We start from the raw sequence: 46,071 nt of genomic DNA, 5'->3' as shown, positions 1-46,071 counted from the left end.
GCTCGCTCATCTTCAAGCTCCCTCTCTAGGCGCTTAATTTTCTGGGCTGGCGTTTCTTTGCTTTGGGGTGATTTAGTCATAATTCTATGCGTTGGCTGGGACCAATCTAGCTTGCCGTGCTTTCTTAACCAAGTCAGAACGGTAGATCGCCCTTGAATACCATATATCTTTTGAGCTTGTTTATAGGTCATGTCGCCTTTTTCAACTGCAATTTAAAGCCCATTGTGTAATCGCACTGACTGCGCTTATGATGCGTGGGGGTTGATGTGTCCATAATAGGTCCTCAATATGTAAACCTATTTCAGGACGGGACATCCCGACAAAAAAGGCCATTGAATTCTCATTCAATGGCCTTTCTCAAATAGTTAGAACCTTACAGGCGTCTAGCCGTTTTCATTTCTACTAATAGCGCCTTGCTATAGCAGATGCTTTATCAGCCCCTTCTAGGTCACCTGCATCTGTGCGAATAGAAGCAATCAACTGCCATAAGCGGCGTAGTTTAGTGCTCTGCCCTTGTGCTATTCCTACGCCTTTTAGGGCGACTTGCTCGGCCTGCAAAAACTCACCTAAACGACGGTGCGTATCAGCTAGGGAGTAATACACTTCTGGGTCTTTAGGGGCGATGCGCTGTGCACGCTGCAAACTAGTTTGCGCCGAACGTAATTGGCCATTATTAGTTTGCTTACGCGCCGTCGCCAGCAGCGCCACAGCGGCAGGGTTTTGCTTAGACTGTAAAACTACTTTAGGAGCAACAGGGACTGACGTTCCTACGCTGCTCTCTTCACTAGTACTGTCACCACGTTGTGGGCGAAAAACCGGTGACGGAGCGACAGGGGTAACCGTAACGCCGGTGGTGATATCTACCGGTGTAACTACACCGTTACTTTCCTGCTGAGGGCGCGTCGTAGAGCGGTCTTCAATAGGGGTATTGTAAATACCTTGCGTGGTACAACCCGTCAAAACAACTAAGGCGCCCATAGCGACTAGCTTCATCTGTGTATTAAAATTCATTCTTACTCCTGCCTAAACCAACGCCGAAACCAGTCAAGTGGTTTTGATTCGCTATTCTGAACAGGTTCTACTCCACAATCAACTCGATACTGCGGTTTACTGCCATTCTGGAAAGGAACGGGGATAGCACCTTGGCAACGCTCATCCGATAAGTAACCTGTTTCCTTATCAACCCAGAGATATTCCACCCCTTCTGGCACAGGTGCTTGAAACGGCTCTGGTTTATCGGCTTTCATGTAGGCAGTCCAGACTTTAAGTGCACCACCTGACCCTGTAAACGGCAAGGCGCTGTTATCATCTCGTCCTAGCCAGACAACCGCCAAGCGGCTTCCGGTAAAGCCTGCAAACCAGCTATCACGCTGATCATTAGAGGTACCAGTTTTACCAGCCACATTTAGGTTGGACGGCAAGTGCGAATACACCGAACGTGCCGTACCTTCGCGGGCAACCTCTTGCATTGCATACTGTAGGAGATGAACACTTTCAGCAGAAACAGTTTGCTTCACGTTAAAAGGATATCTGGATAGCTCCATACCTTGGCTATCTGTCACCATACGTATGGCTCGCAACGGCATCTGAAAACCATTAGCAGCAATTGTCTGGTACATAGTTGCGACTTCAACTACAGGTAAACCTTGAGCGCCAAGTAATAGAGAAGGATATTCATCCATCTCACGGCTGACACCGAGGTCTTGCATGGTGCCTATCACTTTATCAATGCCTAACGACATTCCAAGATTAGCTGTGGATAAGTTATAAGATCGCGCTAATGCTTGGTGTAGAGGCACTACACCATGAGATTTTTTATCAAAGTTTTGCGGCTCCCACACTTGCCCACTAGGCATTTCAACAGATACGGGTTCATCATCTAACGGCGATACTAATGAATATCCATTTTCCAGTGCCGTTAAATAAACTGCAGGTTTGACTAAAGATCCAATCGGCCTTACGGCATCAAGTGCGCGGTTAAAGCCCTCATATCGGGTGCTTTTTCCGCCAATGATACTGAGTACTTCACCGGTTTGCGGGTCCGTCACTACCATGCTGCCCTCAAGATCAGCGGCACGCTTTCCGTAACGCTTTTCCAAACTTTTTATCGTGTTGACCAGTGCAGCTTCGGCCTTTGCCTGCACGATAGGATTTAAACCGGTAAAGACTCGCAGCCCTTCTGTACGCAGATCTTCCTCGTGATAACTTTCACGCAGTTGGCGTTTAACTAAGTCCAAATACGCAGGATATGCGCCTTTTAGTAAGCTTTTCTGCTTAACAACACCTAGAGATTTATTAATAGTTTTTTGGTACGTATCTTCGTTGATCTTGCCTTCATCACGCAGTACTCTTAAAACCAAGTCACGACGCTTTTTGGCACGCTCGGGGTGGCGACGCGGATCATAATAAGAAGGGCCTTTAACCATCCCCGCTAATAATGCGACCTGCGATAACTTCAGTTCTTGCAACGGTTGAGAAAAGTAATATTGTGCAGCTAAACCAAAACCATGAATAGCACGAGAACCTTCCTGCCCTAAATAAACCTCATTGAGATAGGCTTCTAAAATTTCATCTTTGCTGTAGTGAAAGTCCAATAGAATCGCCATTGGAATTTCCATTAATTTACGCGCCAGCGTTCGATCAGATGTCAGATAAAAGTTCTTAATCAACTGTTGAGTCAGCGTACTACCGCCCTGCACAAAGCGCCCAACACGAAGGTTGACCCACATAGCGCGGGCAATACCTTTAGGCGATACACCAAAGTGATCATAATAGCTCTGATCTTCAATCGCGATTAGTGCATCGGTTAGGCTAGTCGGCGCTTCGTCTAAACGAATCAGATCTCTGTCTTCATTATTTTGTGGGTAAATACCGCCAATTAGCACCGGCTCAAGGCGGGCTAAGTTAACCGTTTGCCCTTTGCTATTTCGAATTCTAGATAATTGCTCACCCTTAAAATCTAATAGCAGCTTTTGAGAACGTTCCAACCCATCAGGAAACTCAAACCCTCGCGTGTAAACGCGTATGCGTCTTTTAGCTATTTCAGCTTGTCCTGGCTGTGTTGCTTTAGAGACGAGCTGATAGCCTAAACCGGCAAGCTCAACCTTCACATCTTTTGTAGAGATCGCTAGCCCAGAGTACAGCTCTAATGGCCGAGCATAGACTTTTGCAGGCAAAGCCCAGCGCTTTCCCTCAAACTGCTGGCGTATTTGAGCATCAAGGTATATCAGCCCAATAGAGCCTATTACGGCACCAATTAAGGTCAATTTTAGTAAAAATACGCCAAAAGAGCGCCAGAGGCTTTTCTTAACCTGCGGCTTTGCGGTTCTTTTTCGAGACGTTTTTTTTGCTGGTGTTCTCTTTTTGTTCATCAAGCCCGTATAATTCCTTAACTTTTCAGACAATATCGAAGGTTACATGCTAGCCAAATTGATTCCAGCGCTCACTTGTCCCTCATTTTACCCTCACTCGGTAGAAGCGCCGATACGTGTTATCGAAACACATATCTCTTGGCTTTTATTAACCGGCGAGTATGCCTATAAAATAAAAAAGCCGGTCGATTTTGGTTTCCTCGACTTTACAACGCTGAAGCAACGCCGCTACTTTTGCGAAGAAGAGCTACGTTTGAACCAACGCTTAGCGCCAGATATCTATGATACGCTAATCGCCATCGTTGGTTCGCCTGAAAAGCCGCAATTAATAGAAGCTTCACAACTCGGCGAAGACGAGCCTTTCGAGTATGCCGTGCGAATGTATCAGTTTGATCCTGAACTGCGGCTGGATCTTATCCTTGATCGACAACGATTTGAACCGGCATGGATCGATATGTTGGCCGAACAAATCGCTCATTTTCATACTCGAACTCCCCGCGTCGCGCAAAACAGCCAGTGGGGAGAGTCAGATACTATCTGGGGTGTTGTTTCAGATAATTACCAACATATCAGCGAGCATCAGCTAGAAGCTCACGACTGGCAGCAATTGCAGTTTCTTTCACAACGCACGTCACAACAGTTTCGCAAATTAGAAGCCTTGATCAAGCGCCGCAAACAAGATGGTTACATCCGTGAATGCCACGGGGATCTGCACTTAGGCAATATTGCTCTTTATCATGGACAACTACGCCTGTTCGATTGCATTGAGTTTAACCTGCAATTTCGTTGGATAGACACCATTTGTGACTTAGCGTTCCTTCTTATGGACTTAGAAGTAAAGGGCCAATATCGCTGGGCCAACCGTTGTCTCAACCGCTATCTTGAGCTCACTGGGGACTATAAAGGCTTAACACTTCTCAATTTCTACAAGTCTTTTCGCTCGATGATTCGCGCCAAAGTGTCTATGCTCGGCGATAACCCGGATATTCTGACATTCAGGCGCTACCTGCAGTTAACCAAGTCTTATGCCCATCAAAAGAAGCCATCGCTATTCTTGATGCACGGTGTATCAGGTAGTGGAAAAAGTTATCTGTGCAGCCAACTGGTTGAAAGGCTGGACTGTATAAAAATACGTTCTGACGTGGAACGAAAGCGTCTGTATCGCGAGCTTTGCCTGCGCGGCGAACACCTGGAACTTTATGGCCAAGAGATGAACGCGCGTACTTTTCAACACTTATTAAACTTATCCACAGCCCTCTTAAAGAGCGGTTACTCCGTTATTGTTGACGCCACCTTTATCCGACAGCGTACCCGCCAAAGTTATATGGATCTTGCTACGTCTCTTGATATTCCTATGCGTATCATCAGCTGTTATTGCGAGCCAAAATTAATAGAAGCACGACTGGCAAGGCGCAGTGAAGAAGGTGGAGACGCCTCAGATGCCGATATTTCTGTTATGCAGAACCAATTAAAGCATCAGCAAAAACTGACGGATGCAGAACTAAAAAGTAGCTTACAGATTGATACTGATAGTGATGATGCAATCAACATTGTGGTAAGCCAGCTTATTGCCCAAGGATTGGTGGAACCTTAGAATTTAGGGTATGGGGTTTAACGTTGAGTCAGAACGCTAGGCTAGGTAAAAAATAACGTTTGGCCAAGAGCTTCTGTTTTATTAATCTGGGTTTGAAACACCGATGAGAGTATTTCAGGCTGCATTACTTCATCCGGTGACCCAGTTTGCACAATTTTACCTTTATCCATCAGCGTTACCGTGTCAGCAAATTGCGCGGCTAATGATAAATCATGCACAATTAACAGCACCCCTGTACCCTCGTCAGCCATCTGTTTAAGGTGTTGCATGACGGTAATCTGATGCTTTAAATCAATCGCTTTTAATGGCTCATCCAACATCACATACGCCGTTTTTCTAGTCACTTGCACCAACAAGCGCGCTAGGTGCGTACGTTGCTTTTCCCCACCAGATAAAGTTGTATAGTCACGCTTTGCAAGATGCATAACATCCATTACTTTCATTGCATCAACTATCGCGTTATCAGGCGGCTGCAATGCCTTATCAGCTATATAAGCGCCCATAGAAACCACTTCTTCTACTTGAAAGGAGAAATCCAGCGGCTGCTCTTGTAGCAATACCGATAGACTAAGTGAGCGCTCACTTATACCAATATTCTGAATATCAACCGTATCTAATAATACCTTGCCAACGTCTGCTTTAAGCAAGCCCGCCAATGCTTTAAGCAAGCTACTTTTTCCTGCGCCATTAGGGCCTAAAATAACATGTAAGCCCTGCGGTTTTATGTCGAGATTAATATCATTTAGCAAGGTGCTTCCATAGCGACTTACCACTAATGATTCAGCTTTCAACATGCACCGCGCTCCCGTTGCCGATAGCTAATCATAAAGAGAAATACCGGCCCTCCGATCAAGGCGGTGATCAAACCAATAGGCAGCTCAGCAGGCGCCGCCACATTACGAGCCACAAGGTCAGCGATTAACAGCAACAAAGCACCGCTTAAAAAAGACATCGGCAATAGGAAGCGGTTGTCTGGCCCGTTAATGAGCCTAACTAAATGCGGCACAACCAAGCCGACAAAACCAATTAAGCCCACCATCGACACCACAGCACCAACAATAAGTGCTGTTATCACGACTAAACGGCGTTGAGTTTTTTCTACATCAACGCCCAATAACAATGCCTGCTGTTCGCCCAGCAAGAGTATGTTCAGTGCTGCTGCATGGCGAACCAGTACAGGCACAAATACAATACTGACGATCAACAACAATAACACTGCCCACCAAGAAGCTGCCTGTACATTACCCATCAACCAGAACGTTACCTGTCGTAAGGTCATGCTATCTGATAAATATTTGAGCCCAGCAATACCCGCTCCTGCAATGGTATTAATGGCGATACCGGTTAACAGTAACATTAGTGATGAAATTCCCGATGCGTTTCGTGCGATACGTATTACTAGAAAAGTAACTAACATGCCACCCAAAAATGCAGCCAGCGGCATACCTGCTGACAACCAAACACCCGCACCCAAGGTTGCAGACACAACGACTTGCCATGTCACTGCAGCCAATGCCGCACCACCAGCCACACCAATTAGGCCTGGGTCGGCCAACGGGTTGCGAAATAAGGCCTGCACGACAGCACCAGAGATCGCTAACAAACCGCCGCAAAGCATAACGACTAAAATTCTTGGCAAGCGAAGTTCATAGAGAATACGATGTGTTAAATCACTCCCCTCCCACAAGTCTGTAAGGGGTAAAGCAGATGAGCCATTTAACAAAGACAGCAACATCATCAGCGGCAATAGCATCAGCACAACAATCCAGAAGCTAGCTTTGACTCTCGCATTCGACATTATTTTCTTCCTACAAGAGAAAAGCGCACCGGAATACTAGCTTGCGCTGCTACCGCGTTGCCTGCCCGAACAGCCGGCACAAAACGCCATTGGCGGGCAGCTTTCACTGCCGCTTTATCAAGTATCGAATATCCTGAGCTTGTGTCAATCACCACACGCTCGACCAAGCCTGCAGCACTGATATGTAATACCAGCATGACAGTGCCCTCTAAGCCTCTTCGTGTAGCCATGCGAGGGTAATTGGGTTGTACTGGTGCCTCTCGGTAATTTAGCGCTCGATGGTCTATGACAAATACTGATTGATCAAGGTTAGCGCTTTTCTGGGCAGAATTATCACTACTTCTCGCATTATCAGCCAGCACTTTTTCGACCACTTTACTCTCGCTAGTGCGGCTTTGAGAACGTGCTTTCTCGAGCGGTTTTGATGTGGTTTTTTGCACAACAGGAGCCGCTTTAGCCACCTTAGGTTGCGGTTGCGGTTGCGGTTCAGCCTTTTCTTCTATGGGAGGGGCGTCAAGTTTTGGCGCGTTGCTTAAGCGGCTATTTAATCGAATGCTTTGGGAAGACGCTGTAACCCGATCACTGCCAACATTTTCTGCGGAGTTTTGTTGTGACCAAATAAAAAAAGCATGAACACCTGCCGAGCACAGTAATAACAGCAAAAAACGTATCGAATAATGATTAAGTAGCACGCTGTATTCCCGCTTCATCAGGCAGTATCATAGACACGAATTATAAACACTTATGCACAGCCCATGGTTGAATGCTCTTCATCATGATACGCGTTGGATTCACTTTTCCCCACATGAGACTCGATATGCAATTACTTTGCTCTCTCGACACATTACCCACAGATACCTCAAAAGGCTTCCAGTTGAATGATATATCCCTGCTGGCGGTTAATAAGCACGATAAGGTTCATGTCTATCTGAACCAATGCCCGCATCGCGGTGTTCCATTAGAGTGGCAGCCCGATCAGTTTCTCGATCTAGATAAAAACTTTATTCAATGCGCTACCCATGGGGCTCTATTTCGTATAGAAGATGGTGAATGTATTGCAGGACCTTGCCCAGGTGAAATGCTTACGGCTATTCCAACTAAAATAGATCAAGGGCAAGTTTGGGTAAACCTGCCCTCAACGTAAAATTAGCCATTAATTTTTGCTTTGAGTCTGCTCAAAGCAAGTTCAATACGATCAAGGCTAGTGGTGTATGAAAAACGAATAAATTGATTTGCCCGGTATGAACCAAAATCTAGACCGGGCGTTACCGCAACATGCAACTCTTCCAATATATTCCAACAGTAATCAAATGAATTATCCGTTAAATGCGATGCGTCCGCATAAACATAAAATGCACCTTCTGGCATGACAGGAATTTTAAAACCTAGCTTTCTTAAACCATCCACCAGCACGTTTCTGCGTATCTCAAACTGGTGACGCCTCTCTTCCAGAATCGCCAACGTCTCAGGTTCAAAAGCCGCTACCGCTGCATATTGCGATACCGTTGTTGGTGAAATATATACATTTTGTGCCAATTTTTCTATTTCGGGTACCGCGGCTTCAGGAGCAACAACCCAACCCAAGCGCCAGCCAGTCATACCAAAATATTTAGAGAAACTATTAATAACAAAAGCATTAGGGTCAACTTCCAGTACCGATGGCGCATCAAAGCCATATGTAAGGCCGTGGTAAAGCTCATCCACCACTAAAGCCCCCTGCTTTTCTCTTACTACTTCAGCAATAGCAGCCAGCTCGTCACGACGTAATACAGAACCTGTTGGGTTGGCTGGCGACGCCAACAAAACGCCGGCTGTATTTTTTTTCCATTCCTGGCGAATCAACTCCGGTGTAAGCTGAAAATTCTGCTCTGCAGAAACCGGAACGAGTTGTCCACGCGCCTCTAACATCCGTAAAATTTGGCGATTACACGGATAGCCCGGGTCGCTCATCATAAAGCTAGTATCAGGATCAGCTAACAGGCCAAATACCAACAACAACGCGCCTGACGCGCCCGAAGTAACGACAATCCGTTCAGCTGCGATATCCAAGTCGTAGCGATATTTATAGAAGCGTGATATGGCTTGGCGCAGTTCAGGAATACCTGCTGAAGGAGTATATTGCGTAAGCCCTTGATCGATAGCCCGGTGTGCTGCCTCTTTAATAAGTGGGGCCGTACTGAAATCAGGCTCACCCGCTTCCATATGCACGACATCATTGCCTTGAGCATCTAGTTCTTTGGCTCTTTTTAGCAAATCCATTACTTTAAATGATTCAATTTCGCGCGCGCGTCCTGACCACTGACTATCCATTTTTAACTCCTGCTCAATTAACCTGAGCATTATACATAAGTTGTATCGAATATTGGCTTAAACATACTTATTGTCCCTAGTAGAGAGATGCAAGATTCCTGGAATACTTTCAACTCTCTTTACTTTTTACAGATCAGTACTAGCCTAATACCGTATCTTCTGGTAGTTTCTCCAACCTTCTGATCTCAGGAAGTAATGGAATCAACTGTAATTGGGTTGCCGGTTTATAGTCCAAAACCCGGTCATTTCGGAGAAGTGAGGCGCCACATGCCAAACACTAGCAACACACAATTCACCCATTTTGTACCTTACGAGGCAGCAAAGGGTGAGGAATACATGAATGATGCTCAAAAAGATCATTTCCGTCATATTCTTCTGGCCTGGAAACAGGAACTAATGGAGGAGGTTGATAGCACAATCCACCACCTGCAGGAAGAAGCATCTAACTTTGCAGACCCTAGTGACAGGGCTAGCCAGGAAGAAGAGTTCAGCCTGGAACTTCGTACTCGTGACCGTGAGCGTAAGCTGATTAAAAAAATCCGTGAAGCGATGGAACGAATCGAAGAAGATGATTATGGTTATTGCGATACCTGCGGCATTGAGATAGGCATCCGTCGTTTGGAAGCACGTCCTACTGCAACTATGTGCATCGATTGTAAAACTCTAGCCGAAATAAAAGAAAAACAGGTCGGCTCCTAAGACTTATAAATTCAGGCAAATGGAAGTTTCCTTTGCCTGAATTTATAGTTGCCTGCCCTGCTCTTAGCTTCTTATTTCCAAGGCCTATTCACGTTCATTTTGACGTATACAATAGGTAGAACTTCGCTTTTCTGTCGCAAATACACACCCGCCTGCTGACACACCTACATCACGCCAAAACATACTACCAAAACCGTTCACGTATATATATTGCACCCAAGCACTCAGTTAATACCTTAATTTAAAACAGAACTTACCTACACAGATCTGGATTGCGCTCTAGCAGACTCTGTATACTGACGACATCTCCTTATTGATAAAAGCGAATATATGAATTTTTCGGTTACCGAACTTTTCCTAATTGTTACCGCCTACCTGCTGTTTCTATTCGGCATCGCCTATGCCACTGAGCGAGAAGTCATTCCACGGCGTATTTCACAACACCCCATAACTCACATGCTCTCCTTAGGAACTTACGCCAGCGTTTGGACCTTTTACGGTGCTTTTGGGATGTTAGAGCACTCAGGGCTGCTGTTTTTATCTTCTTACCTTGGAGCAACAGCCGCCTTTATCATGGCGCCTTCACTGCTCATACCCATTTTTAACATCACTAATCGCTACAAACTGAGTTCTCTTGCTGATCTTTTTGCGTTTAGGTTTCGTAGCGGACTTGTCGGTACTATCACAACACTATTACTACTATTAGCCACGTTACCATTACTATCGATTCAGATTCAGGCGGTCACTGATACGCTACATATTCTTAATGGTGATTTTGCCTCACCCCAGATAGCTGCCGCATTTTGTATTCTTATCGCCCTGTTTGCTATTTTGTTCGGTACACGCCATCCCTCTATGCGTGCTCGTAACCGAGGGCTCGTTATGGCGATGGCGATCAGTTCCATTATCAAGCTATTAGTACTATTAAGCATCGCCGCTTATGTTCTTTTTGCTGTACTGGGCGGCCCAAAAGATGCTCTATCTTGGCTGGAGCAAAATCCACAGATCCTTTCGCAACTCACCGCAAGCGATAACGACGACAGTTGGCATACCCTGCTTCTTGCATTCTTTACTGCCACGCTAGTTATGCCACACATGTTCCATTTAGCTTTTACAGAAAACCGCTCAACCGATAGCCTCTATAAAGCATCGTGGGGAATGCCTCTTTACTTGTTACTCTTGGCTGGCTGCGTACCGATTATCGTACTGGCGGGTTATAAACTAGAAATTAATCAAGAATCATCCTTCTTACTCCTGTATTTAAGCCAAATTCTGCACTCCGAATGGTTGATCATTATTGTTTTCATTGGCGGCCTTACAGCGGCCAGTGGGATTATTATCGTCGCCTCGATTTCATTGGCGTCGATGCTACAAAACCATCTCATTTTGCCGTTAATTAAAACACCCGAAAATGTTAAATTTTATACTTGGTTACTGTGGCTTAGACGCATTCTAATTTCACTCGTGGTGTTATGTAGCTATCTTTTTTACACCGTATTTGGGGCAAGCCAACAAATCCATCTGCTCGGTTTAAGTGCTTTTGTGGCATTCCTGCAGTTTTTACCTGGCATTATTGCTACGTTGTTTTGGCTCGGGGCTAACCGCATCGGCTTTATCGTTGGCTTAATATTGGGTATGTCCAGTTGGATCATTACCACGTTCTATCCAGTCCTTTTGCAACAAGGCGCACTATTAACAGACACCAATATTGAAAACTTGAACTGGCAATCATCTGCCATTATCTCTCTCTTACTCAACATCAGTGCATTCATTATTGTTTCACGCCTAACCCCGACTTACCCAGAAGAGACAAGAGCCGGAGAAGCGTGTCTTTTAAACACCATGAATTCACCTTCTGATATTCAACGACTCTCTTTTGAAACAACCGACATTATTCGCTTACTTACTCCCAAGTTAGGTGAAACAGCAGCACGTAGAGAACTACTCCATGCCACTAACCAGTTGGAATTAGACAAAGACCAAATAGGGCCACTTGATTTACTTCGCTTACGAAATGCGCTTGAGCAAAACTTATCAGCACTCGTTGGCCCCATCGAAGCAGCCACACTACTAGAGCCCCTTGCTAAACAACCCGGTGGAAAACCATTTCAAACACGCGACATCTATCTTCTTGAAACCCACTTAGAGACATACCAAGCTAAATTAAGTGGTCTTGCAGCAGAACTGGACGAACTACGTCGGTATCATAAAAGAACGTTAGAAAAACTACCCATTGGCGCCTGCACTATCACTCCGACACAACATATTCTTTTCTGGAATAATGAAATTGCTCACTTAACCCAACTCAGTGCAGCGGATGTTACCGACCTCTCTCTCTCAGAGCTGCCAGAGCCATGGTGCACACTGCTCCCTGAATTTGTACAGCAAAGTGATAATCATTTAACCGACACCCAAGTGATGATAGGGACAGATACTTATTGGCTAACACTGCATAAAAACCTACTTTCTGAAAATGCTGATAGCTCTATCGTCATTCTGGTTGAGGATGAAACAGAACATCATCAGCTCACAGATAACTTAATGCATAGCGAGCGGCTTGCCTCTATAGGGCGCTTTGCTGCGGGCGTAGCTCACGAAATAGGCAATCCGATCACTGGCATAGCCTGTTTAGCTCAAAACCTTTCTCTGGAAACCGACCAACCCGAGGTTTTGCAAGCGGGTGATCAAATAATGGAGCAAACCCGACGCATCAATCGAATTGTACAGTCACTGGTTCGCTTTGCTCACACCGGCCAAACGATTAGCGACATTCAATTTGAAACGATTAATTTAACCCAATGTGTAGAAGAAGCTATTCATCTAGTCTCTCTGGATATGCATGCCAGGCAACAACAGTTTATTTGTAAACTCGATAACGGTCTGATGGTCGACGGAGACCCTCAACTATTATTGCAAGTGTTGGTTAATATCCTAAACAATGCCTGTGATGCATCACCTGAAGAGAGCGAGATCACAATTACTGCGTCCCAAGAAGAACAGAGAATTTTCCTAACTATCACAGATGAAGGCAGCGGCATTGACCCGTCCATCCAAGATAAACTTTTCGAGCCTTTTTTCACGACAAAAGAGCCGGGCAAGGGCACCGGACTGGGCTTGCCATTGGTTTACAACATTCTAACTGAGCATTATGGTAGTATTAAAATAATTAGCCCCGCCAATAACAAGCAGAAGAAAGGCACTCAGGTGATTATCACCTTACCGGGCTCCAGGCCTGAACTGAAAGACAAACTTTCTGAAAGGTCTAGTACTGGAGATTAGGTAGAGAACAATGAGCCGAATTCTGATCGTAGAAGATGAGTCCATCATCCGTGCAGCGCTGCGCCGTTTATTAGAAAAAAACAACTACAACATCGATGATGCAGCTTCTGTTGACGAAGCCGCCTCACAATTTAATTTAGATAGTTTTGATCTGATTATCAGCGACCTACGGCTGCCTGGCGCGCCAGGTACAGATCTCATTCAACTAGCTCGTAGCGTACCTGTACTGATAATGACGAGTTACGCCAGCATGAAGTCTGCCGTTGACGCCATGAAAATGGGTGCCGTTGACTATATAGCCAAACCTTTTAACCATGAAGAAATGCTATCAACCATTGCTACTATTTTGAACCAGCAACCGATAGAACAACACAGTGTCAGCATTGAACCTGAGGCGCAACATACCGAAATCACTGGCAAGTGTGATGCAATGCTTAACCTCTTTTCTCGCATCTCAAAGGTAGCTCGCACCGATGCCACGGTCCTAGTACTAGGCGAATCAGGTACCGGTAAAGAATTAGTTGCGCGTGCCATACACGAGCAAAGCTCACGCGCGAAAGCACCAATGATTTCCGTTAACTGCGCAGCTATTCCAGAATCCCTCATTGAATCAGAACTCTTTGGTCATGAAAAAGGGTCTTTTACTGGCGCGGACAACAGCCGCTGCGGATTAATCGAAGCAGCTGATAACGGTACATTATTTTTAGATGAGATCGGAGAGCTGCCACTTGAAGCACAAGCGCGCTTATTACGCTTTTTACAAGAAGGTGAAATTCGTAAAGTCGGCTCAATACAGTCGATAAAGGTCAATGTACGCTTAATTGCCGCCACTCACCGCAACCTCAAAGAATTGGCGCGCGCCGCACAGTTCCGTGAAGATTTATACTATCGTTTATATGTCATGGAACTGAACATGCCCCCTTTACGGGAACGTGGCCAGGATATTATCACGCTGGCAGAGCGCTTTTTGATTAGTGCTTGCTCACGAATGAACTGCCCAGAAGCCGTTCTTAGCGATAGTTCCCGCCAAGTTATGCTGCAATATAGTTGGCCAGGTAATGTACGTGAATTAGAAAACGCCATTGAGCGCGCCGTTATTCTTGCTGATAATCACTTTATTACACCCGACCTGCTTGGACTTGATATAGAAACACGCCCTAGCCTTCAGCAATTAGAGTCGGACTATATAGAGCAATCAACAACGCGTGAAACAACCACCAGCCACCTTTCAAAAAAGAACTCTCCTGCGGGGCTATCAATGGATGATTACTTCCAGCGCTTTGTGATTGAGCATCAAAACGAGATGAACGAAACTGACTTGGCTAAAAAGTTGGGCGTCAGCCGAAAATGCTTATGGGAACGCCGCCAAAAATTAGGAATTCCAAAGCGCCCCAAAGGGTAACACTTAGAGGTAACACCCACACATAGTGTTACCTAAAGAAACAAAAAAGTGTTCCCTCCTGTAACCAATCCGATAGCACATATTTCACAAAAAACAAGTTCTTTATAAAAAACAATATCTTAGAAAAAGTGGCACACCGAATGCATTATATTGGGTGTACAAACAAAAAAAATAAACTTTGATACGCCGACCATCAATAAAAATAAAAATAGGCTGAGTGTAAATAAGTAATCCACCTCGAATAATAATAAAAATGAGGTTTAAAAGCTGATCGCTGGGTTGTGCAGTAATGCATCTACAGTGCTCTAATAATAACAACAAGCCGAGATTTTACTCTTAAGCTTGCGGTCAGCTGTCCATCTCCTCTTTACTGTTTATTCCCTCATTGCTTAATGTGTCACCTTAACAATGTTATGATGTGCCACTAAATATTTTACGAGCAAAATTTAAAACTCATGCCTAGCCGTTTAATTCAGAAAGTCACCGGACTGTTCCGTAACAAGTCGAACTCTTCTCCATCAAAAGAGCCCACTCAAACACAAGATGAGGCCCCAGAGGAGCAAAATGACTTTCCGTTGATTATTTCCGAGAAAACTCATCAGATTCCTCGCAAGCACTTGGATGATAACGCAGCTAAAGTTGTGTATCGCCTACTAGATGCTGGCTATGAAGGCTATCTTGTTGGCGGCTGCATTCGAGATACTTTGCTTAGGAAGCGCCCAAAAGATTTTGATATTGCCACAAACGCACACCCCGAGCAGGCTCATGAGCTATTTCAGCGCTCACGCCTTATAGGGCGTCGCTTTAAGTTACTACATGTGCGTTTTGGTAGAGAAATCATTGAACTGGCCACATTTAGAGCGAGCCATGACTCAAAAGACAATAACGATGATGCTAAAGGCAAACAGTCCGAATCAGGACTAATTTTGCGTGACAATGTGTACGGCACTATAGAAGAGGACGCATTACGTCGAGACTTTACCGTCAATGCGCTCTATTACTGCATGAAAGATCATAGTATTTATGACTTTACTGATGGCTATGAAGACATACAGAAAAAAATTATTCGCATGATCGGCGACCCTGACTTCCGCTACAAAGAAGACCCTGTTCGCATGCTACGCGCCATACGCTTTGCCGCAAAACTTGATTTTTCGATTGAGCCAGCAACTGCCGCCCCGATTAGACAACAAGCACATTTATTACAGGGTATTGCACCTGCTCGCTTGTTTGATGAAACCTTAAAGCTATTTCAATCAGGCCATGCGGTTACTGCATATCACCTACTTCAAGAATATCAGTTGTTTGAACAACTACTGCCTTCAGCAGCTAAAGCCGTCAGCAAACAGGGCGATAAAAAACTAGTAGAAGCGCTGATACTTCAAGGGCTTAAAAATACCGACAGACGTATTAACCAGCGCAAAAGCGTTACACCTGCATTTTTATTCGCCACTATGCTTTGGCACCCTCTGCAAACACGCATGCGAGAAATACAGAAGCAAAATAGTAAAATGCCACCTCTGGTTGCATTACATGCTGCTGCAAATGACATTATTGCAGCACAGGTAAAACGTACCGCTATTCCGCGACGCTTTTCTACGCCTATCAGAGAGATTTGGGAGCTGCAACTGCGCCTTCCTAAGCGTTTTGGCAACCGTGCTGAACAGTTATTAGAGCATCCTCGCTTCAGAGCTGCCTATGATCTTCTGCTACTCAGAGAGCAAAGCGGGGAAACCTTGGATAATTTAGGCCAATGGTGGACGCAGTATCAAGCGGCTCCCATAGAAGAAAGAGAATCAATGGTCTCTGAACTCGCTTCCGAAGGCCCTTCTCGTAAGCCTCGTCGTCGAAGAAGAGCTAAGAATGACCCTCGCAACGCTTAGTCGATGCTATGTTGGCTTGGGCAGTAATTTAGAAGACCCTCGCCAACAAGTTTCAACCGCGCTAGTGGAGCTGAGCCAAATACCAGGCTGCGCTTTACTCGCTAGTTCCAGCTTATATCGCTCTGACCCAGTAGGCCCCGCAGGTCAGCCCGACTATATTAATGCTGTGGCGCTCTTGGAAACCCGACTAGAACCCGAAGCTCTTCTCGACCAATTACAAGCCATTGAGCAACAGCACCAACGCGTGCGACGTATCCATTGGGGGCCCAGAACATTAGACCTAGATATCATCCTATACGATGATTTATTGCTCAATAGCACTCGACTAACTATCCCCCACCCTTTCGCTACAGAGCGTAACTTTGTACTCTGGCCTCTAGCAGAGCTCTCACCAGAGCTTATTTTCCCCGGTGACAGATCAATTAATGATCTATTAGTAGCATGCCCGCTGGGCACACTGGAAAAGATCTCTGTATAATCACGCTCGAAAACAGTGCATCCAATTAATCAATCGAGTTGCCTATGAACAAAGTCACATTACATACATTGTCCGCCTGCAAAAAGGCAGGTGAGAAGTTCTCCGTCCTGACCGCTTACGATGCGTGTTTTGCACACGTAGTCAGCGAAGCTGGAGTTGAAGTGATTCTAGTAGGCGATTCTCTTGGGATGGTTCTACAAGGGCAGGACAGCACACTACCTGTCACTATGGATGACATGATCTACCACACTGCCAGTGTTGCTAAAGGCAACCAAGGCGCCATGGTCATGGCTGATATGCCATTTATGAGCTATGCCACTCCTGAGCAAACGATGGATAATGCAGCCCTACTTATGCAAGCAGGTGCGCACGTTGTCAAAATCGAAGGAAATGCCTGGTTAGCAGAAAGCGTTTCTCTGCTGTCTGAACGCGGTATTCCAACCTGCGTTCATATGGGGCTGACGCCACAAGCCGTTAACAAGCTAGGCGGTTATAAAGTTCAAGGCCGCGATCGCGGCACAGCTAAACAGATGATTGAAGATGCCGTCAGGCTTGAAGAGGCCGGCGCAAGTATTCTATTACTTGAGTGCGTTCCTTCCCTGTTAGCAGAAGAGGTCACTCAGGCGGTTGATATTCCCGTTATTGGCATAGGCGCTGGCGCCGCTACTGATGCCCAGGTATTAGTGCTGCACGATATGCTGGGAATTACTCCAGGCAAAAACCCTAAGTTTGTTAAAAACTTTATGGAAGATGCTGCTGATATCCAATCAGCCATCCAAAATTATGTCGCCGCGGTAAAGCAAACTAGCTTCCCGGGGCCTGAGCACAGTTTCGAATAAGCCATGAAGACTATTCACACATTAGAAGAGCTCCGCCAGAACCTGGCCCAGGAGCGCGCGCGCGGCCATAATATTGGCTTGGTCCCTACTATGGGTAATCTGCATGCTGGGCATATTGCACTCGTGCAGCAGGCGAAAGAAAATGCGGACATTATTGTCTCTACTATTTTCGTTAACCCGTTACAGTTTTCAGCAGGTGAGGATCTCGACAAATACCCTCGCACACTCCAAGCCGACCAAGAAAAACTAGCAGCGGTTGGCTGCCACTATTTATTCGTACCGTCAGAAGAAGAAGTTTATCCTGATGGACGCGAAAAACAGACAATGGTGGAAGTCCCCGATGTATCTGACCTTTACTGCGGCGCCAGCCGCCCCGGCCACTTTCAGGGTGTTGCTACCATCGTTTGCAAACTATTCGGAATGGTACAGCCAGACTTAGCCATTTTTGGTGCTAAAGATTACCAGCAGCTTTTTGTTATCCGTAAAATGACAAAAGACCTGAGCTTACCGATTATCATTCAAGGATCTCCGATCGTTCGAAACGAACATGGCCTAGCATTAAGCTCGCGCAATGGTTATCTGTCAGATGAGCAATTAAGTGCTGCTACAGCACTCAATAAAACCCTAAAAGCGACTGCGCAAGCTATCGAAGAAGGCAATACTGACTTTGATGCTCTCGTAGAAACAGCACAGCTACAACTCGAAGCAGCGGGCTTTCAGCGTGACTATTTCGTCATTACGCGCCAAAGCGACCTTCTTGCTGCGTCAAAAGGCGATACTAAGCTGGCCATTCTTGCTGCTGCTTATATTGGCCCTGCCCGCCTTCTCGATAACCAAGTAGTCAACCTCTAAAGTTACTACCAAACCGCTAAAGCACTTCATTTCAATACGACTAATTGTCGGCACCTTTTTCAATGTTTATTGCTGAAGGTGCTTGCAATAGCCTTCTGGGTTGCTCACACTGAGATTTTCCGCACTGCGGAAAAAACCAACTACTAAGCTGACTCCTGCAAGGCTATTCATTAGCACCTGCAGCATCTGGATCTCTTTAATATAAAAGCGACCGGATAGAGTTTACTGATAAGAGGCACAATCATGCGTGAAGTCGTTATTGTTGCAGCTGGCCGTACTGCGGTTGGTGCATTTAATGGTTCTTTAGCTGGCGTAAAAGCATCTGATTTAGGCGCTACGGTACTAAAAGGACTAGTAGAACAGACCAAAATTGACCCTGCTCAGATCGACGAAGTCATCCTTGGACAAGTCCTTGCTGCGGGTTGCGGGCAAAACCCAGCACGTCAATCTCTGATCAATGCCGGAATTCCTCAAGAAGTATCTGCTCTCACTATCAACAAAGTGTGCGGTTCAGGCCTAAAAGCCATTCAAATGGCTGCTCAAGCAATTCGCTGCGGCGACGCTGAAGTGATCATTGCTGGCGGACAAGAAAACATGAGCCAGTCTCCTCATGTCCTGCCTAATTCACGCAATGGCGCACGCATGGGCGACTGGAAAATGGTTGATACCATGATCACTGATGGCCTGTGGGATGCATTTAACAACTACCACATGGGTATCACGACAGAGAATATCGTTGAAAAATACGGTTTTTCTCGTGAAGAGCAAGACGCATTTGCCAGCGCTTCGCAGAACAAAGCTGAAGCAGCTGTAACGTCAGGACGCTTTAAAGGTGAGATCTTCCCTGTTGTTATTCCTAAGCGCAAAGGCGACCCAGTTGTCTTTGACACTGATGAACAGCCACGTTTTGGTTGCACACCTGAAGCACTTGCAAAACTTCGTCCAGCCTTCAAAAAGGACGGTACAGTTACAGCAGGTAATAGCTCAACTATTAACGACGGCGCTGCAGCAGTCATGCTGTGCTCTGTTGAGAAAGCAACTGAGCTTGGTTTACCTGTACTAGCTCGCATCAAGGCTTATGCTTCTGCTGGTGTTGACCCTGCCATCATGGGTACTGGTCCTATCTCTGCTACGCAAAAAGCACTGGAAAAAGCAGGCTGGTCAATTGCTGACCTTGAGTTGGTTGAAGCCAATGAAGCTTTCGCTGCTCAAGCAATGTCTGTTAACCGCGACCTAGGCTGGGATACGAACATTGTTAACGTCAATGGCGGCGCCATTGCTCTAGGACACCCAATTGGTGCTTCGGGTTGTCGTATCTTTGTATCACTGGTTCATGAAATGATTAAGCGTGATGCTAAAAAAGGTCTGGCTACTCTATGCATCGGTGGCGGTATGGGTACAGCTCTGGCTATCGAACGCGATTAATCGCTAGCTTTTGGCATAAAAAAAACCGCAACTAAAGGCTGCGGTTTTTTATATTATAAGCCACTAAACACAACCGAAGAACTGATTAAGCCTTAGCGGCAGCGCCTTTACCTACGCCTTCATAAGCTCGAACCATAACATCATCTAACGGTCTCATCTGCTTGATACGTGCCGCTAGATGTCTAGCTATCTGCTCAACTGTTGTTTCGGTGTCTATGTCGTAACAGTACTTTTCTGGAAGCGTTAATGAAAACTCTCCCTGAGGTGCACGGTATTCATAGCGGTTCATACCCGCCTCGCTTTCCTTACGGTGCGCTGTTGTTCCAATATAAATGTCCTGCCAGCGATTAGCCCACTCTTGCTCAAGCTTTTCATCACGCTGATCATTCAAAAAGATCTCTATACGTGAACGATGCCCATGCGCAATACGCTGGCAATTACCATCGTGCTGTTGCAATCCATGACTGTAATGGTAAAAAGCGCCTGCCACTTCTTCAGGTATAAACTTTAAACTTAGCCCTTTAACTTCTTGAGGAAACAACTCGATCAACTGGGCTGTGCACCACTGCGCCATCGCTTCGGGAGTGATTTCTTCAACATCAATCAGCACAATGGCTTTGCTTGGCGAAACACAATTGAACGACTCTCCATCAGGGTAGCGCCACTCAACACTGGTTTGACCGACAGATTGCTCAGCCTGAACATGGCTCATTTTTGTCGGTACTAATAGAGCATGATCAATGGTGTTATCCATCCACTCGCGCGTCAGCTTTTTTACAATACCGAAATCGCAGACCATTCCTTGTTCATTAAGTGCGCCATCCAGCTCAAGCTGTAGCAACCAAGACTCTCCCATTAAGCCCCGAGATGAGTGCAGGTAGGAAAAATCTACATTTGTCAGATTATTTACAAAAAGCTTCACAGTCATTCACCCTCGTTTGAAGCCTCACATTCTACCGCAAGGCAGTATCCAGATGCATTCAAATCATTACCGATAGCGGCTTTTTCAAGCGAAGTTATAAATTTGATTATGAGACTCGCTTGAGCACGTTATAATGTATTTTTGTATTCAGGAAAATTGATCTGACATGCGTCTCGATAAATATTTATCTCAAGCTACCGGCCTCTCCAGAAAAGACATCAAACGCCTGCTGCATAAAGATTTGGCTAGCGTCAATGGAGTTGTTACGCGAGATGCGTCTCTTAAAATCTCAGACGATGACAATGTGGTCTTTCAAGACTCGGACATTGCAGCTCCCCGCCCTCGTTACTTTATGATGAACAAACCATACGGCTATGTTTGTTCTTCAGATGACCCAACCAATGCAACCGTCATGGGCCTGCTTATCGACGAGCCTCGTCCAAACGACCTTCACCTAGCCGGTCGACTTGATCTTGATACCACAGGTTTACTCTTGATCACTGATGACGGCCAGTGGTCACACAAACTTACATCACCAAAACACAAGCAAGGAAAACGTTACTTGCTGGAAACAGCTGACCCGATCCCTGAATCAGCCGTGGAGCAATTTGCCCAAGGTGTGCAGCTTCTAAATGAAAAACACCTCACTAAACCCGCTGAACTTGAAATCCTTGGTGTTGATGAAGCGCTCTTAACATTAACCGAAGGGCGTTATCACCAAGTTAAGCGAATGTTTGCAGCCATCGGCAATAAAGTCATCAAACTACACCGGGACCGGATTAGCCATATTGTGCTTGATGAATCTCTAGCGCCTGGTGAGTACCGCGAGTTGACTGAAGAAGAGATACATATAAGCAAATGAGTGCAGATAAAGCCTTTGACCTGCTGTATGCAGAATTTAAGCAGGTCAGTGACTCTTCGCTATGGGTAGTCGATGAGAACATTTCCACACAGACGACCCCTGCGGCGACGCCATTGATCTGTGCAATATCTAATCGCTTAGATATTGCACAGAGCTTACAGCGCCAAGGGTGGGATTGTAGTTTTAATGACTACCTACTCGAAGCCCTACCCGAAAAGCACTTTCACAATATTTTTTTACGCATTCCTAAAGAAAAAGCACAAGCACACTACGTTATTAATCAGGCACAACGCTTACTTGCCAATGGCGGCTCACTATATCTGAGTGGTTTAAAGCAAGAAGGCATTAAAGGCTTTATAGAGCGAGCAGGAACACTCACAAGTACTCCAGTACAAACATGGAAAGCTGACAAACAAACATGGGCTGGAAAAATCACCTTTGATAACACATCAGCTGCGCTCTTAGATGACAAATCCTATCGCAACCTTAGACAAACTCCTGGCGACTCAACTTTCAGTTTTTGGAGTAAACCGGGGATTTTCGGCTGGGATAAGATTGATAAAGGCAGTGAGCTGCTTATTCAGCACTTAAAAACACTCACGACAGGAGTCGGTCACATTGAGTCTACATTGGATATTGGTTGTGGCTACGGCTATCTAAGCCTACATGCAGCCAAACAACTCAATACTCGGATCACTGCAACAGATAACAATGCTGCCGCTATTCTCGCTTGCCAAACCAACCTTGAGCACTACCAACTTAATGGCAACGCAATAGCAGATAACTGCGCTGACAATATAAAACAACGTTTCTCGCTAGTAATATGTAACCCACCTTTTCATTCAGGATTTGGTGTGGAAAACGATTTAACTGATCGATTTTTAGACAGTGCGGCAAAACATTTAACAGCAGATGGGCTAGCCATTTTTGTCGTTAACTTGCACATCCCTCTAGAGCGTAAAGCCAGTCGTTACTTTACCCTATGTGAGACGCCCGTGGTCACTGATCACTTTAAGCTGGTTCGCCTATCTCAACCTAAACTATAACCTAGGCCCAGCAAACGCAGTTTGAATCGATACAGCAATATCACCAACTAATTTGGCTTTTTCCAGCTCGGCGCCGGTGAAATTAGAATCGGTACGTAGCGAATACAAAACAGTATGAATGCGACCACCCATATAACGCCTGCACTCAAAATAAAGTGATTATAAGCAACCCCACCTACCAAGGACGCAGCCGCTCTTAGCAATGCTGTTATGCTGATTAACACAAAGACAGCCGTCATCGTTTTACCCGCAACCAGTTCTCGCTGAGTGTGACCTAAGGCAGCCCGTGATGCTACACCGAGAATCATCCCTGCCATAGCGCCAATACCTATGGCATGTAATCCAGCAGAAACATTGATTAAACCTACAGCAGACAGCCCAAGTAAAATAAGCCCTGCACCTAACCATACAAAGCCTAAGTGCAATACCCACAACAAAGGCTCACCTAAGATTTGTATTCCCTGCCAGCGGCTGATGCGTGCCCACTGAGCTATACCTGCAAGGCACAATAAGCCACCTGTAACCATGCTAACCGGTACTGCTATCCAACTTACAGCCGCAACAACTAACAAGACGCTAACAAACATATCAAAACGATTAAATAGCATCGGCAATGGCTTGTCTGAATCGTTTTTTTGTTGAACCAGGTAGTTCCGCGTAAAAGAAGGAGTAATACGTCCTCCTATTAAAGCAATCATCAAGCTAACCTGCATAATTACACCACGTAATGCCATATCGCTATACGCAGCACCGTATTGATGCCCCAAATGAAACAGCAAATTGAAAACGCAGAATAAACCCAACATAACGATTATTTTGTAATTGCGCTTGTGTCCTCCGATAAAAATTTCACGGCCGATCAAGCCTGCCAACAAAACACCATAAAACAGATCCGCGGCCGCTACGACTGCGTAAGGCAACTCCGCAGACACAAGCATCGCTAAGCGGCCCAATACCCAAAAAAATACCAGTATAGCTAATGGCATACCACTAACGGGCAAACGGTTTGTCCATTTGGAAACGGCCGCAAGCAAGAAACCGCCAATGGCTGCACCAACAAAGCCAAACAGCATTTCATGTGCGTGCCACTGCGTGACAGGAACGGCAATAGAGGCGCCATACCAATAGCCTTTTAAAATAGCTAACCATAACCCCATTAGAATGACGCCGGCAGCTCCCACGCAAAGAAACAGCAACCGAAAGCCGTTGCTCAATAATGTATCCCAGCGAGATGCCGGATACTTTTCAAACATCAGAATAGCCATAATAGAGTCTCGATTCTTTTAAACATGCAATTATTATACATGTTAATACTCATTCTACATATAACTCATTAGAGGTAATTTCAGACACAAAAAAACCCTCTCTAGGAGGGCTTTTTATTAAATCAGAACAGCTTAGCCTTCTACAGACTCATCCTGAACTAGATCTTTCATAGACAGCTTAATACGACCGCGCATATCAACCTCTAACACCTTAACTTTAATGATGTCATCCATTTTCACGTAATCAGTTACTTTCTCAACACGCTTGTTGTCGATCTGAGAAATATGTACCAAACCATCTTTACCCGGCAAGATGTTCACAAATGCACCAAACTCTTCCAAGCGTACTACTTTACCTTCGTAGATCTTACCTACTTCAGCTTCAGCAGTAATTTCGATAACTTTATCTGTTGCTGCTTTAGCGGCGGCTTTATCAGCTGCATAAATACGTACAGTACCGTCATCTTCGATATCAATCATTGCGCCCGTTTCTTCGGTTAGAGCACGGATAGTCGCACCGCCTTTACCGATAACATCGCGAATTTTCTCAGGATTAATTTTCAACTGAGTCATCGCTGGAGCATTGTCTGGCAGCTCTGGACGAGCATAACCAATGACTTTAGCCATCTCTTTCAAGATATGGGTACGTGCATGTAGCGCTTGCTCCAATGCAATTTCCATAATCTCTTCAGTGATACCTGTGATTTTAATGTCCATTTGCAGTGCAGTAATACCTTGCTCAGTACCCGCTACTTTAAAGTCCATATCACCTAGGTGATCTTCATCACCCAAAATATCAGTCAGGATAGCGAATTTTTCGCCTTCTTTTACAAGACCCATAGCAATACCAGCTACCGGTGCCTTCAAAGGAACACCTGCATCCATCATCGCAAGAGAAGCACCACATACAGACGCCATTGAGCTAGAACCGTTAGATTCTGTTATCTCAGATACAACACGGATGGTATACGGGAATTCTTCCTGTGATGGCAACATAGCTGCGATACCACGACGAGCTAAACGACCATGACCAATTTCACGACGGCCAGTTGAACCAATACGACCAGCTTCACCTACAGAATATGGAGGGAAGTTGTAGTGAAGCATGAACGGATCTTTACGCTCGCCTTCCAGTGCATCAATAAACTGCTGGTCACGTGACGTACCAAGTGTACATGTCACGATAGACTGTGTTTCACCACGAGTGAACAATGAAGAACCGTGAGCACCTTTCAAAATATCAACTTCAACGTTGATTGGGCGAACAGTTTTCGTATCACGGCCATCAATACGTGGAGCGCCATCAACGATACGCTGACGAACAATCGTTTTCTCAACAGAGCTAACAACACCCGATACTTCTTTATCAGAAGGCTGACCTTCATCAGAACCAGATAATTCACCGATTGCTTTACTACGTAGGTCATTAAGTGTTGCTTGGCGCTGCATTTTATCAGCCACTTGGTAAGCATCAGAGATACCCTGACCAACCAAAGTGTTTACTTGTGCAATCAAGGTTTCATTTTTAGCTGCAGGCTGCCAGTCCCATGTAGGTTTACCAGCTTCAGCTTTCAATTCACTGATTGCATTGATAACGACTTGCATCTCAGTGTGAGCGTAAAGAACAGCACCCAACATTTCATCTTCTGTCAGTTCTTTTGCTTCTGATTCCACCATCAGAACTGCATCAGTAGTACCAGCAACAACCATGTCTAGTTCAGACTCAGCAAGCTGCTCATAAGTAGGGTTAAGAATATAACCCTGCTCTTCAGTGAAACCTACACGCGCACCACCCACTGGGCCAACAAATGGAATACCAGAGATAGACAGAGCAGCAGAAGTACCGATCATTGCTGCGATATCTGGATCATTGTTCTTATCAGCAGACATCACAGTACAGATTACCTGTACTTCATTCATGAAGCCTTTTGGGAAAAGCGGACGAATCGGACGGTCAATCAAGCGTGATGTAAGTGTTTCTTTCTCTGACGGACGTGCTTCACGTTTAAAAAACCCACCAGGAATTTTACCAACAGAATACGTTTTTTCGATGTAATGAACGGACAGTGGAAAAAAACCCTGACCTTCTTTGGCTTCTTTAGCACCAACAACGGTACATAAAACCTGAATCTCGCCCATCGTTACTAATACAGCACCTGTTGCTTGACGAGCAACACGGCCTGTTTCTAATGTGACCTGTTGGCCACCGAATTCAAATGTCTTTGTAATCGCTTGCACGAATATAACCTCTCGTTTAATAAACAAATGCCTGTCAGAGAGAAATCGAATTCCATACCATCTTAAGGCCAGTACTCATTTGCACTCTATCAAAACTATAGAGGATTGATTAAGCACAAATGAGTACAGGCTGGTTGAAAACATTCTCTTTTTAAACAGGCGGATAAAACAAAGGCCATACAGTGTATGGCCTTTGGAAAAACAGTCTTAGCGACGCAGACCCAAACGGCCAATTACTGTCAAATAACGATCTGCATCGTTCTTTTTCAAGTAATCAAGCAATTTACGGCGCTGGTTTACCATGCGAATCAGACCACGACGTGAATGGTGATCATGTTTGTGAGACTTGAAATGGCCCTGCAGAGTCTCGATGTTTGCAGTTAGCAAAGCAACCTGTACTTCTGTAGAACCTGTATCACCTTCGCTACGGCCGTAATCTGCTACGATCTGCGCTTTCTGTTCAGCTGTTAACATCTATTTTGCTCCAGTCTAATATGCGGACAGCTTCTGCTGTCGGATTATAGGACACGGTGAACCGAGCATATTATCAGTTCATCGCCATCATTTGCTGCCATCTGGCATCCAAACATTTTAGGAATGCTAGTTATTTGTCGACATTAAACGTCTTGAAACTAACTGGCCTTCCTGAGTTATCTCGCCAATACCAAGAAATTTCCCAGTATCTTTTTCTTGTATTCTTACAAGCGGCTGCGCAGCCATATCAAGGTCAATGACAATGCCATTTAATACACGCGCACATTGCTCTGCTTCCAGCTCAATGAGAGGTGTGTCCTCAATTGCTGACCACGGCGCTAATAATAGCGCATCTAAGCGCTCTTGTATGCTCTGAGGGGGTTCATCAGGCGTCATTGGAGCAGCTATTTTTTGCAATTGCTCCAAGGTAATCATGCTTTGTGCCTGATAGGGCCCTGAATCTAAACGACGCAATACTTTAACGTGAGCACCACAACCAAGATACAAACCTAAATCTTCTACAATCGAGCGAATATAGGTGCCTTTCGTACAGTGTATATCCAGATCGACCTCATCACCGCGAAAGTCGAGAATCTCAATATTTAAAATAGTAACTTGTCGTCGCTTAACTTCAACAGTAATGCCTTGTCTAGCCAACTTATACAAAGGCTGACCATTATGTTTCAAGGCCGAGAACATCGAAGGAACCTGCTCAATCTCACCGGTAAAATGCTCTTCAAGCAAAGATTGAATTAGCTCACATGTAACGTGCTCTCCGATATCTGCCGTTGCAATTACCTGCCCATCCGCATCACTGCTATCAGTTCTGATACCTAGTTTTGCAGTGGTTTGATAGCGTTTATCAGCATTTAGAAGAAATTGAGAGAATTTGGTGGCTTCCCCGAAAGTAAGAGGAAGCATACCCGTCGCTAACGGGTCAAGCGCACCGGTATGCCCCGCTTTCGCGGCACCATAAATGCGCTTTACACCTTGCAGAACATAGTTGGAACTAACGCCCTGCGGTTTATCAAGCAGAAAAATGCCGTCCACTGGACGGCCTTTATGTCGCCGGCCCACTACCTAATCCTCTTCTGAGTCATCTTTCTCACGAATTTCGCGAGAAGCTTTCTCTATAAGACTATGTATATGGCGGCCACGCTCCACACTTTTATCAAAGTGGAAACGCAGTTGCGGCATCACACGCAGCTGTATTTTATTCGACAGCTCATGCCTGAGAAAACCGGCCGCATTACGCAGCACTTCAAGAGAACACTTAATAGCATCCTCTTGAGTTTGCTCTCCCAGAGGGAAAACAGTGATATATACATCAGCAAAGCCTAGATCTTTAGCAACCTTAACATAGCTGATAGTCACCATCCCTATACGTGGGTCTTTGACTTCAAGTTGAATCAGCTGAGCCAGATCTCGTTGCATCTGGTCAGCGATTCTTTGAGTACGACTAAATTCGCGTGCCATACTACTCCGTTACAATGTGCGTTGAACTTCAACAACCGAGAATACTTCGATCTGGTCGCCGACTTTAACGTCATTATAGTTTTTCACACCGATACCACATTCCATACCCTGACGAACTTCGCTCACGATGTCCTTAAAGCGACGTAGTGATTCCAGCTCACCTTCGTAAATAACAACGTTTTCACGCAGTACACGAATACGCTTGTTACGGAACACAGTACCTTCAGTCACCATACAACCGGCTACTAGACCCAGTTTAGGTGAACGGAAGACATCACGTACTTCAGCAATACCGACTATTTCTTCACGGAACTCAGGTGACAACAAGCCTGTCATTGCCTGCTTAACATCATCAATGATGTTATAGATGACACTGTAATAACGTAGCTGTATACCTTCGCGAGAAATGATCGCCTTAGCCTGAGCGTCTGCACGTACATTGAAACCAACAACTAATGCAGATGACGCTAGCGCAAGGTTGGCTTCTGTTTCAGAAATACCACCGACACCGCTAGAAACTATAACAACTTTTACTTCATCAGTAGAAAGCTCTTCAAGCGCATTTGTTAATGCTTCCAAAGACCCCCTTACATCAGCTTTAAGAACAATATTTAAGTTCTTAACATCACCGGCTTCCATATTGGCAAACAGGTTCTCAAGCTTAGACGCATGCTGACGCGCAAGTTTGATGTCACGGTATTTTCCTTGACGAAATAGAGCAACTTCACGTGCTTTCTTCTCGTTAGAAACAACAGTGAACTCATCACCTGCGCCTGGCGTTCCATCAAGACCTTGGATCTCAACAGGAATGGCTGGACCCGCTTCTTCAACTGGCTTACCGTTCTCATCCATCATTGCTCTGATACGGCCATAATGCAGTCCTGCTAGAACAATATCACCTTTCTTCAAGGTTCCATTTTGTACAAGCAGCGTAGCAACCGGACCACGTCCTTTATCCAGACGTGACTCAACAACAACACCTTGACCCGGTGCATTGTTAACCGCTTTCAGTTCTAGTACTTCAGCTTGCAGCAATACAGCTTCTAATAAGGCATCGATGCCTTCGCCTGTTTTCGCAGATACCGGAATGAACTGTACATCACCACCCCAATCTTCTGGAATAACATCACGCTGAGCTAGTTCGTTTTTAACACGATCAGGATCGGCGTCTTCTTTATCCATTTTGTTGACCGCAATAACTAGAGGCACGCCCGCAGCTTTAGCATGCTGAACGGCTTCTTCTGTCTGAGGCATAACGCCATCATCAGCAGCAACAACAAGGATAACGATATCTGTTAACTTAGCACCACGAGCACGCATCGCTGTAAAAGCAGCATGCCCTGGAGTATCCAAGAAAGTAACCATACCGTTGTCTGTTTCTACGTGATATGCACCGATATGCTGGGTAATACCACCCGACTCACCAGCGGCAACACGCGTGCGACGAATAGAGTCAAGCAACGATGTTTTACCATGGTCAACATGTCCCATAACCGTCACGATAGGTGCACGACCGTGTAGCTCACCCTGCGACTGCTGAATGCTTTCCATCAACGCTTCTTCGATGGCATTTTCAGCCATTGGCTTAGCAACGTGACCCATCTCTTCAACAACCAGTACCGCTGTATCTTGGTCAATCACCTGGTTAATAGTCGCCATAGCGCCCATTTTAAACATAACCTTGATGACTTCAGCCGCTTTTACTGACATTTTCTTGGCCAGTTCAGCAACAGTAATACTTTCAGGTACAGCAACATCATGAACTTTCGGAGCCTGTGGCTCGGTGAATCCATGAGCATTGTCTAGCTGATGAGCGGTCTTAGCGCGACCCTTCATGTTATTACGTGAAAGTTTACCGCCACGACGAGCGCCTTTTGCATCACTACCACCGCGTGAATTGCGGCCATGAGATGCTTTAGCTGGCTTCTTGTCTTCTCCACGGAATGACTTTTTCTTATCATCCTGAGAAGGCGCTGCTTTTGCTGCTGGTTTAGGAGCTGCTGCAGGTCGAGGCGCAGATTTAGGTGCTGGTTTAGCCGCTTCCTGAGGCTTAGGCGCTGGTTTAGCAGCTGCAGCTGTTTTAGCTACTTCTGCTGCTTTAGCATCCGCCTCAGCTTTCACTTTAGCCTCTGCTTCTTTAGCTGCCGTTTCTTGCTCAAGCTTCAAGCGTTCTGCATCCAAACGTGCGGCTTCTTCAGCAGCAGCCTTATCAGACTCTGTTGCATCGCCTTCTACATCAGCACGTTTGACATAAGTACGTGTTTTACGCACTTCTACATTAACCGTTTTTTTCTTACCTGATGCGCCAGCTACTTTTAACTGAGAAGTAGTAGAGCGCTTCAATGTAATCTTTTTAGGTGAAGCAACATTTTCGTCTTCTTCACCATGTGATCTTTTAAGATGGTTCAATAATGTCTGTCTTTCGGTTTCCGAAACCAGAGATTCATCTTTTTTACCTGCGATTCCCGCTTCCTGCATTTGCGCTAATAAACGCTCAACGGGAACACCAACCACACCGGCAAGTTGTTTAACAGTGACTTCTGCCATATTGGTATATCTCCTCCGCTGAATTAGACTTCATCCGCAAACCATGGCGCACGCGCGGTCATGATTAACTCTGCAGCCTTTTCTTCGTTCATACCTTCAACATCTAGAAGTTCTTCAACAGATTGCTCTGCCAAATCTTCCATGGTAATCACGCCATTAGCCGCAAGCAGGAAAGCCAAATGGCGATCCATACCTTCCATTTCCAGCAGATCTGCTGCTGGTTCGGATTTCTCGAGCTGTTCTTCACTCGCTAGAGCTATATTCAGCAGTGCGTCTTTCGCTCGAGTACGAAGCTCATTCACTAAATCTTCATCAAAGCCGTCAATTTCTAACATCTCATCGACTGGCACATAAGCCACCTCTTCCAAGGTGGTAAATCCTTCTTCAACCAGCACTGACGCAACATCTTCATCAAGATCCAGATGTTTCATCAAAACTTCCATGACAGAACCCATTTCAGACTGCTGTTTCTCTTCAGCGGCCTCAACTGTCATGACGTTCAGCTCCCAACCGGTGAGCTCTGATGCTAATCGAACGTTCTGGCCACTTCGGCCAATAGCCATTGCAAGCGATTCTTGCGCTACAGCAACATCCATTGAATGTGTTTCTTCATCAACAACAATGGAAGCAACTTCAGCAGGAGACATGGCATTAATTACCAACTGCGCAGGGTTATCATCCCAGAGGATAATATCAACACGCTCGCCACCTAGTTCATTAGAAACCGCCTGAACACGCGCACCACGCATACCAACACACGCACCGACAGGATCTATGCGGCCATCGTTAGTTTTAACTGCAATTTTTGCACGCGAGCCAAGATCTCTTGCAGCCGCTCTGATTTCTATAACTTGCTCAGAAATCTCAGGCACTTCAATCTTGAAAAGCTCTATCAGCATTTCTGGGCAAGCACGACTTAGCACCAACTGAGGGCCACGCCCTTCAGCACGAACTTCCGTCAAGACTGCACGAACACGATCGCCCATACGGAACACTTCACGAGGTAAAACGTTATCACGTGGCAATAATGCTTCTGCGTTATTACCTAGATCAACGATGATATTATCGCGCGTTACTTTCTTCACGCTCGCTGAAATCAGCTCGCCAAGACGATCACGATAAAGATCTACAACTTTTGCTCGCTCTGCTTCACGTACTTTTTGTACGATAACCTGCTTAGCGGTTTGTGCAGCAATACGCCCAAACGCAACAGATTCAATTTGTTCTTTATGAATGTCACCTGGTTGCAGCTTAGGATCGATTTCCTCTGCTTCTTCCATGGTTAATTCTGTACCCAATAAAGGTACATCGTCATTACTGACTACTTTCCAGCTGCGAAAAGTATCATAACCGCCAGTTATACGGTCTATGATGACAATTACATCAGCCTCTTCATCAAAACGTTTTTTAGTCGCTGTTGCTAATGCCAGTTCAATCGCTTCAAAAATAACATCTTTTGGGACGTCTTTTTCGTTCGATACTGCTTCTGCAACCAGTAGAATCTCTTTATTCATGCTACTGCCTCGCCAATCCCCGAATGTATCGTTAAAACTGCGGAATAACCTGAGCCCGATCGATCAAATCAATCGGTAACAAAAACTCTTCATCGTCCACAACCAGCAGAATATCTTCGCCCTCAATGCCATTTAAGATCCCTTTAAAGTTTCGTCTGCCATCAAATGGTACGCGAAGACGAATTTGAACTTTGCTTCCTGCAAAGGCATTGAATTGCTCCAATGTAAATAGCGGCCTATCCATCCCAGGGGAAGACACTTCTAATGTATAGACACCGCTAATAGGGTCTTCTACATCAAGTATTCCACTGATTTGATGGCTCACTGCCGCGCAATCATCCACAGAGACACCCTCTTCACGCTCTATATAGACACGTAAGGTGCTGTGTTTACCCTGTGAGATGTGATCAATACCCCATAGCTGACAGTCAAGTGACTCTACTATAGGTTTTAACATCTCTTGTAATAATTTCAGCTTTGCTGACACCCACTAACCTCTAACTTTCGTAAAGCAGAAATAAAAAATGGGTCTTTATAAGACCCATTTCTGCGAAATCAAACTTAACCATACTTACGAAAAAGCCCCTAAAAAGGGGCTATTTCAAAAATATGGTAGCGGGGGCCGGATTTGAACCAACGACCTTCGGGTTATGAGCCCGACGAGCTACCAGACTGCTCCACCCCGCATCAGAAACAGGCGCATATTATACATATAATACGTACCTTTGCAAACATATGGTGCCCAAGGCCGGACTCGAACCGGCACAGCCATAAGCCACTACCCCCTCAAGATAGCGTGTCTACCAATTCCACCACTTGGGCTTTACTCTTTAACGACCTAGTTCGCCGTTGGAATATCTGTCTCTACTGGCACTTCAATTTTAGGCTCATCTAAAACAGGCAAAGTAGACTGCTCTTCCAGTACTGCTTCAACTGTAGGAATGCCCGCATCACCAACAGAGCCAGCTTGCTCCTTGGCATAAATAGCCAATACAAAACTTGTCGCAAACAAAGCCGTTGCAAGCACTGCCGTCATACGACTTAAAAAATTTCCTGACCCCTGACTACCAAAAACCGTCTGGGATGCGCCGCTACCAAATGCAGCGCCGGCCTCAGCACCTTTACCCTGCTGCAATAGCACCAGAGCAATAATACCAGCAGCAAGAACAACATGAGCAGCAAGAACCAGAGTTTCCATATTACCTACCGTTTAAGCACTTCTGCAGCCGCACTGCAGATAGCTAAAAATTCATCGACCTTCAATGAAGCTCCTCCAACAAGACCGCCATCAATATCAGGCTGAGAGAAAAGCTCCTGCGCATTAGCAGCGTTAACACTGCCGCCATACAGTACCGACATATTACTCGATACTTCTTTACCTGCTATCTCCGCAACTAAGTTACGAATTAGCTCATGAACTTCTTGTGCCTGCAATGGGGAAGCCGTTTTACCGGTACCTATTGCCCAAACAGGCTCATATGCAATAACCACATTAGAAATCTGCTCTGCACTTAGCAGACTCAAACCCACTTTTACCTGAGTAGCTATAACATCAGAATATTTACCACCATCCCTATCTTCGAGCGTCTCACCAACACATAAGATAGGTGTGAGATGATTTTCTAACGTAGCAACAACTTTTTTTGCTACAAGCAAATCATCTTCACCAAATACTGCACGCCTCTCTGAATGCCCGAGAATCACATACTCGCAACCCACATCAGATATCATCGATGCAGACAACTCGCCTGTATAAGCACCCGAGTTTTCATAAAAAAGATTTTGTGCGCCAACTTTTACTGCTTTTGCTTGCTGAATTGCTTCATGCAAATACACAGAAGGCGGGAAGACGACAGCCTTTACAGATTCGGAAAAACCAGCGTTATTTAGCGCTAATAACATCTCACCAACAAACTGCTGCGAGCCATTCATTTTCCAATTTCCAGCGACTATTAAGTCACGCATCGCCATCCTCCATAAAAGAGGCGCAAATATTAACCGAGTTACTCGTGGCTGACAAGCGCTTCAAGCGCTTTTCCTACCTCTTTCGCCAACTCTTCACAGAGTTTTTGAATAAACTCTTTATCTTCGCCTTCTAACATCACTCTAACAAGCGGCTCCGTGCCTGAAGGACGTAACAATACTCGACCAGAGTTGCCCAACTGAGCTTCGACATCCTTTACTGCTTGCTGAATAGACTCAACACTACGAATATCAACTTTTGCAGTGGTGCGAACGTTAATCATCACCTGCGGCATTTTATGCATGCCTTTTTTCAAGTCATGCAAATCTTTACCTGATTCAAGCATTGCCCTAAGTACCTGAAGCGCAGAAATGGTGCCATCTCCTGTAGATGTCAGGTGACGACACACAACATGCCCGGAACTCTCTCCACCTAAAACCCAATCATTTTCTGCCAAGAGTGCCATTACGTAACGGTCACCAACATTAGCTCGAACAAAAGGTATATCTAGCTTAGCCAATGACTGCTCTAGCCCGAAATTACTCATTAAGGTGCCAACAACCCCACCTTGCAGAACTCCGCGCTGATGCATTCTCTCAGCTATGATAAATAGCGCCTCATCTCCATCAATAACTTCACCTAGGTGATCCACCATCATGAGGCGATCACCATCTCCATCCAAAGCAATACCAAGGTCCGCTTTCTCAGCAACTACTACTTTTTGTAATCGCTGCGGAGCCGTCGCACCACAAGCTTCATTAATATTTAAACCATCAGGAGACGACGCAACTTCAATAACGTTAGCACCCAGCTCTGACAATACGGCCGGCGCCACATGATAGGTCGCACCATTCGCACAGTCCAAGACGATGTTAAGGCCTGACAAGTTAAAACCAACTGGAACGGAAGATTTACAAAACTCTATATATCGACCTGGCGCATCTTCTATACGCCTCGCCTTACCTAGGCTGGCCGAATCAACCGTTGTCATCACCAAGTCCATCTGAGCTTCAATAGCGTGCTCTATCTCATCAGGCAGTTTCGTGCCTTCTGCTGAAAAGAACTTAATACCATTATCTCCGTAGGCATTATGCGATGCAGAAATAACAATCCCAGCATTGGCTTGGAAGGTTCTGGTCAAATAAGCGATTGCCGGTGTTGGCATTGGCCCCGTGAGTAAGACATCAACACCCGCAGCAGACAGACCAGCCTCTAGAGCCGACTCAAACATATACCCAGAAATGCGTGTGTCTTTACCTATTAAAATCTTACTACGACCTTCACGAGCAAACACTTTACCTGCAGCCCAGCCCAGCTTGAGCATAAAATCAGGGGTAATCGGAAACTGTCCCACACGACCTCGAATACCATCTGTACCAAAATACCTTTTACTCACACCATTCTCCTCTTTCATGCATAACAGCTTCGGTCATACGTACAACATCTACTGATTCTAATACATCATGAACACGGATAATTTTAGCTCCCTTCATGACGCCAATGGCCACTGTGGCCAAACTGCCTGGTAATCTCTGATCAACTGCTCGATCCAACACTCCAGCAATCATACTTTTTCGCGAAGTCCCTATAAGAAGAGGCAAAGCAAAATCATGTAAAGCATCCAAACGGTTCAGTAGCGCCAAATTATGCTCAAGCGTTTTACCAAAACCAAACCCCGGATCTAACAACAACCGCGCCGAGGCTATACCCGCTTCTGCACATGCTTTAATTCGCTCATGGAAAAACGCAGCCACCTCATCAATAACATTAGTATAGATGGGAGCATCCTGCATATCTTGCGGAGAGCCCTTCATATGCATGAGACAAATGGGTAGCCCAGTCTCAGCCGCCGCCTCCAATGCCCCCGGAACACTTAATGCTCGGACATCATTAATAATACCCGCACCTAATTGTGCCGCATTGATTATGACTTCAGGCTGACTCGTATCAACTGAAATCAATACATCTAGCTCTTTAGATATAATATCGACAATAGGGAGGACACGATCGAGCTCTTCTTGAAGCGTAACTTTTTTCGCGCCTGGGCGAGTTGACTCACCACCCACATCGATGATGGAAGCCCCCTCTTTTACCATCTGAGCAGCACGCTCCAATGCGTTCTCAACCGACAACTTATTGTGCTTAAACAGCTCGCCACCATCAGAAAAAGAGTCGGGGGTGACATTCAAAATACCCATCACATGCACATACTGAAGGTTTAGCGCCCGTGACCCACACTGTAATATAGTCATTTTCCGCCTACATATAAAAAAACCGGATGCTCTACACATCCGGTTCTTTTTAACTCAATTACGCTTAAACTGTTTTTCCATCTTCATCTACATCACCTGCGCCATCATCAGATGGTTTCACAGGCTTATCAGCATCAGCTGACGGAGAATCTACCTCAGACTGCTCATCAGAAGCAGGTGTGTCTGAATCACTGCCCGCCGCTGGAGTATCATTTTCGTCCACCCAGTCTTCAGGAGGAGTAACATCTTTACGCTCCATCAATTCAGTTATCTGCTCACTGTTGATCGTTTCATACTTCATCAGCGCCTGCGTCATACTCTCAAGTATGTCACGATTATCATCGAGAAGAGTGGTAGCCTGCGTATAGCACTCATCAATAATTTTACGTACTTCAGCATCGATACGGCGCTGCGTCTCTTCAGCTAACGGCTTAGCCCCTTGACCATAACCTCGACCAAACGGATCATCACCTTCTTCATCGTATAGCAATGGACCTAACTCTTCAGACAGGCCCCATTTCGTTACCATGTTTCGAGCCATTGACGTTGCGCGCTGAATATCATTAGAAGCACCCGTAGTCACGCCATCTTTACCTAGCGTCATCTCTTCTGCAATTCGACCACCATAGAGAGAACAAATATTAGAGATGATGGTAGATCGGCTATAGCTGTAGCGATCTTCTTCAGGTAAAAACATAGTCACACCCAACGCACGTCCACGTGGTATGATCGAAACCTTATAAACAGGATCATGCTCAGGCATCAAACGACCAACAATCGCGTGTCCCGATTCATGATATGCAGTGTTCAAGCGCTCTTTGTAAGACATAACCATAGATTTACGCTCAGCGCCCATCATGATTTTATCTTTGGCTTTTTCAAACTGCTCCATTCCTACTGTACGCTTGCTGTCACGAGCCGCAAAGAGAGCCGCCTCATTAACCAAGTTAGCAAGATCAGCACCAGAGAACCCCGGTGTACCACGCGCAATCAACTCAGGCTTAACATCATCACCGATAGGCACTTTACGCATATGCACTTTTAGGATTTGTTCACGGCCACGAATGTCCGGCAAACTAACATGTACTTGGCGGTCAAAACGACCTGGGCGCAGTAGCGCAGGGTCTAACACATCGGGTCGGTTAGTCGCTGCAATAACGATTACGCCTTCCGTTCCTTCAAAGCCATCCATCTCAACAAGTAACTGGTTGAGTGTTTGCTCACGCTCATCATTTCCGCCGCCCATACCCACACCACGGCTACGACCAACAGCATCAATTTCATCGATGAAGATAATACATGGAGCATGCTTCTTGGCTTGTTCGAACATGTCACGCACTCGAGATGCACCTACACCCACGAACATTTCAACAAAGTCAGAACCGGAGATAGAGAAGAACGGTACTTTCGCTTCACCCGCAATAGCTTTTGCCAACAGAGTTTTACCCGTACCAGGGCTACCCGCCATCAACACACCACGTGGGATATGCCCACCTAGACGCTGAAATTTCCCTGGATCACGTAGATATTCAACCAGTTCCGCCACTTCTTCTTTGGCTTCTTCTACACCAGCCACATCGTCAAACGTAGTCTTTATTTGATCTTCGCTCATCATGCGCGCTTTTGATTTACCAAAAGACATTGGGCCGCCTTTACCGCCGCCGCCCTGCATCTGTCGCATAAAGAACATAAATATTGCGATGATGATCAATATTGGGAATGACGCAACGAGGAGTTGTGTCCAAACACTTTGCTGCTCAGGCTGCTTACCTTCGACAACAACATTGTGGGAAAGCAAATCATCTACTAGCTTAGGATCCTGTAAAGCAGGGCGAATTGTCTGAAAACGCTCACCATTACTGCGCTGTCCATGAATGGTGTATCCATCTATCACTACTTTAGAAACTCGGTCAGACTGAACCTCAGTCACAAAATCCGAATAAGTCACGCGGCCTGGATCGCTTTCGGCGCTGAAATTATTGAAGACCGTCAACAAGACCGCCGCAATAACCAACCAGAGAACCAGATTCTTTGCCATATCGTTCAAAAGACAACCCTCAATTTAATAGCGTCATAAAGCATCGGATAAACTACATCAGTTTAGATGCTTTGACTAATAAAACTCATTTAAAGCCTCGCCCGATTATATAAACTTCTCGCGACCTCGCACGTGAAGAATCGGGCTTACGCGTAACTACTCGATCAAAATTTGCGCGGACGTCCATCAAATACTGATCAAAACCTTCACCCTGAAACACTTTCGCTACAAAATTGCCTTTCGGTTTCAGAACGTCTTTTGCCATCTCCAGTGCTAGTTCAACTAAATACATAGCCGCTGGTTGATCAATAGAGTTCATACCACTCATATTGGGGGCCATATCAGAAATTACAAGGTCTGCTAATTCACCATCCATTACAGCGAGGATTTCATTAAGCACTGACTCTTCAGTAAAATCACCCTGAACAAACTCAACACCTGCCAAAGAGTCCATAGGAAGAATGTCAGATGCCACCACACGGCCATTATCTCCAACAAGATCTGCCGCAATTTGTGACCAGCCACCAGGAGCAGCACCTAGATCAACCACTGTCATGCCTTTTTTAAACAGGTTATCCTTTTCCTGTATGTCTAAAAGCTTGAAACTGGCGCGCGAACGGTAGCCTTTCTCTTTAGCTAGTTTGACGTACGAATCATCAAAATGTTCCTTCAGCCACGCTTTACTCGTTTTTGATCTTGCCACTAATTTTTCTCTATAGTTTTACGCTGAGCCCGTCTCAGGTAGAATATACTTTTTAAATGTGGCCCAGCCACCCCAAATGAGATGTCTATTTTAGTATGAGCCTGACACCCGAGCAAAAGAAACAATATCGCACCATCGGTCATAGCCTGAATCCACTTGTGACCATCGCAGGAAAAGGGATGACAGAAAACATTCAGTTGGAGGTGGATAGAGCGCTTGAAGACCACGAGCTTATTAAAGTGAAGTTCGCAGTTGGCGACAGAGATATGAAAAAGCAATTAATTAAAGAGCTTTGCACTATCGTTGAAGCCACTATTGTTCAGGAGATAGGCAATATAGCCTTAATTTATCGTCCTGCACTGCAACCTAACCCCAAACTATCTAACCTTTTACGTTAAAAAAAGCCGCCCAAAAAGGCGGCTTTTTTGTTAAAGGTGTAACACCTCTTCTATCTCATATTCGACAACACCGTTCGGTGTTTGAATACCGGCTACATCACCTTCGCTCTTGCCGATCAAGCCTCGAGCAATTGGCGAGTTAACTGACAACTTGCCAATTTTAATATCTGCCTCATCATCACCTACGATCTGATAACGTACAGTCTCATCAGTATCACAGTTAATAATAACCACAGTCGTTCCAAATATTACTTTCCCAGAACATGGAATCGCTGTTACATCAATCACTTGTGATTGTGAAAGCTTACTTTCCAGTTCTTGAATACGCCCTTCAATGAAACCTTGCTCTTCACGTGCAGCATGATATTCAGCGTTTTCTTTTAGGTCACCATGTTCACGTGCATCAGCTATGGCCTGAATAACACGTGGACGATCGGCAGTTTTAAGGGTAACGAGCTCTTCACGAAGCGCTTTTTCGCCACCCACTGTCATAGGAACACGACTCATTAGTTAGTCCTCAATGCAAATCTTGTAAACGACGAACTACTTTCTCTTCACCATACTCAAGCGCCATAGTAACCGCTTCAGCTCCGGCCAGAGTTGTAGTGTAAGGGACCTTATGCTGTAACGCACTACGACGAATTTCTGCCGAGTCCGCTGTTGCTTTACGCCCTTCCGTTGTATTTACAACATAAGCAATGTCGCCATTCTTTATCATATCAATGATATTTGGACGCCCCTCAGTCACTTTATTGACAACATCAACTGGCAAGCCATGTTCTTTAAGGAAGGCCGCTGTTCCGCCAGTGGCAACTAGTGAGAAGCCAAGAGCCAGCATTGATTTAGCAACAGGCACTGCGCCTTCTTTATCCACGTTGCGTACTGATATAAAAGCTTTTCCTGATTGCGGCATTTTTTCGCCTGCACCAATCATTGCTTTCATAAATGCCTCGCCGAAGGTTTCTCCGGTTCCCATTACTTCACCCGTAGACTTCATCTCAGGAGAAAGAACAGGATCAACACCTTGAAACTTATTGAACGGGAACACCGCTTCTTTTACGTGGAAATATTCAGGAATGATCTCTTCAGTAAAGCCGATCTCAGTGAGCTTTTTACCAATCATGACTAAAGCTGCTACCTTAGCTAAAGAAACACCAATGCATTTCGATACAAAAGGAACAGTACGAGATGCACGAGGGTTCACCTCGATCACATAAATCTCACCGTCCTGATACGCTAGCTGTGTGTTCATTAAGCCAACAACGCCTAATTCAAGCGCCATTCTCTTTACCTGATCACGCATCTCATCCTGAACATCTTTAGGAAGATTGTAAGGAGGGAAAGAGCAAGCAGAGTCACCCGAGTGCACGCCAGCCTGTTCAATATGCTGCATAATCGCACCAATGACGACTGTTTCACCGTCACATATAGCATCGATATCAACTTCAATAGCTGCATTTAAGAAGTGATCAAGCAGCACTGGCGCTTCATTAGAAACTTGAACAGCTTCTTTCATGTAACGACGCAACTCAGATTCTTTATAAACGATCTCCATTGCGCGGCCACCCAATACATAGGAAGGGCGAACCACTAAAGGATAACCAATTTTTTCTGCTTCGATAACCGCTTGCTCAAGCGAGCGAACCGTTGAGTTTTCAGGCTGCTTCAAGCCAAGACGCTGTAACATTTGCTGGAACTGCTCACGATCTTCCGCACGATCAATTGCTTCAGGAGAGGTACCAATAATCGGCACACCAGCCTGCTCTAGAGCTACGGCGAGCTTGAGCGGCGTTTGGCCACCAAACTGAACAATAACGCCTTTAGGCTTCTCTACATCAACAATTTCCAACACATCTTCAAGCGTGATCGGCTCAAAGAACAGACGATCAGATGTATCGTAGTCGGTAGATACAGTTTCAGGGTTACAGTTAACCATAATGGTTTCAAAGCCAGCTTCACGCGCGGCAAGAGCAGCATGAACACAGCAGTAATCAAACTCGATACCTTGACCGATACGGTTAGGACCACCGCCAATCACCATGATTTTTTCACGATCAGATGGATTAGCTTCGCATTCTTCTTCATACGTTGAATACATGTAAGCCGTATCTGTCGAGAACTCAGCTGCACAGGTATCAACACGCTTAAAGACAGGACGAATATTCAAATTATGACGGTGTTTACGGAACTGCTTCTCGCTCACGCCTAAGAGTGTCGCTAAACGCGCATCAGAAAAGCCTTTACGCTTCAACCGATAGACTTTATCTGCATCAAGCTCAGTCAGCGTCATTTTTGAAACCCGCTGCTCGTCTTGAATAAGGTCTTCTATCTGCACTAAGAACCACGGGTCAATACCAGAAATGCTATACAGCTCTTCAACTGTCATTCCCATACGGAACGCATCTCCTAGATACCAAATACGCTCGGCTCCAGGCTGCTTCATTTCACGCACAATGTCTGAACGCGCATCTTCACTATCAAGGTCAACGATAGGATCAAAACCTGTAGCGCCCACTTCTAGGCCACGCAAAGCTTTCTGCAAAGACTCTTGCTGTGTACGGCCAATAGCCATTACCTCCCCCACAGATTTCATCTGAGTGGTGAGTCGGTCATTTGCTTGCGGGAATTTTTCAAATGTAAAACGAGGAATTTTCGTAACAACATAATCAATAGCCGGCTCGAAAGACGCGGGAGTAGCGCCACCGGTAATATCATTCTGTAGCTCATCCAGTGTATAGCCTATAGCTAATTTTGCTGCAACTTTAGCTATAGGGAAACCTGTCGCTTTTGACGCCAAAGCTGAAGAGCGAGAAACGCGTGGGTTCATCTCGATGACAACCATACGGCCATCCAGCGGATTAACACCAAATTGTACGTTAGAGCCGCCCGTTTCAACGCCTATCTCACGCAGTACTGCCAATGAAGCATCTCGCATGATCTGATATTCTTTATCAGTTAATGTCTGAGCAGGAGCAACAGTAATAGAATCGCCGGTATGTACACCCATCGCATCGAAGTTTTCAATTGCACAAATGATGATGCAGTTATCGTTTTTGTCACGAACAACTTCCATCTCATACTCTTTCCAACCGATCAACGATTCATCGATCAATAGCTCATTCGTTGGTGAGAGGTCTAATCCACGTTCGCAGATTTCAAGAAACTCTTCCATGTTATAAGCAATACCGCCACCACTCCCCCCCATCGTAAACGATGGACGTATAATACATGGGAAGCCAAGCTGAGCCTGAACTTGTTGAGCTTCTTCGATACTGTGAGCAATGGCTGCGCGGGGACATTCCAGACCAATTTTCTTCATCGCTTTATCAAAACGAGAGCGGTCTTCTGCCTTATCGATGGTATCGGCATTAGCCCCGATCATTTCAACACCGAATTCAACCAAAACACCTTCGCGTTCAAGATCAAGAGCACAGTTCAGCGCTGTTTGCCCACCCATAGTCGGCAACAATGCATCTGGGCGTTCTTTCTCGATAATCTTAGCGACAGTTTCCCAAGTAACTGGCTCGATATAAGTTGCATCGGCCATTGCTGGGTCAGTCATAATGGTAGCAGGGTTAGAGTTAACCAAAATAACTCTGTAACCTTCTTCACGCAGCGCTTTACACGCCTGCGCACCAGAATAATCGAACTCACATGCCTGACCGATAATGATCGGCCCGGCTCCTAAAATCAGTATGCTTTTTAAATCTGTGCGTTTTGGCATTGTATAAACCGGTCGAATCTAATTACTTAGCTGATCAATATATCAATCAGGCGTTTTTACTTTTTCTCATCTCTGTTACAAAACGATCAAACAGAGGCGCCACATCGCGTGGTCCAGGGCTCGCTTCAGGGTGCCCCTGAAAACTAAACGCTGGGCGGTCTGTACGCTCAATTCCTTGCAGGGACTGATCAAATAGTGACTTATGAGTAGCACGAATCGTATCAGGCAAGCTTGTTTCATCTACAGCAAAACCGTGGTTCTGACTGGTGATCATCACTCGCGTTGTATCGATATCCTGTACAGGATGGTTCGCACCGTGATGCCCAAACTTCATTTTGACAGTTTTGGCTCCGGAAGCTAAAGCCAGCAACTGATGGCCAAGACAGATACCAAAAACAGGCACATCTGTTTTACATATTTCCTGAATAGCAGAAATAGCGTAGTCGCAAGGTTCAGGATCACCAGGGCCGTTCGATAAAAACACACCATCCGGGGATAAACCAAGAACTTCTGAAGCAGGCGTCTGTGCAGGTACGACGGTTACACGACAGCCCCTTTCTACCAACATTCTTAAGATATTGCGCTTCACACCAAAATCATAAGCAACAACATGATACGGTTGAGTCGTAGCGTCTTTTTCTTCATGGCCTTTGCCTAGCTGCCAAGTAGATGAATTCCACTCGTACTTCTCGGAAACGCTAACTTCTTTAGCTAAATCCATGCCTTTCAAGCCAGGAAATGCCTTAGCTTGCGCTAGTGCAGACTCTTCATCCACAGCTCCGGCCATAATGCAGCCGTTTAGGCAGCCTTTTTCACGAAGAATACGTGTTAAACGACGCGTATCAATATCTGCAATACCCACAATATTATGGTCTTTCAAATACTGATCTAAAGTTTTCTGACTTCTAAAATTACTCGCAACAAGCGGTAAATCACGAATCACCAGCCCTGACACCCATGTGCTAGCTGATTCCTCGTCCTCATCATTCGTGCCGACATTACCTACATGTGGATAAGTTAATGTCACTATTTGTCTGCAATAGGAAGGGTCTGTCAGAATTTCTTGATAACCGGTCATGGATGTGTTGAAAACAACTTCACCACTGGATTGACCGTCCGCGCCAATAGCAATACCCCTGAAAATACTGCCGTCTTCAAGGGCCAGAATGGCTGGTCTTGTCAATTGAACCTCCCCGCGTGTGCTGCGACTTTACAGAAAACTATATACGACACCTGAAAAAAAACGAGGTGCAACCTCGCTTTAAAACCGGAATTCTTGGTGCTACCTACATACAGCAGGTAAACGGCGGTATTCTAGTCGATCCATGAAGCGCTGTCCATGCTCCCTCCTAGACTTCCCTACCTTACTTCATAAAATCACCACACTATATTCATATGCTCTTCAAACTAAATTCGGCAATCTACAAATAATGCCTGCGATGCATATATCTCATTTGACCCGTGCAACCACAATATCTCTTTTTATAACATTGAGTATTTTAGTTGTTTCAGTGTATTGGTCGTTACAAAAACTTGAGCAAGCATTCACAAAATTTCCAACAACTTCAACAGATCACCCAAGATACAATTACTCTCCCTATTAACGACTACCTCCACTCAAGTAATATCAACCAGCTCAACAAAACCTCAGAGAACATCTCCGCACTCATACATCGCTTAAGCTTGGAGTTTTCGAGGCCTCAGTCTGCAAAAACGAATACCTTATCCACAATAAAAAAACTTAGCAGTGATTTATCCCTAGCTCTAAAAGTCGCAGTGAAACCATCGAATCCTGAAACCTTACTGGTTTTATCAGAATAAGAAACCTCCGACAGACTCAGTACGTTAGTAGAAATTAATAATCAACATCGAAATACTGAGCGTCAAAAAGCGTACCGCCTAAGAACCTCTGAACGCCAAAGTAAATTGCTAAACCTCACAATGCTCGCCAAGAAATGTTTGATAATAAAACAAGCAAGTCATTCAAACTGTTCTCGAGAGCCAGAGACAAGAAGCCGCGAAACTAGAAAGCATGATGCCTCCCATGTGTATAAGTCAAACCCACCATAGACGGAAAGTGATGACATAAGTGCACTAATGGGATGAGTAACAGAAGGCAACCCTCAGCGGGTCAAACAATCTCACTGAAGTAATAGAAAAAAGCCATGCCACACAAGAAGCAACGAGCCAGATAGAGGAAATCAGCATCTCATTCCTACCAGTAGGCGCTCAAACGACAACGCAAAAGCCAGCGAATCGAAATATAAAATCGAGATGGGAGTAGAACAGTTATACCAAACTTACTAGAGCTTAAAGAATCTAGTACTGGGAATAAACAACACTTAGCGATCAATAGATATATGCCCCAACTCCAGACATAAAAAAACCCTGATCACGAAGTGATCAGGGTTCTCTATTAAAAGCTTGGCGATGACCTACTCTCACATGGGGAGACCCCACACTACCATCGGCGCTAAAACGTTTCACTTCTGAGTTCGGGATGGGATCAGGTGGTTCCATTTCGCTATGGTCGCCAAGCATAAACTGTCACAACATGGATTCGATGAATTTCTGTGTCTTTGTCTGTTTAACAAGCGCTAGTCTGTAATCTTATCTGTTACTACATGCTTCCCACACGCCTTTGGCGTTATATGGTCAAGCCTCACGAGCAATTAGTACTGGTTAGCTCAACGCCTCGCAGCGCTTCCACACCCAGCCT

37 protein-coding genes, 2 tRNA genes, 1 rRNA gene and 1 pseudogene are annotated in these 46,071 nt (G+C 45.4%); 13 read left to right on the top strand and 28 right to left on the bottom strand.

Going from position 1 to position 46,071, the window contains the following annotated elements; all coding sequences use genetic code 11:
• The 3 genes and pseudogenes from G511_RS23185 to mrcB all read right to left on the bottom strand — a co-directional run.
• Positions 1-274, bottom strand: a pseudogene (locus tag G511_RS23185) (IS3 family transposase); the annotation flags it as partial.
• A 128-nt stretch (positions 275-402) separates the two neighbouring features.
• Entirely contained in the window at positions 403-1,011 is a 609-nt protein-coding gene (locus G511_RS0116425; protein ID WP_051222169.1) for a tetratricopeptide repeat protein, read from the bottom strand.
• 2 nt (positions 1,012-1,013) lie between these two features.
• The gene (gene mrcB, locus G511_RS0116420) at positions 1,014-3,371 is read right to left on the bottom strand and encodes a penicillin-binding protein 1B (RefSeq protein ID WP_028470606.1); all 2,358 of its coding nucleotides are present in this window, start codon (positions 3,369-3,371) and stop codon (positions 1,014-1,016) included.
• Between the two features lie 46 nt (positions 3,372-3,417).
• Between mrcB and G511_RS0116415 the strand changes: the two genes are divergently transcribed.
• A complete protein-coding gene (locus G511_RS0116415; protein WP_028470605.1) occupies positions 3,418-4,965 on the top strand; it encodes a bifunctional aminoglycoside phosphotransferase/ATP-binding protein in 1,548 nt (515 codons plus the stop codon).
• Between the two features lie 41 nt (positions 4,966-5,006).
• Here G511_RS0116415 and G511_RS23180 read toward each other — a convergent pair whose 3' ends face one another.
• The 3 genes from G511_RS23180 to G511_RS23980 are packed head-to-tail and all read right to left on the bottom strand — an operon-like array spanning position 5,007 to position 7,455.
• A complete protein-coding gene (locus G511_RS23180) occupies positions 5,007-5,759 on the bottom strand; it encodes an ATP-binding cassette domain-containing protein (protein WP_051222167.1) in 753 nt (250 codons plus the stop codon).
• Entirely contained in the window at positions 5,753-6,763 is a 1,011-nt protein-coding gene (locus G511_RS0116405) for a FecCD family ABC transporter permease (protein WP_036552277.1), read from the bottom strand. Before G511_RS0116405 ends, G511_RS23180 begins: the two co-directional genes overlap by 7 nt.
• The gene (locus tag G511_RS23980; protein WP_051222165.1) at positions 6,763-7,455 is read right to left on the bottom strand and encodes an energy transducer TonB; all 693 of its coding nucleotides are present in this window, start codon (positions 7,453-7,455) and stop codon (positions 6,763-6,765) included. Before G511_RS23980 ends, G511_RS0116405 begins: the two co-directional genes overlap by 1 nt.
• Positions 7,456-7,580: 125 nt before the next feature.
• Between G511_RS23980 and G511_RS0116395 the strand changes: the two genes are divergently transcribed.
• A complete protein-coding gene (locus G511_RS0116395; RefSeq protein WP_028470603.1) occupies positions 7,581-7,907 on the top strand; it encodes a Rieske (2Fe-2S) protein in 327 nt (108 codons plus the stop codon).
• Between the two features lie 2 nt (positions 7,908-7,909).
• Here G511_RS0116395 and G511_RS0116390 read toward each other — a convergent pair whose 3' ends face one another.
• Positions 7,910-9,073: a pyridoxal phosphate-dependent aminotransferase gene (locus G511_RS0116390; protein WP_028470602.1), complete on the bottom strand. Its 1,164-nt coding sequence runs from the start codon at positions 9,071-9,073 to the stop codon at positions 7,910-7,912.
• Positions 9,074-9,340: 267 nt separating this feature from the next.
• Here G511_RS0116390 and dksA point away from each other — a divergent pair, with 267 nt between their 5' ends.
• The 8 genes from dksA (at position 9,341) to G511_RS0116345 (ending at position 19,930) form a co-directional block, all read left to right on the top strand.
• Complete coding sequence (dksA, locus tag G511_RS0116385; RefSeq protein WP_028470601.1) at positions 9,341-9,772, top strand: RNA polymerase-binding protein DksA; 432 nt, start codon at positions 9,341-9,343, stop codon at positions 9,770-9,772.
• A gap of 330 nt (positions 9,773-10,102) precedes the next feature.
• Positions 10,103-13,051 (top strand): ATP-binding protein, encoded by a 2,949-nt coding sequence (locus G511_RS0116380; RefSeq protein ID WP_028470600.1) that lies wholly within the window; start codon positions 10,103-10,105, stop codon positions 13,049-13,051.
• A 10-nt stretch (positions 13,052-13,061) separates the two neighbouring features.
• Complete coding sequence (locus tag G511_RS0116375; RefSeq protein WP_028470599.1) at positions 13,062-14,453, top strand: sigma-54-dependent transcriptional regulator; 1,392 nt, start codon at positions 13,062-13,064, stop codon at positions 14,451-14,453.
• A 455-nt stretch (positions 14,454-14,908) separates the two neighbouring features.
• Positions 14,909-16,336 (top strand): polynucleotide adenylyltransferase PcnB, encoded by a 1,428-nt coding sequence (gene pcnB / locus G511_RS23170; protein ID WP_036552274.1) that lies wholly within the window; start codon positions 14,909-14,911, stop codon positions 16,334-16,336.
• On the top strand, positions 16,317-16,814 hold the full coding sequence (folK, locus tag G511_RS0116365; protein ID WP_028470598.1) for a 2-amino-4-hydroxy-6-hydroxymethyldihydropteridine diphosphokinase: 498 nt from the start codon (positions 16,317-16,319) through the stop codon (positions 16,812-16,814). Before pcnB ends, folK begins: the two co-directional genes overlap by 20 nt.
• A gap of 44 nt (positions 16,815-16,858) precedes the next feature.
• Positions 16,859-17,653 carry a 3-methyl-2-oxobutanoate hydroxymethyltransferase gene (panB, locus tag G511_RS0116360; RefSeq protein ID WP_028470597.1) on the top strand — a complete coding sequence of 265 codons (795 nt, stop codon included), beginning with the start codon at positions 16,859-16,861 and terminating at the stop codon, positions 17,651-17,653.
• Between the two features lie 3 nt (positions 17,654-17,656).
• On the top strand, positions 17,657-18,505 hold the full coding sequence (panC, locus tag G511_RS0116355) for a pantoate--beta-alanine ligase (protein ID WP_028470596.1): 849 nt from the start codon (positions 17,657-17,659) through the stop codon (positions 18,503-18,505).
• Between the two features lie 243 nt (positions 18,506-18,748).
• Positions 18,749-19,930, top strand: a complete 1,182-nt coding sequence (locus G511_RS0116345; protein WP_028470595.1) for an acetyl-CoA C-acetyltransferase — start codon at positions 18,749-18,751, stop codon at positions 19,928-19,930.
• 85 nt (positions 19,931-20,015) lie between these two features.
• On the opposite strand, the gene G511_RS0116340 is transcribed toward G511_RS0116345, so the two are convergent.
• A complete protein-coding gene (locus G511_RS0116340; protein ID WP_342664804.1) occupies positions 20,016-20,858 on the bottom strand; it encodes a 6-carboxytetrahydropterin synthase in 843 nt (280 codons plus the stop codon).
• Positions 20,859-21,018: 160 nt separating this feature from the next.
• On the opposite strand from G511_RS0116340, the gene rsuA reads away from it, so the two are divergent.
• Both rsuA and G511_RS0116330 read left to right on the top strand, forming a co-directional pair.
• Complete coding sequence (gene rsuA, locus G511_RS0116335) at positions 21,019-21,714, top strand: 16S rRNA pseudouridine(516) synthase RsuA (protein WP_028470593.1); 696 nt, start codon at positions 21,019-21,021, stop codon at positions 21,712-21,714.
• A complete protein-coding gene (locus G511_RS0116330) occupies positions 21,711-22,760 on the top strand; it encodes a class I SAM-dependent methyltransferase (RefSeq protein WP_028470592.1) in 1,050 nt (349 codons plus the stop codon). Before rsuA ends, G511_RS0116330 begins: the two co-directional genes overlap by 4 nt.
• Positions 22,761-22,807: 47 nt before the next feature.
• Here G511_RS0116330 and G511_RS0116325 read toward each other — a convergent pair whose 3' ends face one another.
• The 16 genes from G511_RS0116325 to rlmE all read right to left on the bottom strand — a co-directional run bounded on the left by G511_RS0116325 (position 22,808) and on the right by rlmE (position 39,230).
• The gene (locus G511_RS0116325; RefSeq protein ID WP_051222163.1) at positions 22,808-24,025 is read right to left on the bottom strand and encodes an NnrS family protein; all 1,218 of its coding nucleotides are present in this window, start codon (positions 24,023-24,025) and stop codon (positions 22,808-22,810) included.
• A gap of 132 nt (positions 24,026-24,157) precedes the next feature.
• The gene (pnp, locus tag G511_RS0116320) at positions 24,158-26,263 is read right to left on the bottom strand and encodes a polyribonucleotide nucleotidyltransferase (protein ID WP_028470590.1); all 2,106 of its coding nucleotides are present in this window, start codon (positions 26,261-26,263) and stop codon (positions 24,158-24,160) included.
• A gap of 207 nt (positions 26,264-26,470) precedes the next feature.
• Positions 26,471-26,737: a 30S ribosomal protein S15 gene (gene rpsO / locus G511_RS0116315; RefSeq protein ID WP_028470589.1), complete on the bottom strand. Its 267-nt coding sequence runs from the start codon at positions 26,735-26,737 to the stop codon at positions 26,471-26,473.
• Between the two features lie 126 nt (positions 26,738-26,863).
• On the bottom strand, positions 26,864-27,814 hold the full coding sequence (gene truB / locus G511_RS0116310; protein WP_028470588.1) for a tRNA pseudouridine(55) synthase TruB: 951 nt from the start codon (positions 27,812-27,814) through the stop codon (positions 26,864-26,866).
• Positions 27,815-27,817: 3 nt separating this feature from the next.
• On the bottom strand, positions 27,818-28,213 hold the full coding sequence (gene rbfA / locus G511_RS0116305; RefSeq protein WP_028470587.1) for a 30S ribosome-binding factor RbfA: 396 nt from the start codon (positions 28,211-28,213) through the stop codon (positions 27,818-27,820).
• 9 nt (positions 28,214-28,222) lie between these two features.
• Positions 28,223-30,760, bottom strand: coding sequence for a translation initiation factor IF-2 (infB, locus tag G511_RS0116300; protein ID WP_028470586.1), 2,538 nt, complete (start codon positions 30,758-30,760; stop codon positions 28,223-28,225).
• 23 nt (positions 30,761-30,783) lie between these two features.
• Entirely contained in the window at positions 30,784-32,274 is a 1,491-nt protein-coding gene (gene nusA / locus G511_RS0116295; RefSeq protein WP_028470585.1) for a transcription termination factor NusA, read from the bottom strand.
• A gap of 31 nt (positions 32,275-32,305) precedes the next feature.
• Entirely contained in the window at positions 32,306-32,761 is a 456-nt protein-coding gene (gene rimP / locus G511_RS0116290; protein WP_028470584.1) for a ribosome maturation factor RimP, read from the bottom strand.
• A 123-nt stretch (positions 32,762-32,884) separates the two neighbouring features.
• Positions 32,885-32,961: transfer RNA gene (locus G511_RS0116285), tRNA-Met, on the bottom strand.
• A 49-nt stretch (positions 32,962-33,010) separates the two neighbouring features.
• A tRNA-Leu gene (locus G511_RS0116280) sits at positions 33,011-33,096 on the bottom strand.
• 16 nt (positions 33,097-33,112) lie between these two features.
• Positions 33,113-33,472: a preprotein translocase subunit SecG gene (gene secG, locus G511_RS0116275; RefSeq protein WP_028470583.1), complete on the bottom strand. Its 360-nt coding sequence runs from the start codon at positions 33,470-33,472 to the stop codon at positions 33,113-33,115.
• Positions 33,473-33,477: 5 nt separating this feature from the next.
• Positions 33,478-34,239, bottom strand: a complete 762-nt coding sequence (tpiA, locus tag G511_RS0116270; RefSeq protein ID WP_028470582.1) for a triose-phosphate isomerase — start codon at positions 34,237-34,239, stop codon at positions 33,478-33,480.
• Between the two features lie 38 nt (positions 34,240-34,277).
• Entirely contained in the window at positions 34,278-35,633 is a 1,356-nt protein-coding gene (glmM, locus tag G511_RS0116265; RefSeq protein ID WP_028470581.1) for a phosphoglucosamine mutase, read from the bottom strand.
• Positions 35,626-36,489, bottom strand: a complete 864-nt coding sequence (gene folP, locus G511_RS0116260; protein ID WP_028470580.1) for a dihydropteroate synthase — start codon at positions 36,487-36,489, stop codon at positions 35,626-35,628. Before folP ends, glmM begins: the two co-directional genes overlap by 8 nt.
• A gap of 64 nt (positions 36,490-36,553) precedes the next feature.
• The gene (gene ftsH / locus G511_RS23165) at positions 36,554-38,527 is read right to left on the bottom strand and encodes an ATP-dependent zinc metalloprotease FtsH (RefSeq protein ID WP_036552272.1); all 1,974 of its coding nucleotides are present in this window, start codon (positions 38,525-38,527) and stop codon (positions 36,554-36,556) included.
• Positions 38,528-38,612: 85 nt separating this feature from the next.
• The gene (gene rlmE, locus G511_RS0116250) at positions 38,613-39,230 is read right to left on the bottom strand and encodes a 23S rRNA (uridine(2552)-2'-O)-methyltransferase RlmE (protein ID WP_028470579.1); all 618 of its coding nucleotides are present in this window, start codon (positions 39,228-39,230) and stop codon (positions 38,613-38,615) included.
• Positions 39,231-39,325: 95 nt separating this feature from the next.
• On the opposite strand from rlmE, the gene G511_RS0116245 reads away from it, so the two are divergent.
• Entirely contained in the window at positions 39,326-39,628 is a 303-nt protein-coding gene (locus G511_RS0116245) for a YhbY family RNA-binding protein (protein WP_028470578.1), read from the top strand.
• A gap of 30 nt (positions 39,629-39,658) precedes the next feature.
• On the opposite strand, the gene greA is transcribed toward G511_RS0116245, so the two are convergent.
• The 4 genes from greA to rrf all read right to left on the bottom strand — a co-directional run bounded on the left by greA (position 39,659) and on the right by rrf (position 45,890).
• Positions 39,659-40,135, bottom strand: a complete 477-nt coding sequence (gene greA / locus G511_RS0116240) for a transcription elongation factor GreA (RefSeq protein ID WP_028470577.1) — start codon at positions 40,133-40,135, stop codon at positions 39,659-39,661.
• A gap of 10 nt (positions 40,136-40,145) precedes the next feature.
• Positions 40,146-43,352 (bottom strand): carbamoyl-phosphate synthase large subunit, encoded by a 3,207-nt coding sequence (carB, locus tag G511_RS0116235; RefSeq protein ID WP_028470576.1) that lies wholly within the window; start codon positions 43,350-43,352, stop codon positions 40,146-40,148.
• 46 nt (positions 43,353-43,398) lie between these two features.
• Positions 43,399-44,535 (bottom strand): glutamine-hydrolyzing carbamoyl-phosphate synthase small subunit, encoded by a 1,137-nt coding sequence (gene carA, locus G511_RS0116230; protein ID WP_028470575.1) that lies wholly within the window; start codon positions 44,533-44,535, stop codon positions 43,399-43,401.
• A 1,239-nt stretch (positions 44,536-45,774) separates the two neighbouring features.
• Positions 45,775-45,890: ribosomal RNA gene (gene rrf / locus G511_RS0116225) — 5S ribosomal RNA — on the bottom strand.
• Between the last annotated feature and the right edge of the window lie 181 nt (positions 45,891-46,071).

The organism is Neptunomonas japonica DSM 18939 (genome assembly GCF_000422765.1).
GTDB lineage: Bacteria > Pseudomonadota > Gammaproteobacteria > Pseudomonadales > Balneatricaceae > Neptunomonas > Neptunomonas japonica.
The sequence above is the reverse complement of the archived record's forward strand: the minus strand, read 5'-3'. Positions and strand labels throughout refer to the sequence as shown.

What these genes read in the sequence shown, in the direction of transcription:
- panC (WP_028470596.1), top strand. Translation starts at nt 17,657, where the DNA reads ATGAAGACTATTCACACATTAGAAGAGCTCCGCCAGAACCTGGCCCAG.
- G511_RS0116245 (WP_028470578.1), top strand. Translation starts at nt 39,326, where the DNA reads ATGAGCCTGACACCCGAGCAAAAGAAACAATATCGCACCATCGGTCAT.
- folK (WP_028470598.1), top strand. Translation starts at nt 16,317, where the DNA reads ATGACCCTCGCAACGCTTAGTCGATGCTATGTTGGCTTGGGCAGTAAT.
- rpsO (WP_028470589.1), bottom strand. Translation starts at nt 26,737, where the DNA reads ATGTTAACAGCTGAACAGAAAGCGCAGATCGTAGCAGATTACGGCCGT.
- secG (WP_028470583.1), bottom strand. Translation starts at nt 33,472, where the DNA reads ATGGAAACTCTGGTTCTTGCTGCTCATGTTGTTCTTGCTGCTGGTATT.
- dksA (WP_028470601.1), top strand. Translation starts at nt 9,341, where the DNA reads ATGCCAAACACTAGCAACACACAATTCACCCATTTTGTACCTTACGAG.
- G511_RS0116325 (WP_051222163.1), bottom strand. Translation starts at nt 24,025, where the DNA reads ATGGCTATTCTGATGTTTGAAAAGTATCCGGCATCTCGCTGGGATACA.
- ftsH (WP_036552272.1), bottom strand. Translation starts at nt 38,527, where the DNA reads ATGGCAAAGAATCTGGTTCTCTGGTTGGTTATTGCGGCGGTCTTGTTG.
- rbfA (WP_028470587.1), bottom strand. Translation starts at nt 28,213, where the DNA reads ATGGCACGCGAATTTAGTCGTACTCAAAGAATCGCTGACCAGATGCAA.
- panB (WP_028470597.1), top strand. Translation starts at nt 16,859, where the DNA reads ATGAACAAAGTCACATTACATACATTGTCCGCCTGCAAAAAGGCAGGT.
- G511_RS0116425 (WP_051222169.1), bottom strand. Translation starts at nt 1,011, where the DNA reads ATGAATTTTAATACACAGATGAAGCTAGTCGCTATGGGCGCCTTAGTT.
- G511_RS0116380 (WP_028470600.1), top strand. Translation starts at nt 10,103, where the DNA reads ATGAATTTTTCGGTTACCGAACTTTTCCTAATTGTTACCGCCTACCTG.
- folP (WP_028470580.1), bottom strand. Translation starts at nt 36,489, where the DNA reads ATGACTATATTACAGTGTGGGTCACGGGCGCTAAACCTTCAGTATGTG.
- G511_RS0116390 (WP_028470602.1), bottom strand. Translation starts at nt 9,073, where the DNA reads ATGGATAGTCAGTGGTCAGGACGCGCGCGCGAAATTGAATCATTTAAA.
- mrcB (WP_028470606.1), bottom strand. Translation starts at nt 3,371, where the DNA reads ATGAACAAAAAGAGAACACCAGCAAAAAAAACGTCTCGAAAAAGAACC.
- G511_RS0116405 (WP_036552277.1), bottom strand. Translation starts at nt 6,763, where the DNA reads ATGTCGAATGCGAGAGTCAAAGCTAGCTTCTGGATTGTTGTGCTGATG.
- G511_RS0116330 (WP_028470592.1), top strand. Translation starts at nt 21,711, where the DNA reads ATGAGTGCAGATAAAGCCTTTGACCTGCTGTATGCAGAATTTAAGCAG.
- G511_RS0116415 (WP_028470605.1), top strand. Translation starts at nt 3,418, where the DNA reads ATGCTAGCCAAATTGATTCCAGCGCTCACTTGTCCCTCATTTTACCCT.
- greA (WP_028470577.1), bottom strand. Translation starts at nt 40,135, where the DNA reads ATGAGTCGTGTTCCTATGACAGTGGGTGGCGAAAAAGCGCTTCGTGAA.
- infB (WP_028470586.1), bottom strand. Translation starts at nt 30,760, where the DNA reads ATGGCAGAAGTCACTGTTAAACAACTTGCCGGTGTGGTTGGTGTTCCC.
- G511_RS0116375 (WP_028470599.1), top strand. Translation starts at nt 13,062, where the DNA reads ATGAGCCGAATTCTGATCGTAGAAGATGAGTCCATCATCCGTGCAGCG.
- G511_RS0116345 (WP_028470595.1), top strand. Translation starts at nt 18,749, where the DNA reads ATGCGTGAAGTCGTTATTGTTGCAGCTGGCCGTACTGCGGTTGGTGCA.
- carB (WP_028470576.1), bottom strand. Translation starts at nt 43,352, where the DNA reads ATGCCAAAACGCACAGATTTAAAAAGCATACTGATTTTAGGAGCCGGG.
- pcnB (WP_036552274.1), top strand. Translation starts at nt 14,909, where the DNA reads ATGCCTAGCCGTTTAATTCAGAAAGTCACCGGACTGTTCCGTAACAAG.
- tpiA (WP_028470582.1), bottom strand. Translation starts at nt 34,239, where the DNA reads ATGCGTGACTTAATAGTCGCTGGAAATTGGAAAATGAATGGCTCGCAG.
- G511_RS0116340 (WP_342664804.1), bottom strand. Translation starts at nt 20,858, where the DNA reads ATGACTGTGAAGCTTTTTGTAAATAATCTGACAAATGTAGATTTTTCC.
- G511_RS23180 (WP_051222167.1), bottom strand. Translation starts at nt 5,759, where the DNA reads ATGTTGAAAGCTGAATCATTAGTGGTAAGTCGCTATGGAAGCACCTTG.
- rsuA (WP_028470593.1), top strand. Translation starts at nt 21,019, where the DNA reads ATGCGTCTCGATAAATATTTATCTCAAGCTACCGGCCTCTCCAGAAAA.
- nusA (WP_028470585.1), bottom strand. Translation starts at nt 32,274, where the DNA reads ATGAATAAAGAGATTCTACTGGTTGCAGAAGCAGTATCGAACGAAAAA.
- G511_RS0116395 (WP_028470603.1), top strand. Translation starts at nt 7,581, where the DNA reads ATGCAATTACTTTGCTCTCTCGACACATTACCCACAGATACCTCAAAA.